General features: G+C 68.2%; 56 protein-coding genes, 1 tRNA gene and 2 pseudogenes (1 of these 59 cut by a window edge). 26 read left to right on the forward strand and 33 right to left on the reverse strand.

Annotated features, from left to right (window positions below):
• Window positions 1-193 carry the 5' portion of an ATP-binding protein gene (locus ACP99_RS02640; protein WP_049985102.1) on the reverse strand. The gene continues 947 nt to the left of window position 1, outside the view, so only the first 193 of its 1,140 coding nucleotides appear in the window; the start codon lies at window positions 191-193; the stop codon falls past the left edge of the window.
• Between the two features lie 75 nt (window positions 194-268).
• Between ACP99_RS02640 and ACP99_RS02645 the strand changes: the two genes are divergently transcribed.
• Window positions 269-721, forward strand: coding sequence for a DUF7382 domain-containing protein (locus ACP99_RS02645; RefSeq protein WP_049985103.1), 453 nt, complete (start codon window positions 269-271; stop codon window positions 719-721).
• 25 nt (window positions 722-746) lie between these two features.
• Here ACP99_RS02645 and ACP99_RS02650 read toward each other — a convergent pair whose 3' ends face one another.
• A complete protein-coding gene (locus tag ACP99_RS02650; RefSeq protein ID WP_049985104.1) occupies window positions 747-2,024 on the reverse strand; it encodes a tRNA(Ile)(2)-agmatinylcytidine synthase in 1,278 nt (425 codons plus the stop codon).
• A gap of 101 nt (window positions 2,025-2,125) precedes the next feature.
• Between ACP99_RS02650 and ACP99_RS02655 the strand changes: the two genes are divergently transcribed.
• Both ACP99_RS02655 and ACP99_RS02660 read left to right on the forward strand, forming a co-directional pair.
• Window positions 2,126-2,431, forward strand: a complete 306-nt coding sequence (locus tag ACP99_RS02655; RefSeq protein ID WP_049985105.1) for a putative quinol monooxygenase — start codon at window positions 2,126-2,128, stop codon at window positions 2,429-2,431.
• Window positions 2,432-2,504: 73 nt separating this feature from the next.
• Window positions 2,505-3,481 (forward strand): annotated as a pseudogene (locus tag ACP99_RS02660) (transcriptional regulator).
• A 102-nt stretch (window positions 3,482-3,583) separates the two neighbouring features.
• Here the strand turns inward: ACP99_RS02660 and ACP99_RS02665 are convergent.
• The 6 genes from ACP99_RS02665 to ACP99_RS02690 all read right to left on the reverse strand — a co-directional run bounded on the left by ACP99_RS02665 (window position 3,584) and on the right by ACP99_RS02690 (window position 9,101).
• Window positions 3,584-3,841, reverse strand: a complete 258-nt coding sequence (locus ACP99_RS02665) for a glutathione S-transferase N-terminal domain-containing protein (RefSeq protein WP_049985106.1) — start codon at window positions 3,839-3,841, stop codon at window positions 3,584-3,586.
• Between the two features lie 95 nt (window positions 3,842-3,936).
• Entirely contained in the window at window positions 3,937-5,331 is a 1,395-nt protein-coding gene (locus tag ACP99_RS02670) for an aryl-sulfate sulfotransferase (RefSeq protein WP_049985191.1), read from the reverse strand.
• A 103-nt stretch (window positions 5,332-5,434) separates the two neighbouring features.
• Window positions 5,435-6,823: an NCS2 family permease gene (locus ACP99_RS02675; protein ID WP_049985107.1), complete on the reverse strand. Its 1,389-nt coding sequence runs from the start codon at window positions 6,821-6,823 to the stop codon at window positions 5,435-5,437.
• Window positions 6,824-6,931: 108 nt separating this feature from the next.
• A complete protein-coding gene (locus ACP99_RS02680) occupies window positions 6,932-7,651 on the reverse strand; it encodes a phosphoribosyltransferase family protein (protein ID WP_049985108.1) in 720 nt (239 codons plus the stop codon).
• A 168-nt stretch (window positions 7,652-7,819) separates the two neighbouring features.
• Window positions 7,820-8,344, reverse strand: coding sequence for an orotate phosphoribosyltransferase (pyrE, locus tag ACP99_RS02685; RefSeq protein ID WP_049985109.1), 525 nt, complete (start codon window positions 8,342-8,344; stop codon window positions 7,820-7,822).
• Window positions 8,345-8,558: 214 nt separating this feature from the next.
• Window positions 8,559-9,101: a CDP-2,3-bis-(O-geranylgeranyl)-sn-glycerol synthase gene (locus tag ACP99_RS02690; RefSeq protein WP_049985110.1), complete on the reverse strand. Its 543-nt coding sequence runs from the start codon at window positions 9,099-9,101 to the stop codon at window positions 8,559-8,561.
• A 120-nt stretch (window positions 9,102-9,221) separates the two neighbouring features.
• Here ACP99_RS02690 and ACP99_RS02695 point away from each other — a divergent pair, with 120 nt between their 5' ends.
• Window positions 9,222-9,809 carry a DUF502 domain-containing protein gene (locus tag ACP99_RS02695; protein WP_049985111.1) on the forward strand — a complete coding sequence of 196 codons (588 nt, stop codon included), beginning with the start codon at window positions 9,222-9,224 and terminating at the stop codon, window positions 9,807-9,809.
• Between the two features lies 1 nt (window position 9,810).
• A complete protein-coding gene (locus ACP99_RS02700; RefSeq protein ID WP_049985112.1) occupies window positions 9,811-10,032 on the forward strand; it encodes a hypothetical protein in 222 nt (73 codons plus the stop codon).
• A gap of 131 nt (window positions 10,033-10,163) precedes the next feature.
• Here the strand turns inward: ACP99_RS02700 and ACP99_RS02705 are convergent, their stop codons facing one another.
• The 3 genes from ACP99_RS02705 to ACP99_RS02715 form a co-directional block, all read right to left on the reverse strand.
• Window positions 10,164-11,093 (reverse strand): branched-chain amino acid transaminase, encoded by a 930-nt coding sequence (locus tag ACP99_RS02705; RefSeq protein WP_049985113.1) that lies wholly within the window; start codon window positions 11,091-11,093, stop codon window positions 10,164-10,166.
• Window positions 11,094-11,201: 108 nt separating this feature from the next.
• Window positions 11,202-11,978: a 3,4-dihydroxy-2-butanone-4-phosphate synthase gene (ribB, locus tag ACP99_RS02710; protein ID WP_049985114.1), complete on the reverse strand. Its 777-nt coding sequence runs from the start codon at window positions 11,976-11,978 to the stop codon at window positions 11,202-11,204.
• Window positions 11,975-12,685 carry a DUF120 domain-containing protein gene (locus ACP99_RS02715; protein ID WP_049985115.1) on the reverse strand — a complete coding sequence of 237 codons (711 nt, stop codon included), beginning with the start codon at window positions 12,683-12,685 and terminating at the stop codon, window positions 11,975-11,977. Before ACP99_RS02715 ends, ribB begins: the two co-directional genes overlap by 4 nt.
• 268 nt (window positions 12,686-12,953) lie before the next feature.
• Between ACP99_RS02715 and argS the strand changes: the two genes are divergently transcribed.
• Entirely contained in the window at window positions 12,954-14,708 is a 1,755-nt protein-coding gene (gene argS / locus ACP99_RS02720) for an arginine--tRNA ligase (protein ID WP_049985116.1), read from the forward strand.
• A 36-nt stretch (window positions 14,709-14,744) separates the two neighbouring features.
• Here the strand turns inward: argS and ACP99_RS20350 are convergent, their stop codons facing one another.
• Both ACP99_RS20350 and minD read right to left on the reverse strand, forming a co-directional pair.
• Window positions 14,745-14,885, reverse strand: coding sequence for a hypothetical protein (locus ACP99_RS20350; protein WP_197052336.1), 141 nt, complete (start codon window positions 14,883-14,885; stop codon window positions 14,745-14,747).
• Window positions 14,886-14,939: 54 nt separating this feature from the next.
• Window positions 14,940-16,412 (reverse strand): cell division ATPase MinD, encoded by a 1,473-nt coding sequence (gene minD / locus ACP99_RS02725; protein WP_049985117.1) that lies wholly within the window; start codon window positions 16,410-16,412, stop codon window positions 14,940-14,942.
• A gap of 162 nt (window positions 16,413-16,574) precedes the next feature.
• Between minD and prf1 the strand changes: the two genes are divergently transcribed.
• Entirely contained in the window at window positions 16,575-17,825 is a 1,251-nt protein-coding gene (gene prf1, locus ACP99_RS02730) for a peptide chain release factor aRF-1 (RefSeq protein WP_049985118.1), read from the forward strand.
• Window positions 17,826-18,333: 508 nt separating this feature from the next.
• Here the strand turns inward: prf1 and ACP99_RS02735 are convergent.
• The gene (locus ACP99_RS02735) at window positions 18,334-18,738 is read right to left on the reverse strand and encodes a DUF6276 family protein (RefSeq protein WP_049985119.1); all 405 of its coding nucleotides are present in this window, start codon (window positions 18,736-18,738) and stop codon (window positions 18,334-18,336) included.
• Between the two features lie 106 nt (window positions 18,739-18,844).
• On the opposite strand from ACP99_RS02735, the gene ACP99_RS02740 reads away from it, so the two are divergent.
• Window positions 18,845-19,591, forward strand: a complete 747-nt coding sequence (locus tag ACP99_RS02740; protein WP_049985120.1) for a CPBP family intramembrane glutamic endopeptidase — start codon at window positions 18,845-18,847, stop codon at window positions 19,589-19,591.
• Window positions 19,592-19,705: 114 nt separating this feature from the next.
• Here ACP99_RS02740 and ACP99_RS02745 read toward each other — a convergent pair whose 3' ends face one another.
• The gene (locus ACP99_RS02745; protein WP_049985121.1) at window positions 19,706-20,164 is read right to left on the reverse strand and encodes an NOB1 family endonuclease; all 459 of its coding nucleotides are present in this window, start codon (window positions 20,162-20,164) and stop codon (window positions 19,706-19,708) included.
• 15 nt (window positions 20,165-20,179) lie between these two features.
• Window positions 20,180-20,434: a PRC-barrel domain-containing protein gene (locus tag ACP99_RS02750; protein ID WP_049985122.1), complete on the reverse strand. Its 255-nt coding sequence runs from the start codon at window positions 20,432-20,434 to the stop codon at window positions 20,180-20,182.
• A gap of 249 nt (window positions 20,435-20,683) precedes the next feature.
• On the opposite strand from ACP99_RS02750, the gene infB reads away from it, so the two are divergent.
• Both infB and ACP99_RS19795 read left to right on the forward strand, forming a co-directional pair.
• Entirely contained in the window at window positions 20,684-22,498 is a 1,815-nt protein-coding gene (gene infB / locus ACP99_RS02755; protein WP_049985123.1) for a translation initiation factor IF-2, read from the forward strand.
• Between the two features lie 176 nt (window positions 22,499-22,674).
• Window positions 22,675-22,914, forward strand: coding sequence for a hypothetical protein (locus tag ACP99_RS19795; protein ID WP_156105576.1), 240 nt, complete (start codon window positions 22,675-22,677; stop codon window positions 22,912-22,914).
• Window positions 22,915-22,956: 42 nt separating this feature from the next.
• On the opposite strand, the gene ACP99_RS02760 is transcribed toward ACP99_RS19795, so the two are convergent.
• From ACP99_RS02760 to ACP99_RS02775, 4 genes are all read right to left on the reverse strand, one after another.
• Window positions 22,957-23,337 (reverse strand): DUF5811 family protein, encoded by a 381-nt coding sequence (locus ACP99_RS02760; RefSeq protein WP_049985124.1) that lies wholly within the window; start codon window positions 23,335-23,337, stop codon window positions 22,957-22,959.
• A gap of 106 nt (window positions 23,338-23,443) precedes the next feature.
• A complete protein-coding gene (locus ACP99_RS02765; protein WP_049985125.1) occupies window positions 23,444-23,914 on the reverse strand; it encodes a pyruvoyl-dependent arginine decarboxylase in 471 nt (156 codons plus the stop codon).
• Between the two features lie 62 nt (window positions 23,915-23,976).
• On the reverse strand, window positions 23,977-25,206 hold the full coding sequence (gene pan2 / locus ACP99_RS02770; protein WP_049985126.1) for a proteasome-activating nucleotidase Pan2: 1,230 nt from the start codon (window positions 25,204-25,206) through the stop codon (window positions 23,977-23,979).
• 73 nt (window positions 25,207-25,279) lie between these two features.
• Window positions 25,280-25,756, reverse strand: a complete 477-nt coding sequence (locus tag ACP99_RS02775) for a deoxyuridine 5'-triphosphate nucleotidohydrolase (RefSeq protein WP_049985127.1) — start codon at window positions 25,754-25,756, stop codon at window positions 25,280-25,282.
• A gap of 202 nt (window positions 25,757-25,958) precedes the next feature.
• Between ACP99_RS02775 and ACP99_RS02780 the strand changes: the two genes are divergently transcribed.
• The 6 genes from ACP99_RS02780 to engB all read left to right on the forward strand — a co-directional run bounded on the left by ACP99_RS02780 (window position 25,959) and on the right by engB (window position 31,177).
• Window positions 25,959-27,935 (forward strand): aconitate hydratase, encoded by a 1,977-nt coding sequence (locus ACP99_RS02780; RefSeq protein ID WP_049985128.1) that lies wholly within the window; start codon window positions 25,959-25,961, stop codon window positions 27,933-27,935.
• A gap of 154 nt (window positions 27,936-28,089) precedes the next feature.
• Window positions 28,090-28,668, forward strand: a complete 579-nt coding sequence (locus ACP99_RS02785) for a GNAT family N-acetyltransferase (RefSeq protein ID WP_049985192.1) — start codon at window positions 28,090-28,092, stop codon at window positions 28,666-28,668.
• A gap of 69 nt (window positions 28,669-28,737) precedes the next feature.
• Complete coding sequence (locus ACP99_RS02790) at window positions 28,738-29,220, forward strand: DUF5810 domain-containing protein (protein ID WP_049985129.1); 483 nt, start codon at window positions 28,738-28,740, stop codon at window positions 29,218-29,220.
• Window positions 29,221-29,445: 225 nt separating this feature from the next.
• On the forward strand, window positions 29,446-29,940 hold the full coding sequence (locus ACP99_RS02795) for a DUF5809 family protein (protein ID WP_049985130.1): 495 nt from the start codon (window positions 29,446-29,448) through the stop codon (window positions 29,938-29,940).
• Complete coding sequence (locus tag ACP99_RS02800; protein WP_049985131.1) at window positions 29,937-30,500, forward strand: NUDIX hydrolase; 564 nt, start codon at window positions 29,937-29,939, stop codon at window positions 30,498-30,500. Before ACP99_RS02795 ends, ACP99_RS02800 begins: the two co-directional genes overlap by 4 nt.
• A gap of 56 nt (window positions 30,501-30,556) precedes the next feature.
• On the forward strand, window positions 30,557-31,177 hold the full coding sequence (gene engB, locus ACP99_RS02805) for a GTP-binding protein EngB (RefSeq protein ID WP_049985132.1): 621 nt from the start codon (window positions 30,557-30,559) through the stop codon (window positions 31,175-31,177).
• A gap of 222 nt (window positions 31,178-31,399) precedes the next feature.
• Here engB and ACP99_RS02810 read toward each other — a convergent pair whose 3' ends face one another.
• Window positions 31,400-32,725, reverse strand: coding sequence for an NUDIX domain-containing protein (locus ACP99_RS02810; protein ID WP_049985133.1), 1,326 nt, complete (start codon window positions 32,723-32,725; stop codon window positions 31,400-31,402).
• Window positions 32,726-32,854: 129 nt separating this feature from the next.
• On the opposite strand from ACP99_RS02810, the gene ACP99_RS02815 reads away from it, so the two are divergent.
• On the forward strand, window positions 32,855-33,610 hold the full coding sequence (locus ACP99_RS02815) for a coenzyme F420-0:L-glutamate ligase (protein WP_049985134.1): 756 nt from the start codon (window positions 32,855-32,857) through the stop codon (window positions 33,608-33,610).
• A 22-nt stretch (window positions 33,611-33,632) separates the two neighbouring features.
• Here ACP99_RS02815 and ACP99_RS02820 read toward each other — a convergent pair whose 3' ends face one another.
• Window positions 33,633-33,851 carry a hypothetical protein gene (locus ACP99_RS02820; protein ID WP_049985135.1) on the reverse strand — a complete coding sequence of 73 codons (219 nt, stop codon included), beginning with the start codon at window positions 33,849-33,851 and terminating at the stop codon, window positions 33,633-33,635.
• Between the two features lie 124 nt (window positions 33,852-33,975).
• Between ACP99_RS02820 and ACP99_RS02825 the strand changes: the two genes are divergently transcribed.
• On the forward strand, window positions 33,976-34,290 hold the full coding sequence (locus ACP99_RS02825; protein ID WP_049985136.1) for a DUF7573 domain-containing protein: 315 nt from the start codon (window positions 33,976-33,978) through the stop codon (window positions 34,288-34,290).
• 16 nt (window positions 34,291-34,306) lie between these two features.
• Here the strand turns inward: ACP99_RS02825 and mutL are convergent.
• The 4 genes and pseudogenes from mutL to ACP99_RS02845 form a co-directional block, all read right to left on the reverse strand.
• Window positions 34,307-36,012: pseudogene (mutL, locus tag ACP99_RS02830) on the reverse strand (DNA mismatch repair endonuclease MutL).
• Window positions 36,005-38,836, reverse strand: a complete 2,832-nt coding sequence (gene mutS, locus ACP99_RS02835; RefSeq protein ID WP_049985137.1) for a DNA mismatch repair protein MutS — start codon at window positions 38,834-38,836, stop codon at window positions 36,005-36,007. Before mutS ends, mutL begins: the two are co-directional and overlap by 8 nt.
• A gap of 52 nt (window positions 38,837-38,888) precedes the next feature.
• Window positions 38,889-39,617 carry a TVP38/TMEM64 family protein gene (locus ACP99_RS02840; RefSeq protein WP_049985138.1) on the reverse strand — a complete coding sequence of 243 codons (729 nt, stop codon included), beginning with the start codon at window positions 39,615-39,617 and terminating at the stop codon, window positions 38,889-38,891.
• 6 nt (window positions 39,618-39,623) lie between these two features.
• Window positions 39,624-40,964, reverse strand: coding sequence for a cyclic 2,3-diphosphoglycerate synthase (locus ACP99_RS02845; protein WP_049985139.1), 1,341 nt, complete (start codon window positions 40,962-40,964; stop codon window positions 39,624-39,626).
• Window positions 40,965-41,066: 102 nt separating this feature from the next.
• Between ACP99_RS02845 and ACP99_RS02850 the strand changes: the two genes are divergently transcribed.
• From ACP99_RS02850 to ACP99_RS02880, 7 genes are all read left to right on the forward strand, one after another.
• The gene (locus tag ACP99_RS02850) at window positions 41,067-42,089 is read left to right on the forward strand and encodes a carbamate kinase (RefSeq protein ID WP_049985140.1); all 1,023 of its coding nucleotides are present in this window, start codon (window positions 41,067-41,069) and stop codon (window positions 42,087-42,089) included.
• A gap of 165 nt (window positions 42,090-42,254) precedes the next feature.
• Complete coding sequence (locus ACP99_RS02855) at window positions 42,255-43,229, forward strand: AAA family ATPase (protein WP_049985141.1); 975 nt, start codon at window positions 42,255-42,257, stop codon at window positions 43,227-43,229.
• Window positions 43,230-43,251: 22 nt separating this feature from the next.
• On the forward strand, window positions 43,252-44,139 hold the full coding sequence (locus ACP99_RS21595; protein ID WP_049985142.1) for a hypothetical protein: 888 nt from the start codon (window positions 43,252-43,254) through the stop codon (window positions 44,137-44,139).
• Window positions 44,082-44,414, forward strand: a complete 333-nt coding sequence (locus tag ACP99_RS20765; protein ID WP_049985143.1) for a hypothetical protein — start codon at window positions 44,082-44,084, stop codon at window positions 44,412-44,414. Before ACP99_RS21595 ends, ACP99_RS20765 begins: the two co-directional genes overlap by 58 nt.
• Window positions 44,411-46,630: a transglutaminase TgpA family protein gene (locus tag ACP99_RS02870; RefSeq protein ID WP_081927071.1), complete on the forward strand. Its 2,220-nt coding sequence runs from the start codon at window positions 44,411-44,413 to the stop codon at window positions 46,628-46,630. Before ACP99_RS20765 ends, ACP99_RS02870 begins: the two co-directional genes overlap by 4 nt.
• A 95-nt stretch (window positions 46,631-46,725) precedes the next feature.
• Window positions 46,726-47,019 (forward strand): stress response translation initiation inhibitor YciH, encoded by a 294-nt coding sequence (yciH, locus tag ACP99_RS02875; RefSeq protein ID WP_049985144.1) that lies wholly within the window; start codon window positions 46,726-46,728, stop codon window positions 47,017-47,019.
• Between the two features lie 134 nt (window positions 47,020-47,153).
• Complete coding sequence (locus ACP99_RS02880; RefSeq protein WP_049985145.1) at window positions 47,154-48,050, forward strand: hypothetical protein; 897 nt, start codon at window positions 47,154-47,156, stop codon at window positions 48,048-48,050.
• Between the two features lie 66 nt (window positions 48,051-48,116).
• Here ACP99_RS02880 and ACP99_RS02885 read toward each other — a convergent pair whose 3' ends face one another.
• Window positions 48,117-48,947, reverse strand: a complete 831-nt coding sequence (locus ACP99_RS02885; RefSeq protein WP_049985146.1) for a hypothetical protein — start codon at window positions 48,945-48,947, stop codon at window positions 48,117-48,119.
• 184 nt (window positions 48,948-49,131) lie between these two features.
• Here ACP99_RS02885 and ACP99_RS02890 point away from each other — a divergent pair, with 184 nt between their 5' ends.
• Window positions 49,132-49,506: a hypothetical protein gene (locus ACP99_RS02890; RefSeq protein WP_049985147.1), complete on the forward strand. Its 375-nt coding sequence runs from the start codon at window positions 49,132-49,134 to the stop codon at window positions 49,504-49,506.
• Window positions 49,507-49,799: 293 nt separating this feature from the next.
• On the opposite strand, the gene ACP99_RS02895 is transcribed toward ACP99_RS02890, so the two are convergent.
• The 6 genes from ACP99_RS02895 to ACP99_RS02920 all read right to left on the reverse strand — a co-directional run bounded on the left by ACP99_RS02895 (window position 49,800) and on the right by ACP99_RS02920 (window position 54,733).
• Window positions 49,800-49,871, reverse strand: a tRNA-Ala gene (locus tag ACP99_RS02895).
• Between the two features lie 181 nt (window positions 49,872-50,052).
• The gene (gene rpsJ / locus ACP99_RS02900; protein ID WP_049985148.1) at window positions 50,053-50,361 is read right to left on the reverse strand and encodes a 30S ribosomal protein S10; all 309 of its coding nucleotides are present in this window, start codon (window positions 50,359-50,361) and stop codon (window positions 50,053-50,055) included.
• Window positions 50,362-51,627: a translation elongation factor EF-1 subunit alpha gene (tuf, locus tag ACP99_RS02905; protein ID WP_049985149.1), complete on the reverse strand. Its 1,266-nt coding sequence runs from the start codon at window positions 51,625-51,627 to the stop codon at window positions 50,362-50,364.
• Between the two features lie 188 nt (window positions 51,628-51,815).
• Complete coding sequence (locus ACP99_RS02910) at window positions 51,816-52,775, reverse strand: homoserine dehydrogenase (protein WP_049985150.1); 960 nt, start codon at window positions 52,773-52,775, stop codon at window positions 51,816-51,818.
• Window positions 52,772-53,302 (reverse strand): amino acid-binding protein, encoded by a 531-nt coding sequence (locus ACP99_RS02915; RefSeq protein WP_049985194.1) that lies wholly within the window; start codon window positions 53,300-53,302, stop codon window positions 52,772-52,774. Before ACP99_RS02915 ends, ACP99_RS02910 begins: the two co-directional genes overlap by 4 nt.
• Before the next feature lie 306 nt (window positions 53,303-53,608).
• On the reverse strand, window positions 53,609-54,733 hold the full coding sequence (locus tag ACP99_RS02920) for a sensor histidine kinase (RefSeq protein ID WP_049985151.1): 1,125 nt from the start codon (window positions 54,731-54,733) through the stop codon (window positions 53,609-53,611).
• Window positions 54,734-54,871 lie beyond the last annotated feature (138 nt).

A 54,871-nucleotide genomic window follows, 5' to 3' on the forward strand; every position in this document is an offset into this window, starting at 1 on the left:
CCAGCGTGTAGGATTTGCCGTAGCCGCGCTTGCCGACCACGAGCGCGGCGTGCGGGCGGTCGAAGTCGACTGCGACGGGCGCGCCGCGGCTCCCATCGCGGGCGCGGTGGTGGCCGAACCGCCCGGCGAACGTCGGCGTGGAGTCGGCGGCGGCGTCGGTACCGTCGCCACGACCGAGAACCTCGGTGTGCATCGGCGAGAGTGGCCGCGCGATCCGACTTGAACCCCCGGACGAGCGTTTATATACGGAGACGGGACCACGGGCGGTATGTTCGACGACCTCGGACGGTTTGTCAGAGACGACCGCGCGATCGAAGGACTGCCGATCAGACTCGTCATCGCCCTCGTGGTGGGCGTCGCCACGATGAGCGTGATGTTGAATATGCTCTCCGGGGTGCAGGGGCTCGCCGTCTCCGAACTCGACGTGCGGCCCACGCCGGACGTCGTCGAGCCCGGCGAACAGGAACTCGAACTCGTCGTCGTCGACGACGACGGCGACGGCGTGGAGGGCGCGACGGTGATCGTGAAGGACGGCAGCGCCGAGACGGAGGGCGTGGTGACCGCGAAGTCGGACGCGAACGGAGTCGCGAGCGTGACCGTCGACGTCGACACGCGGGCGAACCAAGAGACCGGGACGCTCGTCGTCGACGTCAAGCCGCCGTCGGGAAGTCAGTACGTCGACCGCCGCGAGAACACCGAGATCCTCGTCGTCGAGGAGTGAGAGATTCGGGAAATCCCCGGTCCGCTCACCGTTCGGGGTGAACTGGCGCGTCGAAGCCGCCGCGGACCAGCGGTTTCGCGATGTGCCGACGGGCGCAGGGCGGCACCTCGTACCAGCCGCGTTCGAGGTCGCGGTCGAGCGGGACGGTCGCGGGTTCCGCCGCCGACGTCCCGCAGTCGCGACAGCGATAGCCCTGATCGCGCCCGGCGCTGGCCATCGAACGGCCGCACGAGGGGCACGTCGGGTTCGTCTCCGCGGTGCGCCGAAGCGCGCGGACGGCGAACTTCTCCAGTTTGAGCGTCCCGTCGGTCACCTCTCCGCAGACGGTGAGGTCGTCGCCGACGCGGAGCGCGCGGACGCGGTCGCGGAACCGCTTCGTCGGCTCGAAGGCGACGCAGTCGACGCGGGCGTCGGATCCGGCCGGACCCTCGAACTCGAAGAAGACGTGGCCGCCGCGCCGCGTTTCGGGGTCGGAGGCGACGGTGCCGTCGACCCGGTAGGCGCGACCGTCGCGCAGGTCGCCGATCCGGCCGTCGGCGAGGTGCGCGTCGGTCCCCTGGTTCGTCAGGAACGTCGCAGAGCGCTCGGTCGGCTCGCTCTCGATCCGGTCCGCGAGATCGGATACGGCGTCGGCCTCGTCGCCGCGGATCCCATAGAGGATCGGCCCGGGGGCGTTGGGGACGCAGACCGCCTGCCGCTCGACGCGGTCGACGGTGTCCCACGCGTCGGGGTAGAACCGCTCTGCCTCCTCGAAGACAGACGCCTCGTCGACGTCACGGGGCGTCCCACAGCGCTCGAACGCCCGATAGGAGATGCGTTCGTACGTCCACTCCTCGAGGGCGGCCCACGCGCCGACGGCGGCGAGCGCGCCGATCCGCCCTCGACCGCCCTCCCAGCCGCGGTGACGGTACCCGGCGGCGTCGAGGACGGCGAGCGCCTCGGCGGGGTCGAGCAGTTCGCGGATCGCGCGGCGCGTGAAGTCCGCGACGGCGTCCGGCACCGCCTCCGGCGCGTCGCCGGCGACGACGACACCGGGGCTCGTCCGGGGATCGTCGGTCTCGGCGAGCGGTTCCAACTCCGCGGCGGCGAGCTCCAGCGCCCGGTCGGGATCGAGGTCGGTGTGCAGCGCGAGGGCGGCGTTGCCGCGGGTCTTGTACTCGACAGCCGGGTTGAGCCGGACGAGGAGGCGTCGATCGATCGTCCCGCCTTCGGCGACGACACGCTCGGCGAGCCGCGCCGCGAGGTACGTCGTGCACATCCCGCGCTCGCGGGAGTCGGTGTCGTCGAGGCCGATGACGGTCATCGCCCGCGAGTTGGCGACGCGTCGGCTAACGGCTTTCGGGACGCGGCGACGACCCGGAGCTTGCACAGAGTATTTGTCGGTACAGAGACACCAACCGGTCGATGATCGTACTCCACGCGAGTTTTCCGATCGATCCGGAGCACCGAGACGAAGCGCTCGACCTCGCGTCGACGCTCGTCGAGGAGTCCAACGAGGAGGCGGGAACGATCGAGTACCGGGCGGCGATAGACGTCGAAGACGACACCGTGCTCCGCTTCTTCGAGCAGTACGAGGACGAAGCGGCCTTCGAGGCACACGCGGCCTCGGCGCACTTTCAGGCGTTCGAGGACCGCCTGCCTGAACTCCTGGCGGGCGAACCCACAGTGACGCAGTTCGAGGTCGAGTCTGCGACCGAACTCGACCTGTAACCGGCAAAATCACCGGACGCGGGCGGTTCTCGCGGCACAACGCATATATGGCCTGAATCCCCTATGTCCGCCTATGTCTCGGTCGGCGTTAGTCGGAAACATCACGGCGATGCTGGAGGACGCCGGGTTCCTCGTCAGCGAGCGCTGTGCGATCCGACCGAAGAGTTTCGACGTCGCCGCGCGGCGGGGCGAGGACCTCGTGCTGCTGAAGGTCTTGGGTAACATCGACGCGTTCGACGGAACGACCGGCGAGGAGATGCGACGGTTGGGGACGTACCTCGACGCGACGCCGATGGTCGTCGGCCTACGGACCCGCGACGAGGACCTGAAACCGGGCGTCGTCTACTTCCGCCACGGCGTGCCGGTTCTCAACCCCGACACCGCGATGGACCTGTTCGTCGAGGGCGTGCCACCGCTGATCTACGCCGCGCCGGGCGGACTCTACGTCAACATCGACGGCGACCTCCTTCCGACGAACGCCGCGAACGCGGCTGGAGCCTCGGCCAACTGGCGACGGAGCTCGGCGTCTCCCGGCGCACCGTCTCGAAGTACGAGGACGGGATGAACGCGAGCATCGACGTCGCGATCCAACTCGAAGAGATGTTCGATCAGCCGTTCTCCAGCCCCGTCGAGGTGATGGAGGGGGCCGAGGAGGTCCGCGACGCGGAGCCGACGCCGGACGATCCGGATCCCGAATCCGGGGACGAACACGTCGTCCACGTGCTCACCCGAGCCGGCTTCACCGTCCACCCGACCGCCCGCGCGCCGTTCAAAGCGGTCAGCGAGGACGACGAACGCCGTCGCGACTTCATGCCGATGCTCACCGGCCACTCGCAGTTCACCCGCAGCGCCGAAAAGCGCGCGCGGATCATGTCCTCGCTCGGCGAAGTCACGCAGACCCGATCGGTGTACTTCACCGAGGGACAGTCGAAGCGCGAGGCCGTCGAGGGGACCGCGCTCGTGAGCTGTGAGGAGCTCGCCGGCATCGACGACCCCGACGAGATCCGCGATCTCATCCGCGACCGCTCGCAGGAGCCGACGGAAGCGTAGCTCAGCGGTCCTTAATTTAGCCTAGCTCGAATCGCCGTTAGAGTGAATACGCGACTGGACGGCGGCTTCCTCGCGTCGAAAAAAGCGTCCGCCGTCGCCCGTTCAGTTCGCCGCGTTGCCGTACGTCTCTTCGAGGTACGCGACGATGTCGTCGCTCTCGGACATCCCCTCGACTCCGTTGTCCTCGTCGACGAGGACCGGAACGCCGGTCTGTCCGCTGACCTCCTCGACTTCCGTCCGCTCGCTGTGTGCGGAGGGGACCTTCACCGACTCGTACTCCAGGCCGAGTTCCTCCAGTTTGCTCGTGACTTTCGCACAGTACGGACAGCCGTCGAGTTCGTAAAGCACCAGATTAGACATCACGTCCGGATAGGAACGCCGACGTAAAGAGACACGTGGTCGAGTGCGCGCAGAACGCACAGAGGTGATCCAGAGGCCGCTCAGCGCGACGGCCGTCACCGATCGGCGAGACGGCGAACTCCGGCGGCGATCTTACGGCGGCCGGCGACCAGTTCGCCGATCGCCCAGCCGAATCCGACGAGGACGGCACCGATCGCCCAGACGAAGTCCCACCCCGACATCCAGACGGGTCGGAGCCACGGCGTCACGTGCGCCCAGCGCGTCGCGAACTCGTTCATCGGGCCCTCGAGGGGCGTGTCGGCGAACGTCGCGCGGATCCGGCCGTCGAAGCCGACGCCGCCTTCGCCACCGGCGGTGAGGTTCGCGCTGCCGGTGATCGCGTAACTCCCGCTGGCGTTCATATCTCGGATCGTCGGTCCCGACGACTCCGGCCCGGTTCCCATCCGCTCTGCGTCGTAGGGCCCCCACGTCGCGTAGTACTCCCAGACGACTTCGCCGGTCGGCGTGATCTCCATCACGCGGTGGTTCAGCGTGTCGGTGACGAGGGTGTTGCCGTTGGGGAGGCGGTCGGCGTCCCGCGGCCAGTTGAGCGACTCCGAGCCGACCTCCCACGTGCGGACCCACTCGCCGTCCTCCTTGGCGTACTCGACGACCCGGTTGTTCTCGCTGTCGGCGACGAGGATCGTCGGCGTGCCGTTCTCGCTGCGCAACCAGTCGGGGTTGTGCTGCTCGCGCATCACCGAGTAGTCGTCGTCGCTGCCGAGACGCTCGACGATCTCCTTCGTCTCCATATCGACGACGATCGCCTGATCGAAGTTCCGCGGCGACAGCAGCAGTCGGTCCTCGCCGATGTGGTCGACGTCGTTGACGTGGGTCCAGTCCTCGCTGTAGCCGCCGTCGGTGCTCGGTGGGTAGTGGTTCCGGAAGTACCACTCCCAGGTGAACTCCTCGGTCGAGCGGTTGTAGACGACGACACGGTCGTCGCTTCTGTCGGCCGATTCGTTCCACTGTCGCATGTTCGCGATCGCGATGCGGTCGTCGCCCAGATACGCGACGTCGTGGGTGTCGGTCATATCGAATCGCTGCTCCCAGACGCGCTCCTGGGTGTCCGGGTCGAGCTCGAAGACGAGCGTGTCACCCGCCCGCGGCGAGGAGACGAGCAGGTTCCCGTTCGGCATCGGGTCGACGTCGAAGAACCACGCGTCGCCGCCGACTCTGTCGTCGTGCGTCCACTCGAGGTTACCGCGCTCGTCGACCGAGACCAAGCGCGCGGGCTTTTTCGGGTTCGTGTTCCCCTGGAAGGTGTACCCCTGCGCGCTGATGACGGTCGAGTTGTTCGCGGGGCTCGTGATGGTTCCGCGTTCGAGGTCCGTCTGCTCGGCGGGGTCGTAGGTCAGCGCCGAGACCGCAGCGGGCGCGAGCAGCGAGACGATCACCAAGAAGACGAGGAGCCGAACGGCGGAGGTCCGCGAGAGCGAGGGGACGTTCACGTACTGCACTCGCGGGGTAGTCGGTGAATCTCTTTCGGTCTCTCGAATAAACCGAACCGAGTGGGACGCTCGGAAGCCGAATCGAATGGGACGCCGGGCGGCGCTACACCTGCGCGGCGAGCACGCCGCCGGTCCGGACGACGAAGTAGACGACGAACGCCCCGGCGAGCATCCAGTGGCCGATGCGGACGTCCTCGCGCTCGCCCGCGGCGAGTTTGATGACGGGGTAGGAGACGATGCCCGCGGCGATGCCGTACGCGATCGAGTACGTGAAGGGCATCACGAGGATCGTCAATCCGGCGGGGATCACGTTCGTCAGGTCGCTCCAGTCGATGTCGACGACGTTCTGAATCATCACGACGCCGATGACGACGAGCGCGATGTGGGAGGCGTACTGCGGAATCGCCGTCGCGAGCGGGACGATCGCGAGCGACGCGACGAACAGCGCGGCGACGGTGAGCGCGGTCAGACCGGTCCGACCGCCCTCCTCGACGCCCGTCGCGGACTCGATGTAGGTCGTCACCGTCGAGGTCCCGAGCATCCCGCCGACGGTCGTGCCGACGGCGTCGGCCATCAGCGGCTTGTCGATGTCGGGGAGGTCGCCGTTCTCGTCGAGGAAGTTGCCCGCCTGTCCGACGCCGACGAGCGTCCCCGCCGTGTCGAAGAAGTCCACGAAGAAGAACGTGAAGACGATGAGCGCGAAGGAGAACGCCTCGACGTTGCCGAAGCCCGAGAGGAACGCCCCGGCTAACGGCGTGATGTCGTAGGTGGCCGACATTCCGCCGGCGACGAGACCGGCGTCGGCCGCGACCGGACCGAAGGCCGTCGCGAGCCACCCGATCACCGTCGTCGCGACGATCCCGATGATGATCGAACCGGGGACGCCGCGGGCGTAGAGCGCGAGCGTCAGGAAGAGTCCGAATACGGAGACGATCGCGACCGGATCGGCGGCGACTGCACCGAGACCGACGAGCGTCGCGGGGTCGTCGACGACGATCCCCATCGCTTGCAGCCCGATGATCGCGAGAAACAGTCCGATACCCGTCCCGACCGCGAACTTCACGGGTTCGGGGAAGAGGTTGATCACGTACTCGCGCGCGCCGATCGCCGTGAGCAGGATGAACACGATCCCCTCGACGACGACGGCAGCGAGTGCGGTCTGCCACGGTACGCCGAGGACGCCGACGACCGTGATCGCGAAGAACGCGTTGAGCCCGAGTCCCGGAGCCTGCGCGAACGGTCTGTTCGCGTAGACGGCCATGATGAACGTCGCCACGGCCGCGGCGATGATCGTAACGATGGCGAGCATCGACATGATCTGCCCCTCCGAGTAGCCCTCGATGGATATCGCGCCCATCAGGATGGCCGGATTGACGACGACGATGTAGGACATCGTCAGGAAGGTTGTCAGTCCGGCGAGGAGTTCGGTCCGGACTGATGATCCGTGTTCTTGCACATCGAAGTAGTCTGAGACGGATTCACTGATCCCCATAATGCACGTCTGAGCATAGCACGGATTCACCGGATAAGTATTTCTATCGTCAGTTGAAACGAGGTCGGCCACCGAGGCGTCGCCGAGGGCGTCAGCCGCGTGAGAATTTCAGTCGTCGTCGAAGGTCGTGAGCGCACCGACCGGCGCGTCCGTGAGTTCGCGGGCCCGATCGATCCCCTCGTCGCCGACCGCGATCAGCGCGAAGACGCCCGACACGTTCGCCTCCGCCTGCATCGCGATGTCGAGGAGCAGCTCTTGGGTCTCGCCCGAGCGGATGAGGTCGTCGACGATGAGGACGTTCTCGCCGCCGGAGAGCGCCCGCCGCGGGAGGTAGTAGGTCAGTTCGATGCCGGAGGCGAGGCGCTGGCGCGATTCGATGAACTCCTCGACGGCCGTCTCCTTCGACTTCTTCGCGTACGCGACGCGGGCGTCGAAGTAGCTCGCCATCGCCGCGCCGAGGGTGATGCCGTCGGTCGCCGCCGTCAGCACGACGTCCGGGCGCTCGAAGCCGAGCGCGTTGGCGGCGGCGGGCGCGACGAGGTCCAAGAAGGACTGATCGAAGACGATCGCAGAGTTGTCGACGTAGCCCTCGTCGTCGAACTCGACGCGGGCGCGGAGTTCCGCGGCCAGCGCCTCGCGGCCGACGCCCTCTACGACCTCGCGGGCGCGCTCGGTGCCGGGGAGGACGTGACCGTTGACGTACCGGTTGAGGTCGCCCGCCGGGAGCCCGGTGAGCTCCGCGAGTTCGTCGTACGTCCGCGTCTCTTTGAGCATCCGCAGAACCGCGACAGACTGTAGCTGGAGGGCAGCTTTCTCCGCTCTGTTCATATGAGGGTATGCGAGGTTGCGTAAGTATGAATATATCGATCTGCATTCACGAGAGAACCACCACGAACGTGGATTGTCGCCCCGAGCGACGGCGACAGAACGAGATGTGAGGAGACGTCGATCGCGCGTGCCAGATCCGAACGGGCCCGGCCGTCCTGTAGACTGTCGCTAGGCGTCGTCTTCGAGGAGGTCCTCCGCCGTGACGAGCGCGTCGAGTTCGACGTCCGCCTCGGCGAGTCGCTCTCGTGCGCCCTCCTGCCTGTCGACGACGACGAGCACGCGGTCGACGACCGCACCGGCCTCGCGCAGCGCCTCGACGGCGTCGAGCGCGCTTTTCCCGGTGGTGGCGATGTCTTCGAGGACGACGACTTCCTCGCCCTCCGAGAGTCGGCCTTCGATCCGGTTGCCCGTGCCGTACTCCTTCGCCTGCTTTCGCGCGATGACGTAGGGCGTGTCGGTCTCGACGCTCGTGACGGCGACCAGCGGCACCGCACCGAGGGCGACTCCCGCGAGCTTTTCGCCGTCCAAGCGACCGGCGAACGCCTCCGCGATCAGCCGGAGGCAGTGCGGATCGGTCTCGAAGAGGTACTTGTCGACGTAGTACTCGGAGGTCCCGCCGTGGGAGAGCTCGAACTCGCCGAAGCGGACGGCGTCGGCGGCGCGCAGCGCCGCGATCAGTTCGTCGTTGGCCATTGGGTGTGAACGCGCGGGCGGGGCGCTTAAACGGGACGATTCGGGGCGAGAGTAGAGGCGGAGGCGCGAGCGGAGGCAGGGGCGAGGCGGAAGCGGGAGCGGTCCACCAGCAGTTCTACCGCGAGGCTCGCGTTCGCGAGCCGAGCGGCATTTTTGGTCCAGATTTTTGCGCCGAGCGGTTCGCGTAGCGAACCCGAGGCGGAAAAAGGTGGGTCTAATACGGCTCGTCTTTCAGCCCGAGCAGGTACGCGACGGCGTTGGTGAGGACGTGCAGCACCGGCGTGAGCACGACGACGACCGCAATCACCGGGAGCGTGAACGTCTCCGCGAACCACCCGTAATCGAGGATCGCGGTACAGACGAGCGCGCCCGCGACGAAGTCCAGTTGATCGACGACCGGGAAGGCCGCGCCGCGCTCGCGACCCGTCCGGCGCTTGAGGAACGACGCCGCAACGTCGCCGAGCATCGCGCCGAATGCCAAGCCGAACGCCGCGGCCAGCGGGAACGTCGGCAGATCGACGCCTGCGGCGCTGCCGACCTCTGCAGCGACGGCGTTGAGCGCGAGCGCGAGGACGACGCCGACGGCTGTTCCAACGGCGGTTCCGCGCCAGGTCTTGCCGTCGCCGAGGAGCCGCCGACCGCCCATCGTTCGGCCGCCGTCGATCGGCGCGCCGCCGCCGGCGAGGACGGCGGCGTTGTTCGGAACGTACGCGGGCAGCATCGTCCAGAACGCGACGGCGACGAGGTCAACGAGCATCGGTGTCGGCTGCGGTGGCGAGTGCAAAAGGTCCCCCGGTTCTGACGTGCAGCGTGGGCGCGTGATGGGCACACTCGACACCAGTCACTTTAACCCCCCAGTGAGACGTATCTACTGAGAATGTCCTCCTGGAGGCGCGATTTCGCGAGCGGATTGGTCGTCCTGACGCCGATTCTCGTCATTCTGTTGGTCCTCAACTACCTGTACTCACGGATCGTCGACCTGCCGGTGATCCGACGGCTGGACGAGCCGCTGGGGTTCGTCGTCGCGGTCGTCGTCTTCATCATGCTCGTGCTCTCGATCGGCTATCTGATGCGGACGACCGTCGGACGGCTGTTCGAGACGTACCTCGACGCGGCGATGAACCGGGTTCCGCTGATCCGCGTGCTCTACAACGCCTCGAAACTCGCCGTCGAGACGGCGGTGTCCGGCACCGACGACCTCCAGAAGCCGGTGAAGATCGAACCGTGGAACGGGATGCGGATGACGGCGTTCAAGACCGGCAAGACGACCGACGACGGCCGCGTGGTCCTGTTTATGCCCACCGCGCCGAACATCACCACGGGGTTCGTGATGGAAGTCGATCCCGAGGACATCACCGAGACGGACGAGAGCGTCGAAGAGGCGCTCACCCGGGTTTTGTCGGCCGGATTCGGCGAGAACGAACAGACGGCCCCCATCGACATCGACGCCCGCGCAGACGAGTGAGATGCGCTACGTCTACCACGCATCGAAAGTCGCGTTCGGCCTCGCAGTCGCCCTCCTCGGATACGGACAGGCGGTAGAGGTGTTCGTCGTCGGCCTGCAACTCGCGTACAGCGCGCTCTTTCTCGCCGGAGCGTTCCTCGCGGCCCACGGGCTGTTCACCGGCGTCGAAGCCGCGGTAGTGGCCGGAAACGGTGGGAGCGAACCCGTCTCAGAATCAGAATAGCCAGCGGTGCCGTGCAGGTTTCCGAAGGTTGTACCGCGAGGCTCGCGTTCGCGAGCCGAGCGGCATTTTTGGTCCAGATTTTTGCGCCGAGCGGTTCGCGTAGCGAACCCGAGGCGGAAAAAGGTGGGTTCCTAGAGATACGTGAACCACTCGTCGTGGTCGTCGGTCCGCCGCTCGACGAGGTCGAAGAACGCCTGCTGGAGTTCCTCCGTCACGGGGCCGCGGGAGCCGTCGCCGATGACGACGTTGTCGACCTTCCGGATCGGCGTGACCTCCGCGGCCGTCCCGGAGAAGAACAGTTCGTCGGCGGTGTTGAGTTCGCCGCGGGAGATGCTGGCCTGATCGTGGACGGTGTAGCCGCGCTCGCGGGCGAGTTCGATCACGGTGTTGCGCGTGATGCCGTCGAGGATGCTCTCGGAGAGACCGGGCGTGTAGATCTCGCCGTCGCGGACGAGGAAGATGTTCTCGCCGGGCCCCTCGGCGACGTTGCCCTCCTTGTTCAGGACGATCGCCTCGGTGTAGCCGTTGCGGCGGGCCTCCTCGCCGGCGAGCAGCGAGTTGACGTACAGGCCGGTCGTCTTCGCGTTCGTCGGAATCTGACTGGAGGCGTGCTTGCGCCACGAGGAGATCATCACCTCGACGCCGCGTTCGAGCGCCTCCTCGCCGAGGTACGCGCCCCACGGCCACGCCGCGATCGCGACGTTGACCGGGTTGTCCTTCGGGCTGACGCCGAGGGAGCCGTAACCGTAGAACGCGACCGGGCGGATGTAACAGGACTCCAGTTCCTCGCGTCGGAGCAGTTCGAGCGTCGCCTCGGTGAGTTCCTCGCGGGAGTACGGAATCTCCATATCATAGGGGTCGCCCGACTGGTAGAACCGTTCGAGGTGCTCCTCCCAGCGGAAGATCGCCGGGCCGTTCTCGGTGTCGTAACAGCGAACGCCCTCGAAGATGCCCGAGCCGTAGTGAAGACCGTGCGTGAGAACGTGAACCGTCGCGTCGTCCCAGTCGACGAACGAACCGTCCTGCCAGATCGTGTCGACGTCCATCTCGTCGAATCCCATATCCCGTGGTTTACTCCCCGGGATATAAAACCATACAGGACCGCCGAGGCGGGATAGAGGGCGAGTACCGTAGACGAGTGCTGTCTCAGTGGTCGATCGGCTCAGTCGTTACCCGAGTCGGTCGATGAGGTCCGCACCCTCGACGTAGACGAGATCGTGCTCGCGGGCGTACGCCGCCGCGTCGGTCGGCGTCCGAGCGCCGCCGGTGTCGGCGTCGAGCATCTCGCAGACGACGACCGCGGGCGGGAGGTCGGCGGCGTCCGCGAGCGCCAGCCCCAGTTCGGTGTGACCGCGGCGGTCGTCCAACAGGTCGGGTGCGCCGCGGAGCACGTGGACGTGTCCGGGCGTCCGGAACTCGTCGGCGAACGTCTCGGCGTCGTAGCTCTCGTGGGAAGTCGCAGCGCGGGAAGCGGCCTCGCCGAGTCGGCGGATCGTCAGCGCGCGGTCGTCGTCGGTGATGCCCGTGAACGTCTCGCGGTGGTTCACCGGCAGCGAGAACGACGAGCGGTCGTCGTAGGCGAGGTCGTGATCGGCCGCCGCGGGGTGATCGAGTTCGTCTTCGAGGAACGGGAGTCCGACGGCGTCGGCGACGGCGTCGGAGACCGCCGTACAGACGAGTCCGCCGGCGTCGCGGCGCAGTCGCGCGACGGCTGCAGCGTCGACCGCGTTCGCGGGGTAGACGATGTCCGTCTCGCCCTCGCGGTCGGCGGCGTCGTGGATCAGGACCGGTTCGCCGCGTCGGAACGCAGCGAGCGCGCGGTCGACGGCCCGGTCGGCGGCTCGCCCGCCAGCGTCCCCGGCATCGCGGTGTTCGGCGGTCCGGTCCCCCTCCTGCTCCGTCTCGCGAGCGCTCTCGGGCGCGACGTCGGTGGTCGTTCGCGTCATCGCGTCGCCTCCACCTCGACGGTCACCGTGTCGCCGTCTTCGAGACCCAAGGCGTCCCGGAGCTTGACCGGGGCGATGATCTCCAACTGCGTCTCGTCGTGGTGCGTGCGCTCGGGGACGATGATGTGGGCGGTCTCGGCGGTCTCGCCGTCGTATTCGACCGTCGCGGCGTAGCACGTCGCTGGACCGAACGTCCGCTCGTCGTCCTCCCAGCCGTCGATCGGCACGCCCGAGAGCGACGAGACGGCGGATCGGGACCGGACGCTCTCCTCGTCGAGGTCGACGTTGAGCGTGCCGGGGAAGGGCTCGTAGCCGAGTCGTTCGGCGAACTGTTCCATATATCCCGACAGCGAGATGTAGTGTCGGCCCTCGCCCATCCCGCTCGTGACGGTGCCGTCGAGTTCGACCGTCGATGGATCGCTGCCGTCGAAGATGCGTCGGTAGTGCGCGTACTCGCGGTGCAGCGCGGCCTCGCCCGACTCGGTCAGCGAGACCCACTGTCCGTCCGCGACGACGTCGCGCTCGACGTGGCCGGCCTCTTCGAGCCGCTGGAGCCGACGCGAGGCCGTCTGGTTCGACGCGTCGAGGCGGTCGGCGAGCGCCGAACAGGAGATCTTGACGGGAGCCGAGATCGCGCCCTCGAGCGCGACGAACTTCAGCGCCGCCAACTCGTCGTGGCCGACGGCGGAGACTGCCGATTCTGACATTGTCCGACGTTTGGTTCCGTGCGTGTTAAGTATAACGGCTTTGGAATGTATTCCAGAAATGAGATAGTGGAGTGGGAAAAAGAAGCGCCGTTCATTTCCGCTCGTCGGTTCCCGGACCGACTTCTCGATTTTGGGTCGTGTCACGATGTTGTGCTCGATCGCTCCTAAAGGCGTCGATACCGGCGGCGGGGCATCCCGAGAACGGTCCCCGACAGAGCGGCCAACGCCGTTCGGAAAGGCCTTTAGCCGCGGTGGCTGAACGGCGAGTATGTTCAGATCCTTCCGATCGGAGGTCGAGGACGCGGTCGAAGCGGCGCTCGACGCCCTCGACCTGCCGACCGACGACCTCGGAGTCGAGGAACCGCCGGAGGACGTTCCGGCGACGCTGGCGTCGAGCGTCGCGTTCCGCCTCGCCGGGGAGGTCGGTGCCGCGCCCCCGGCGGTCGCACAGGACGTCGCCGACGCGATCGAGATCGACGGTTGCGAGTACGTCGGCCGCGTCGACACGCAGGGGCCGTACGTGAACTTCTACGTCTCCGAGGCCTACTACGCCGACACGCTCGATGCGGGGCAGCGAGCGGACTACGGCACGCTCCCGCCGACGGGGAAGTCCGTCGTCGTCGAGCACACGAGCGCGAACCCGACCGGGCCGGTCCACGTCGGCCGCGCGCGCAACCCGATCTTCGGCGACGCGGTCGCCCGAGTGCTCGATTACGCCGGCAACGACGTCGAAAGACACTACTACGTCAACGACGCCGGGCGGCAGGTGGCCGTCTTCACGTGGGCCTACGAGACGTTCGACGAGTCGGACCTGCCGGAGCCGGAGCGCGACCGCGCGGACTACGACCTCGTGCGGTACTACCGGAAGGGCAACGACTTCTTGGAGAACGCCGAGGGCGACGCCGTCGAGGCGGCGGAAGCGGAGATCGCCGAAATTATGCAGGGCCTCGAAGCCGGAAACGAGGAGACGTTCGAGCGCGTCGCCGTCGTCGTCGATCAGGTCCTCGGCGGGATGAGAGCCTCGCTGGAACGGCTGCCGGCGGAGTTCGACCGCTTCGTGAAGGAGACGCAGTTCATCCGCGACGGCTCCGCCGACGACGTCGTCGAGCGGCTGAAGGAGTCCGACCACGCCGTCTACGAGGAGGACGCCTGGCAGCTCGATCTCTCCGAATTCGGATTGGAGAAGAACCTCGTGTTCCTCCGCTCTGACGACACCACGCTGTACACGACGCGCGACCTCGCCCACCACGAGTGGAAGTTCGAGAACTACGACGAGGCGGTGACCGTCCTCGGAGAGGACCACAAACTGCAGGCCGAACAGCTCGAAGCCGCGCTGGAAGTCCTCGGCAACGACACCGAAAAACTCCGGCAGACGTTCTACTCGTGGGTCAACCTCCCCGAGGGCGGGATGTCGACCCGGGAGGGCACCGGCGTCGACCTCGACGACCTGCTCGACGAGTCGATCCGCCGCGCCCGCGAGGAGGTCGAAGACCGACTCGACTCGCGCATCAGAAACGACGAACTGAGCGACGAGGACATCGAGCGGATCGCCCACCAGGTCGGCATCGGCGCGGTCCGCTACGACATCGTCTCGAAACAGCCCACGAAGGGGATCACCTTCGAGTGGGAGCGCGCGCTCGACTTCGAGGCGCAGTCCGCGCCCTACGTCCAGTACGTCCACGCGCGCTGTTGCGGCATCGAGGGCGAGGCCGCCGCCGCGGGCATCGAACCCCAGATGGACGTCTCGCTTCTGGACACCGACGCCGAGCGCGAACTGCTCGCCGACGTCGCGCGGTTCCCCGCGGTGATCGAGGAGGCCGCCGAGGACCTCGAACCCCACGTCGTCGCGACGTTCGCCCGCGAGTTCGCCGAGACGTTCAACACCTTCTACCGGGAGTGCTCGGTGCTCAACGCGGAGGACGACGAGGTCGCCGCGGCGCGCCTCGCACTGGTCGAGGCGTCGCGACACACCGTCGCGAACGCGCTGGACGCGGTCGGCATCGAGGCACCCGAATCGATGTGAGAGCCGGTCTCGACGGCGTCGAGCCCGTTGGGCCGATTACAGCGCGACGCTCAGCGGCGCGAGCATCCCCGTCAGATCCCCGCCGACCGCGAACACGGTTGCGACGCCGGCACCGAGCGCCAGCGCGAGGAACAGGACGAGCCACCAGAACGGAACGCGCGAATCAGTTTCTGCCATATCGACGACTCACCGCACCCGCATAAAAGAAGTTCCCGCTTCAGCGCGCCGAGGCTATCCGAAGAACCGACCGAAGAGACCCTTCTTCTTTCCGCCGTCGTCATCGTCGCCACCCTCGCTGTCGTCGTCAGCAGAACTGTTCGTCTCCTCGTCGTCGCCACCGCCAGACTCGCTGTCAGCGTCCTCGGCGTCTTCGATCGTCTCGTCGTCGGCAGTCCCGGACGCGTCGTCGACCACCGACTCCTCCGCTGAGCCGCCTTCGGCGTCCTCGACTCCATCGACGTCATCGGACAGCGACGTCGTGTAGACGCCGCTGTCGGGATCCGCATCCGAGCCGTCACTGCCGCCCGTGAGTTCCTCCGGACTCGCCGGTTCGATCAGCGGGTCCGACTCCTCCTCCGTGGGTTCGCCCTCGTCGGCCTCGCTCTCTGCGTCGAGGTCGTCCGGAGAACTGCCGTCGTCTGCCGCATCAGCGTCAGCCGTCTCGTCGGTGACGGGATCCGCTCCGACGTCGTATTCGGCCAGTGGATCGCTGCTGTCCTCCGAACCGTCCTCCTCGTGGGCACCGGCGACGAGGATCTCGTCATCGTTCGCCTCCGAGTCGCTCGCGGCGTCGTCATCGTCGTCTGCGCGGTCCTCGCCGTCGCTGTCTTCACTGTCTTCGTCGGCGACGTCGCGATCATCGTCGTCGCTGTCTTCCCCGCCCTCGTCGTCGGCGTCGCGGGAATCGGGTTCTTCGACGCTCTCGGCGTCGTCTCCATCAGACTCCGCCTCCTCGTCCGCTCCCTCGACGCTCCCGGTTTCGTCGCGTTCGTCGGCGAGCGCCTCGTCCCCGGTCAGCGCCGCCGCGAGCGATCGATACGCCGAGGCCGCGTCGCTACCGGGTGCGAAGGTCGTCAGCGGTTCACCGGCGTCACCGGCCTCCGAGATCGCGGTCGCCTCCGGGATGATCTGGAGGATCTCCGCGTCGAGGTGGTCGCTGACGACGTCGGGATCGAGCGTCTCGCGGTCGGCGCGGTTCAGCGCCACGCCCGCGACGCTGACGCCGAGGCGGCCGGCGACCTGCCGCGTCTTGTCGGTGTCGCCGAGGGAGTCGCGCGTCGGCGTCGAGACGAGCAGCACCTCGTCGACGAAGGTCATCGGGACCACGGTGTCGTTGCTGAGCCCCGCGCCGGTGTCGAGGACGACGTACTCGTACTCCTCGCCGAGGGAGTCGAGCACCGACTCCAGTTCGTCCGGCTCGGCCCGCGAGAACGCGTCGAGGTCGGGCGATCCGGGGACGACGGCCATCGCGTGCGGCCCCTCGTGAATCGATTCCTCGACGTCGGCCTCGCCGGCGAGGACGTCGTGGAGCGTGGCGTCCCCCAGCGAGACGCCGAGGGCGCTCGCGAGGTTCGCCATCCCCAGATCGCCGTCGACGACGGCGACGCTCGATCCCCCGGCGGCCAACGCGGCGGCGAGGTTCGCCGCCGTCGTCGTCTTGCCGACACCCCCCTTCGCACTGACGACTGCGTAGACACGACCCATAGGTTCATTCCGTGACTCCCGCGTTGAGCTTATAAATCTGTCCGGCGAATCGCCCGTTTTGATAACTGGCGCGTGCGGCGACGACCGCTCGGAGTGGCCGCCAGCGAAGCGTGCCGCCCGTAGTCGCAGGTTACTTACCGGCTGGAGCGGCTAGTACGGGTAATGAGTACCGACGCCGACGAGGTGAACGAGGACCGTCGGAAGTACGAGTTCCGGAAGGTCATCGAGGAGCTCAAGGAGTACGAGGGTTCCGGCACGCAGCTCGTCACGATCTACATCCCCCCGGACAAGCAGATCTCCGACGTCGTGGCCCACGTCACCCAGGAGCACTCGGAGGCGTCCAACATCAAGTCCAAGCAGACCCGGACGAACGTGCAGGACGCGCTGACGTCGATCAAGGACCGGCTCCGCTACTACGACACGTTCCCGCCGGACAACGGCATCGTGCTCTTCTCGGGCGCGGTCAACTCCGGCGGCGGCCAGACCGAGATGGTCACGCGCGCACTGGAGAGCCCGCCGGAGCCGATCCAGTCGTTCCGCTACCACTGCGACTCGGACTTCCTCACCGAGCCCTTGGAGGACATGCTGACGGACAAGGGGCTGTTCGGCCTCATCGTCCTCGACCGCCGCGAGGCGAACGTCGGCTGGCTGAAGGGCAAGCGCGTCGAGCCCGTCAAGTCCGCCTCGTCGCTGGTCCCCGGCAAGCAGCGGAAGGGTGGCCAGTCCGCCCAGCGGTTCGCCCGCCTCCGACTCGAAGCGATCGACAACTTCTATCAGGAGGTCGCCGGGATGGCCGACGACCTGTTCGTCCCGAAGCGCCACGAGATGGACGGCATCCTCGTGGGCGGCCCCTCGCCGACGAAAGACGAGTTCCTCGACGGCGACTACCTCCACCACGAGCTTCAGGACCTCGTCGTCGGGAAGTTCGACGTCTCCTACACCGACGAGTCCGGCTTGCACGACCTCGTCGACGCCGCGCAGGAGGTCCTCGCCGACCAGGAGGTGATGAAGGACAAATCCGAGATGGAGGAGTTCTTCAAGAAACTGCACACCGGCGAGGAGGCGACCTACGGGTTCGGCCCGACGCGGCAGAACCTGATGATGGGGTCGGTCGACCGACTGCTGCTCTCGGAGGACCTCCGCTCGGACGTCGTGATCTACGAGTGTCCGAACGGCCACGAGGAGTACGAGGTCGTCGACCGCCGGCACGGCGATCCCGGACACACCTGCACCGAGTGCGGCGAGGAGGCCGAGAAGGTCGACCGCGAGGACGTGATCGAGTACCTGATGGGAATCGCCGAACAGCGCGGCACGGAGACGAAGTTCATCTCGACGGACTTCGAGAAGGGCGAACAGCTCTACGACGCCTTCGGCGGGATCGCCGGGATCCTGCGGTACTCGACGGGCGTCTAGAACGCACCGTTTACTGCGCTCGCCTTCGGCTCGCTGGTAAAATCTGCACCAAAAGCCTGCGAGCCCCCCCTTCGGTCGGCTCTGGGCCTCGCCTTCGGCGAGTGAACCGGCGTCTTTGCGAGCGGTAGCGAGCAAAGGCTCGGGGGACGACTGAGGGGAGTCACCCGGCGACCTTCCGGGCTCTTCGAGCCACTCGGTCGCCGGAGAACAGCTCCGACGATTGCCCGATAGCTCTCGCCGTCCTGAGTGGTTCCTCAAACGTAATTCCAAGGTCATTCGGGACGGAATAGCTGCATAACTGGGCGTGCGGATTGAGCATCCGCGAGCGGAGCGAGCGGTTCACCGACGGAGCCGCCGGAGGCGGCGGAGTCGGACGCTTTTTGGTCCAGCTTTTTGCAACGAGCGGTGCGCCGGAAGCGCACCCGAGTCAGCAAAAAGGTGGCTGTCTTGATCGATTCGGGTTAACTATCACTAAAACACACTGTTCGCTTTACACACTTCCAGCTGATCAGTAGTCGAGCAGCGATTCGAGCTGTCGCTTTCGACGCGCGAGGTCGACGTGGGCGTCGACCGCGTCGTCGGCCGCGAGCCGATCGATCGCGAGGAAGACGTCCGTCCCGGCCGACTCCGCGGATTCGAGCAGCGACTGGATCGCCGCGCGGTTCAGCGCGAGCGAATCGAGCTTTCCGAGCAGCAGGAGGAGCGCGACGCCGCCATCGCCGTCGGGAACCGCCGGCGGGAGCGACGCCGTCGACGGTTCCGCCGGAGCGGCAGCCGAATCGAGCGCGAGGACCCGCAGACAGCGCGGGCAACTCCCGACGGCGGCAGCGTTCTCGGGGGCGTGCGCTCGGAGTTTCTCGGGGACGGAGACGGCGACCAGCGGCACTTCGCAGTGCGGGCAGTGCGTCTGCATACGCGGCGATACGCCGACGGCCCCCAAAGGCGTCCCGGGACGGGAGATCCCCTCGCTGCTCGTATCGGTACCCCTATTCGCGCCGAAACCGTAGCGCCGCCCAGCAATGGCATCCGACGCCCGTTCCTCGTCGATCGCCGACCCGCGGACGCACCTCCGCGCGCTCGGCGGCACGTTCGTCGTCGTCGCGCTCGTCGTCCTCCTCGCGTCGATCGCCGTCTCGCTCGGCTACCCGCTGTTGGACGCCGCGGGGATCGCCCGCGAGAGCGCGCTCGGCCTCGCGCTCCGGAGCGCCTTCCAGTTCGTCGGCTTCGGTGTCGCCGGCGTCGGTTACCTCGCCGTCACCGACCAGTTGGACCTCGTCCCGGTTCGCCGCCCGACCCGCGGCGATCTGAAGTGGCTGGCGATCGGATTCGCTGCACTGCTCGCGCTGTACGTCGGTTCGTCGGCGATCCTCAGCGCGCTGGGTCGGGAAGGAGCGGACAGCGTGATCGCCCAGCAGGGCAGCGGCCAGCCGGTCTACTTCCTGTATCTGATCCCGGTGACGATCCTCCTCGTCGGGCCGGCAGAAGAGCTGATCTTCCGCGGGATCGTCCAAGGGCTGTTCCGCCGCGCCTACGGCACCCGGATCGCCGTCGTCGCCGCGAGCGCGATATTCGCGGCCGTACACCTCTCCTCGTACAGCGGCGACGGTCTGTTCGTCACGCTCGGGATGATCCTCGTCCTCGGGGGGACGCTCGGCGTCGTCTACGAGAAGAGCGAGAACATCGTCGTCCCGGCGGTCGTCCACGGCCTGTTCAACACCGCGCAGTTCGTCGTGCTCTACGCCACGACGACCGGGCTGGTCGGCTGAGTCGACGCGTCGTACGCCGGGTCGAACGGCTACCGCGCTGTAACAAAACGCTCGGCCGACCGCACGCCTCGTACGGTCGCTGTGTGTCTGTGTGAACTTCCGAACGGCGCGAATTCAGGCGGGGTTCTTCCGCGCCAGCTCCGTGCCGCAGATCGGGCAGCGATCGCGGTGGTCGTCGAACTCGCGACCGCAGCCCTGACACTGGAACGTCCACTCGCGCTTCTCGGAGATGCCCTCCCGGGCGATGATCTTCACGTCGATGTCGACGTGGTCGGCGACGTTCTGCATCGCGTAGTCGTCGGTGACGAGCACCGCGTCGAGTTCGAAGGCGGCGGCTAGCAGCCGCACGTCGGTCTCCGAGAGCGTCTCCGCGTCGCCGGTCTCGCGTGCGGCGCGCTGGATCTTCTCGACGGTGCCCGCCGCCGGGATGTGAATGTGCATCCCGGAGCCCTCGTCGGCGTCGTAGCGGTACGACGCCTCGCCCTCCAGTTCCTCGCGGACCATCGGGATCGACGCGATGTCGTCTGTAGTGTGGTACTCGTGGATGAACGCCGAAGAATCGAGAATCTGCATCGGACAGTGCTTAGGTTACGGTTGGACGACGATGTAGTCTCTGACGTCTTGTACGTGCGAGACGGGGATGCGGATGATCTGCTCGTGCTCGTCGGTGTCCGTCTCGAAGCCGTGTTGGTTCGGGTTGGTGTCCTCGTAGGGAGAGACCAGCAGGTCGCTTATCGCCCCCGTTTTGAGGTTCATTTCGACGTTGTACAGTTCCCCGAGTTGGGCGCCGTTCGATCCCATCACGCCCTTCCCGGAGAGGTCCTCCGCGAGTTCGTCCGGCATACCCCACGCTACTGCGTCTTGTTACATAAACGCCACGGGCCGACGCATCGAACGTTCGGTTCGGACGAGCGGCCGGCGACGGCGCGACCGACGCGCTGGAAGCGCTCCGCCCCGGACAGCACTCCCCGAATGGGGTCCGTTCGCGGGGCGACAGCGACCCACGTGATCGGCGTCGTCCGTGGATGACGATGGACTTAACTACAGTCCAGCAGTGGGTTACGGTAAGGAATTTCTCCGGGGTGATTCTCTATGTCTGACACCGACGCCGACGCCGCCTCGACAGCCGAACCGGACGCACTGCGGACGCCGATCGTCGCCGTCCTCGGCCACGTCGACCACGGCAAGACGACGCTGCTCGACACGATCCGCGGCTCCGCCGTCAGCGAGGGCGAGGCGGGGGCGATCACCCAGCACATCGGCGCGACCGCGGTGCCGCTAGAAACGGTCTCGGAGATGGCCGGCGACCTCGTCGACCCGACGGACTTCGACCTGCCCGGCCTGCTGTTCATCGACACGCCCGGGCACCACTCCTTCACCACGCTTCGGTCCAGGGGCGGCGCGCTCGCCGACATCGCGGTCGTCGTCGTCGACGTCAACGACGGCTTCCAGCCGCAGACGATCGAGGCGCTCGAAATCCTCCAGCGGACGGGGACCCCGTTCGTCGTCGCCGCCAACAAGATCGACACGACGCCGGGGTGGAACCCCAACGAGGGGATGCCCATCCAGGCGACCTACGAGGAGCAATCGCAGAGCGCCCGTAACCGGCTGGACGAGAACCTCTATCGGATCATCGGCGACCTCTCCGACGAGGGCTTTTCCGCCGATCTGTACTGGCGCGTCCAGAACTTCACGAAGAACGTCGGCGTCGTCCCGCTGTCTGCGATCACGAGCGAGGGCGTTCCCGACCTGCTGGCCGTGCTGATGGGCCTCTCCCAGCGGTACATGAAAGAGCAGATGGCCGTCAACGTCACCGGCCCCGGCGCGGGAACGGTGCTGGAGGTCAAAGACGAGCGCGGCTTCGGCGCGACCGTCGACGTCGTCCTCTACGACGGCAGCGTCCGCGCGGACGACAAAATCGTCGTCGGCGGGATCGACGGCCCCATCGTGACGGAGGTGCGGGCGCTCTTGCAACCGCGCCCGAACGCCGAAATCAGGGTCGAGAAACGCTTCGACAAGGTCGAGGAGGTCCGCGCCGCGGCGGGGATCAAGATCGCCGCCCCCGAACTCGACGACGCGATGGCGGGCGCGCCGATCCGCGTCGTCCGCGACCGCGATCTGGAAGACGTGATCGAGGAGGTCGAGTCCGAACTCGCCGAGATCCAGGTCACCACCGAGGAGGAGGGCGTCGTCGTCAAGGCCGACACGCTCGGGAGCCTCGAAGCGATGGCGAACGCGCTGCGGGAGGCCGAGGTCCCGATCCTCCGCGCGGAGGTCGGCGACGTCGCCCCGCGGGACGTCGCCGTCGCCTCGACCGCCAACGAGGACAAACACCGCGTGATCTTGGGCTTCAACGTCGACGTGCTGCCGAACGCCGAGCGCGAACTCGACGAGAGCGACGTGAAACTGTTCGACGACGACGTCATCTACCAACTGATCGAGGAGTACGAGGGCCACGTCGAGGCGATCGAGCGCGCCCAGCAGGAGACCGTCCTCGACAAGATCGTCCGGCCGTGTCGCTTCCGCATTCTGGAGGATCACGTCTTCCGGCAGTCGGACCCGGCGGTCGTCGGCGTCGAGGTGCTCTCTGGGACTCTCAAGAACAACCAGAACGTCGTGAAGTGGGAGGGCAACGAGACGACGCGCGTGGGACAGCTCTCGGGCATCCAAGAGCAGGGCGAGGACGTCTCGGAGGCCCGCGCCGGAACGCGCGTCTCCGTCGCCATCGACGGCCCGACCGTGGGTCGCCAGATCGACGAGGGCGACGAACTGTGGATCGATCTGCCCGAGAAACACGCGAAGATCCTCGAACAGGAGCTGTCGGACGACATCCCCGCCGACGAACTGGAGGCGCTGACGAGCTATCTCGACAAGCACCGCAAGCGCGATCCCTTCTGGGGCAAGTAGCTGGCGCGTTCTCACGGCCCACCGTTTCGCTAACTGGCCACCAGCGTATGTCGTATTCCGATATTATTTGCGTATTTTCTTCGCATATTCTCCCGCGCTTCGAGCGAACGCGTACTGGTGTCCGGAGTAAGTTTTACAATCGAAGATAGAGTAGATTACAACGGGGATGAGGACCTATGAGTCGCATAGAACCGATAACTACGGTTGGATCACAGAGCGTATCGCGCTACGATCTCCTCTTGGCGGCGTTGCCGATCCCGCTGCTTTTGGGAATCGGTAGCGGCGTCCTCACCGACCTACCGCTCGCGGCGGCCGCGGGTCTCGGCAGCGTCCCGTCCGCGCTGCTGCTCGCATACGGGTTGTTCGTCCACGCGCCGCGTCCCGAACGGATGCGGGAACGCGGGCGGTCGACCTGATCGGACTTCGAGAACCGGAGACCGAAACTGCTCCTGCAGCGACTATCTCGCAGTCGGCGTGAGTCCGTCGCCGACGGTGTTCATCACCTGGAGCGCCGCGCTCGCGGCGAGACCGCGGGCGACTTCGTCGCGGTCCTCGTCCGAGAGCCCGGATTCGAGGTCCTCCTCGTCCGGGGTGAAGCCCGCGCTGACCGGATGTCCGGCTGGGGGACGGACCGCGACGGTGGCCTGCGGACCGTTCGCGCCGAAGGAGAGTTCCGAGCCGACGGCGTACCCCTCGGGCAGGTACGTCTCCGTGCGAGAGACGATTCCCGCGACGGCAGTACGGAGTCTACGTACCTGTGCGTCCGAGAGTTCTGCGTCCTCGGGACGGCCCGCGTCTACGACGCCTGGAGCGCCCGCGTACGGGTTGTTTCCATTCATTTCGTGATGTCCCCGAACGTAGGGGGAGACGGCGTATAAAACCGTCGGCGGCAACGGAAGCGTCACTGAACCACGAGATCGGCTCGAACGGGCGATTTCGCGACGCTCAGAGTATCGGTTCGCTGTCGCCGTAGACGGCCAGCGTCACCGCCGTCGTGTACCCCTCGCCGTCGGCCTCGGCGGTGGTGACGGTGACCTCCTGCTCGTCGAACGTCCACTCGCGGAGGTCGCGCCCGGCGGCGAGGCCGACTTCGACGCTCCGGCGGACGGCCGCGGGGTCTTCACCGGCCGCCTCGTAGAACAGTCCCGGTCCCGGGCCGGTGGTCCACCCGAGGCCCGCGGAGACGGTCCCGACGCCGCCGGTCGTCGCCCGCGCCTCGACGACCGTCAGGCGGTTGCCGGCCGGGCCGAGGTCGGGCGCGGCGTCGACGGCCTCGACGGTCGCGTCGGCCGGGATCACCGAGGAGACGGGGACGAGGTTGTAGTTGTGCACGTTCGCGTCCGCGAGGGCGGCGTCGTAGGAGGCCATCTTGGTCGGCGCGTCGCCCACGCCGCGAACGACTCGAATCGTGTTCATACCGGAGAACGACCGCCCGGAGAATAAGCGGTTACGGATCGGAGTCGCGGCTCCCGCGAAGTTCAGTACTGGTAGGTCGTCGGCCCGGGGATCGTCGGCTGCTCGTCCGCGTCTTCGATCTTGTCGTAGGCGTCGTCGAAGTCGCGCCGGTGAATCTCCGTGCGGCCGTCGCGGATGGCGAACATCCCCGCCTCGGTCGCCAGCGCGGCGATCTCGGCCCCCGAGTAGTCTTCGAGCGCCGCCGCCAACTCCGCGAAGTCGACGTCGTCGTCGACGTTCATCTCGCGCGTGTGGATCCGGAGGATCTGCTCGCGGCCCTCGCGGCCGGGTTTCGGCACCTCGATGAGGCGGTCGAAGCGGCCGGGGCGGAGGATCGCCTCGTCGAGCATGTCGAAGCGGTTGGTGGCGGCGATGATGCGGACGTCGCCGCGGTCGTCGAAGCCGTCCATTTCGGACAGCAGCTGCATCATCGTCCGCTGGACCTCCGCGTCGCCGGAGGTCTTCGAGTCCGTCCGCTTGGAGGCGACAGCGTCGATTTCGTCGATGAAGATGACCGCTGGCTCGCGCTCGGCGGCCAGATCGAAGAGGTCGCGGACGAGTCGGGAGCCCTCGCCGATGAACTTCCGGACGAGTTCGGAGCCGGCCATCTTGATGAACGTCGCGTCGGTCTCGTTGGCGACGGCCTTCGCGAGCATCGTCTTCCCCGTGCCGGGCGGGCCGTACAGCAGCACGCCCGAGGGCGGCTGGATCCCCACCTTCTCGAACATCTCGGGGCTGGTGAGCGGGTCTTCGACGGCCTCGCGAACCTCCCGGACCTGCTCGTCGATGCCGCCGATGTCGTCGTAGGTGATCGACGGCGAGGCGTCGATCTCCATCGCCTGCGCGCGCGAGTCGGTCTCGTCGTCGAGCAGTTGCTGGATGGCGAAGGAGTCGTTGATCGCGACGCGGTCGCCGGCCTGCAGTTCGCTGTCGAGGTGCGGGGAGGCCTCGGTGAGCACCTCCTGGTTGTTGCCGTGCTGCTTGATGACGACGCCGTCGTCAGTCAACTCCTCGACAGTCGCGAGGTACAGCGAGGACGTCTTCAGCGTCTCGTTGCGACGCTTGAGCTGCTCGACTTCCTCGCGCAGTTCCTCCTGGCGGTCGGTCGCGGCGTCGAGTCGCTCGTCGAGTTCGTCATTGACGTTCACGAGGCGCTCGTAGTGCTGGCGGATCGCCGATAACCGCTCGGCGTCCGACATCTCTGGATCCAAGTCCAGACGCGGACGATCTGGGAGAGAGGGGCTCCGGGACATCAGATATCCGGCTTTGGAGTCGGGCGTAAATGTGCCTTTGGGTAGCCCCGTTCGATTGTGGGTGTCGCTGCCGCTACTCTTCGGCCCGTTCGACCCGTTCGCCCTGATAGGAACCGTCGTAGACGTCGTTGTGCTCGGCTTCAGCGAGGACGAGCTGTGCGACGCGGGCGCCGCGTTCGAGGTGAATCGGGTGGTGCACCTGCAGCAGCCCCTCGCCTTTCCCCTCGTAGCCGGCGTCCCAGACCGCGGTGTTGAGCATACAGGAGTTTCGCATCAGCGTCGAGCGGGGGTAGAGGAAGCCGACGTGGCCCTCGGGGATCGCGATCGTCTCGGCGTACTGGAGGACGTATCCCCCGGGAGAGAGCCGATAGTCGTCGTCCTCGGCCGCGAGGGAGTCGCGTTCGCCGACGGACTTGTCGTCGACGCCGACGTGGCCCGCCTCGACCTGTTCGAGCACGTCCCCGAGCGTGAGATCCACGCCGTTCGGTTGGACCTGTTCGTCGTCGATCGCATCGACGTGCCGCGCCACGAATGAACCGGGTCGGTACATACCGTGATGGCTCGCGTGCGTGCGCAAAGGGGTGTCGCTCTCGGCGGAAATCAGCAGCCCTCTCAGGGTGAGAATCCCACAAACCGGTCGACTGCGGCGTGGTTGTTCGTATCGAATTAGGACAAAGTATGTGTATAATGAACATATCTTTGACCTCAAACACGCGGGATTTATAATCGTAGACGGCCGATCCTCGGACGTTATGGGACAGACGCTCACAGAAAAGATTCTCGACGATCACCTCGTCGAGGGTGACCTCGAACCCGGAGAGGAGATCGGGATCGAGATCGACCAGGTACTCGCACAGGACACGACCGGAACGATGGTCTGGCTCCAGTTCGAGGCGCTGGAGCTCGACGAAGTCCAGACTGAGCTGGCGGCGCAGTACTGCGACCACCAGACGTACCAGTTCGACTTCAAGAACACCGACGACCACCGCTTCCTGCGCTCCGCTGCAGGAACGTACGGCGCGTACTTCTCCCGCCCGGGCAACGGCATCTGCCACAACGTCCACAAGGAGAACTTCGCCGCGCCCGGCAAGACGCTGCTCGGCTCGGACTCCCACACGCCGACGCCCGGCGGGCTCGGACAGCTCGCGATCGGTGCCGGTGGGCTGGACATCTCCGTCGCGATGGGCGGCGGCGCGTACTACGTCGAGATGCCGGAAGTCGTCAACGTCCGGCTCGAAGGCGAACTCCCCGAGTGGTCCAGCGCGAAGGACGTCATCCTCGAGATGCTGCGACGCCTCTCCGTGAAGGGCGGCGTCGGCAAGGTCTTCGAGTACACCGGCCCCGGCGTCGAGACGCTCTCGGTGCCCGAGCGGACGACGATCACCAACATGGGCACGGAGCTCGGCGCGACCTCCTCGATCTTCCCGACCGACGAGAAGACGGAAGACTACCTCGCCCGTCAGGGCCGCGAGGACGAGTACGTCGAACTCTCGCCCGACGAGGACGCCGAGTACGCCGACGAGATCGTCATCGACCTCTCGGAGATCGAGCCGCTCGTGGCGATGCCGTCGATGCCCGACAAGGTTGTCCCCGTCCGCGAGGTCGCGGGCGAGTCCGTCGAGCAGGTCATCGTCGGTTCCTGTACGAACGGCGGCTACGAGGACATCCTCCCGGCCGCGAAGATGCTCGAAGGCCGCGAGGTCGACATGAAGACCGAGATGATCGTCGCGCCCGGTTCCAAGCAGGCGTCGGAGATTCTCGCCCGCGAAGGCTGGACCGCCGAGATGATGGCGGCCGGCGTCAACTTCTCGGAGGCGACGTGTGGTGCCTGTATCGGCATCGGCCACGTCCCCGCCTCGGACTCCGTCTCCGTGCGGACGTTCAACCGCAACTTCGAGGGTCGCTCGGGCATCGAGGACGACTCCGTGTTCCTCTCGTCGCCCGAGGTCGCCGCCGCCGCGGCGATCAAGGGCGAACTCGTCGACCCGCGGGACCTCGCCGAGGAGCTCGGCGACCTCGAAGCCCCCGGCGTCGAACTCCCCGAGAAGTACGACGGCTCGAAGACCGACATCATCGAGCCCGAGGAGGCCGTCGACGACGAACTCGTCAAGGGCCCGAACATCGGCTCCGCGCCGATCGGCGAGCCGCTCGAATCCGACATCGAGGGCGAAGTGCTCCTGAAGATGGAAGACAACATCACGACGGACCACATCATCCCCGCGACGTCGGACATCCTCAAGTACCGCTCGAACATCGAGAAGCTCTCGGAGTTCACGCTCTCGCGCGTCGACGACACGTTCGCACAGCGCGCGCTCGACTCTCCCGGCGGCGTCCTCGTCGCCGGCGAGAACTACGGTCAGGGCTCCTCCCGAGAGCACGCAGCGATGTGCCCGCAGTTCCTCGGCATCGAGGCCGTCCTCGCGGAGTCCTTCGCCCGCATCCACAAGGCGAACCTGTTCAACTTCGGGATCGTCCCGCTGGCGATCGACGAGGACACCTACGCGAAGATCGATCAGGGTGACAACGTCGAGATCGTCACCGACGTCGCCGAGGCCGTCGCCTCCGGCGAGACCGAGTTCGTCATCCGCGTGAACGACGACTGGGAGGCCACCGCGGAGCTCGACGCCTCCGAGCGCGAGCGAGGCATCCTCGAGGCCGGCGGCAAGCTCCGCCTCACGAAGGAGCAGTACGAGAGCGACGCCGGCGGCGCGGCCCCCGCCGACGACTGAGCGGACCGCGCGACGCGGACGCACCGACTTCCTTTTTTCGTGCCACCGTAGAGCGGCAGCGCTCGACGGGACTCCGCTCCGGCGCGGAGCCAGCGGACTTTTGCCGCGACGGATCGTAACCCACATCGTGAGCGACACGTCCGCCGACGAGGAGATACGGGGTTCGCAGGACGGCCCCGGCAGCGCGGAGGAACCGTCGGTCACCGTCCGGCCCGCTGACCGCGCGGACTTACTCGACGTGCTTCGGATCGAACGAGACGCCTTCTCGGAGCCGTGGCCCTACGCGGCGTTCGAGTCGGTGCTCGACGCGCCGGCGTTCCTCGTCGCCGTCGGCGAGGTCGAACAGCGTTCGGCCTCGGAGGAAGCGAGCGGGGAGAAACGAGCCGCGAGCCGCGAGGGCGTCGACGGCCCGCAGGCGCTCCTCGGGTACGTCGTCGGCGACGTGATGCCGAACCACGGTCGCGACATCGGCCACATCAAGGACCTCGCCGTTCGGTCGGACGCTCGGGGACGGGGGATCGGTCGACGGCTCCTCCGCGAGGCGCTCTTCGGCCTCGCGCTCGCCGGCGCGGCGGTCGCGAAGCTCGAAGTCCGCGAGGGCAACGAGGCCGCTCGCTCGCTGTACCGCGAGGAGGGCTTCGAGCCGACGCGACGCGTGCCGCGGTACTACGGCGACGGCGAGGACGCGCTGATCCTCGTCGTCGACGTCGACTCGTGGTACTCGACGGCGTAGTGACTCGGGTGGGCGCGGGGTTCGGATCGGAACCACACGCACTTGTACGCCCGCGGCGTACCCGCAGCTATGGGATTCGCCTGTCCCGTCTGTGAGACCCCTCAGCAGGACGCGGCGCACCTCGCGAACCACCTCGCGTTCACGGCGATGGTCAACGGCGACGAGCACGAGACGTGGCTGGACGAGCACGTTCCCGACTGGGAGACGCACGGCGAGTCGGAGCTCGCGCCGAAAGTCGCAGCACTCGCCGAGGAGACCGACTACGAGCAGGTGTTCGAGGACACCGCGCGGGCTCACGGCCACGGCGGAGACGGCCACCAGCACGGATCCGACGACCACAGCCGCGGCTCCGCACGCGGCGATCGCGGAGGCCCTGCCGGTTTCGACCCCGAACTCGCCGCGGCCGCCGGGAGCGGTACGCTCGACGAGGAGACGAGGGCGATCCTCGAAGAGGCGCGAGAGCTGACCGCCGAGATGCTCGGGCAGGGGGACGAGGCCGGTCGGGACGACGAATCGAGCGCTGGCGAGGACGACACCGAACGTCGAGACTAGACGCGGCAGCGATGGCGAACAGTCGGCACGCGCATTCGGTCCGCCGGATAGTGGGGACCGTCTCCCCGCGCCGCTGTGCCGAGCAACCGCGGCACGACGCGGGGCACGTTCTACGTCACGGGGCGTCTGGTCCCGGCATCGCATAAAAAGGCTCGTGCGCCGAATCTCCGCTATCGACGAACGGGAGACCGAAAGCGTTTGTGCGCGAGCGGCCGTCCCTCGCGTATGGAGACCGAAGGCACGCTGTCGCCGGAGACGTTCGCGGCGGCGAAGGCGGCGTTCGACGCCGCCGGGCCGACCGCCCAGGAGGTCGTCCGCGAGACGGCGAAGGCGATGGAGTTCGACCGCGAGGAGTACCGCGAGCGAGTGACGGGCGAGGTCGTCGAGCGGGCTCGGAACGTCATTTTCGCCGATCGGCTCGCCGTTTCTATCGGAACTGTCGAGGAGTTCGAGGCGTGGGTGGCGGACCACCCCGGGTACGACGTCGAACGTAACGGGAGCGACGAGGTCGACCGGGTCGTCTGGCACGCCGCGCCGTTCGCCGAGACGGTCGTGGCCGCGACCTTCCAGAACGAGCGCGACGCCGCGGTCGGGACGCTTCGGCGACAGGCGTTCGGGCGGATCTACCGCCCGCGCTTCGAGTCCGAAAGCGAGGCAGTGGCCGAACCGGACGACGGAGACGACAGCGCGGGCGACCCCGACGGAGCGATCGACAGATGAGCGACGACGGACGCAGGCACGAGCCGTTGCCCGATCCCGAGTGGTCCGTCGACGAGTCGGCGACGGAGTACGAGACGGGCTGGTACACCGGCGGCTACGACCTCGTCGAGCAGCCGAACGGAACCACGAAGCGGTACTACTGGGCCGAACTCGCCACCGCGGTCGTCGTCGTCGCCGTCGAGGACGGCTCGATGCTCTTCGTCGAGCAGTACCGCCCGACGATCCGGGAGACGCAACTGGAACTGCCCGCGGGCATCGTCGAGCGCGGGGAGTCCTTCACCGGAGCCGCGACCCGGGAACTGCGCGAGGAAACGGGCTTCGCGGCCGACACGACGGCGCTCTTGGAGGACTTTTGGTGCTCTACCGGCGTGCTCCGTCACCGCCGCGGGATCGTGTTCGCCACCGACCTCACCCCCGTCGAACGCGACCTCGACGACAACGAGTTCCTCTCTGTCCGGTCGGTCCCGGTCGAGGAGGCAGTCGAGGTCGCCAGAACACAGCCCACGAACGACGCGACGATCGAGGGCGTGCTGCTGGCGCGCGAGGAAGGGCTCCTGTGAGCGCTCTCGGACCGCTTGAACGTCAGCGTTAACCGACGCGGGAGCGTTTCGCAGCTATGTTCGAAGATCGCCCGGACCGCGAGGAGGTCGTCCTCGTCGGCCGGTCGAACGTCGGAAAGTCCACGCTGATGCGCGAGTTGACCGGCCACTCGAAGTTCACGACCGGCGGGAAGCCCGGCGTGACGCGCTCGCCGAACCACTTCGACTGGGTCTCGGAGAAGTTTATGTTCACCGACCTCCCCGGGTTCGGCTTCATGTCCGGCGTCGACGAGGAGCGCCGCGAGCAGATCAAAACCGACATCGTGCGCTACATCGAGTCGAACGCCGACGACATCCTCGCGGCCGTCCTCGTCGTCGACGGCAAGAGCGTGATCGACATCATCGACCGGCACTCCGGCCCCGACGAGATCCCCCACGATGTCGAGCTGTTCCACTTCCTGTGGGAACTGGACGTGCCGACGATCGTCGCCGTCAACAAGATGGACAAAGTCGACGACCGCGACGAGCGGCTCGACGACCTCTGCGACCGCCTCGGGCTCCACCCACCCTGGAAACAGTGGCGAGAGACCATCGCGCCGATCAGCGCCAAGCGCGGCGACGTCGGCGCACTGAACGAAGCGCTCAGGACGCGGTTTCACGAGCAGAAGCGCGACGACCTGCTGAAGTTCGTCTCCTGAATCGACGGACGCGACGCGTCAGCGAATCGTAACGGTGGCTCGGTGAAATGCTGTCATCACAAGGGGCTGAGTGGGGGTAACCCTCGTCATCGCCACCGAGTGTGAGTGAGCGCGCGGGCGTGAAATATTCCTCGCTTCGGTCGGTCTCCGGACGGCGGCCGTCGATATCTCCCGACGGTCGGGCCTCGATACGTCCTCGGGCGTCGGCGTGCGCTCGGAGAACTATTCGTCCCACGCCGCGTTCCGCGCGTGTTCGTCGGCGACCGCGCCGATTTCGTCGACAGTGAGTAGCCCGTCTTCGGTGGCGACGCCGTCGACGAGGGCCGCAGCGGTCGTCTCGAACGTCGGCGCGTGCACGCCCACGTCGGCGTCGCCGTCGTAGACGGCGTCCGCTGGCGACTCGACGTCGGCGCGGGCCGCAACGCTCGTCTCGATCACCGCCTCCGACGACGCCAGCACCTTGTCCGTCGCGGCGACCGCGTAGAGAGGGACGTCGGCCTCCCGTGCGGCGAGCGCGAGCACCCGCGTCCCGGTCTTGTTGACCACGTCGCCCGACGGGAGGATCGCGTCCGCGCCGACGAGGACGGCGTCGGTGTCGCGTTCTTCGAGCGCCGTGGGGAGCGCCGCCTCCGTCGTCAGCGTGACGTCGGCGTCGGTCTCCCCGGCGGCCCGTTCGGCGACCGCGACGCCCTCGCGCTCGGGGCGGGATTCGGCGACGACGATCTCGGACAGCCCCGGACCGTCGCGTTCCAGATCCGAGAGCGCCTCTCGGACGGTTCCGGATCGCGAGAGCGTCGCGATCGACGTCGACCCGTCGCGCCGCAGTCGCGCCGCGGCCGCCGCGGCCGCCGCGGCGTCGGCGTCGAACGCGTCCCCAAGCGCCGAGACGGCGGCGTCGACGACGTCGTTCGGGTCGAAGTCGACGCCGGACGGGTCGGCGGCGCGGGTCGCCGTCGCGAGCACGCGGTTCACCCGGTTCGCGACGACGGCCATCTCGGGGCGCGCGTCGCGGAGGCGGCGCGCGACGGCGGCGACGTCGCGCCGGCTTCCGTCGGCGTCGACGGTTTCGGCGGCCGCGTCGCGGAGGACTTCCAGCGCGCGGGCGGAGATCCACGCCGACCCGTGCGTTTGGTCCGCTGCGACGGTCTCGACGGTCGGCGCGACGCGACGCCACGTCTCCCAGAGCCGCGGGACCGTCGCTCGCCCGCGGATATCGGTCGGGTCCACCCAGTCGACGGCGGCGATCTCCTCGTTGGTCGTCAGGTCGCGCGCGTCGCACTCGAAGAGAAACGGGTGGACCGTGAACGAGCCCTCGTCGTCGTCGACCGACAGGGGCGCTCCGGCGCGAACGAGTTCGAGGTCCGCGTCCGCGAGACCGACCTCCTCGCGGAGTTCGCGGCGGGCGTCGCGCTCGGCGTCCGCGGGATCGCCTTCCACGTAGCCCGAAACGCCGCCCCAGCGACCCGAGTACGTCCCGACGGCGTCGCTCCGGCGGACGAGGAGGACCGCCCCGCGCGAGCGGACGAAACACGTCACCACGTGCGACATCGAGCGTACGTTCGCACGCCGGGTGAAACGGTGTTTCGGTCGGGCCGAGGCGGACGCGTCGGGTCTCGGTCGCCGGGCGGCGACGTCCGGCACCAGACCGCTTTTGCCCGCGCGCGCAGTGCCCCCGCTATGGAACTGTTCGCCGCCCCCGACCTCCCGGAGATCCGCCCGGGCCACGACATCGCGGCGTTGATCCGCGAGCGCGTCGACCTCCGCCCCGACGACGTCGTCTGCGTCGCCTCCACCGTCGTCTCGAAGGCCGAGGGGCGAAGCGCCGACCGCACGGACTTCCCCGCTGGACCGCGGGCCCGCGAGATCGCCTCGAACATCGCGGCGACGACCGGCGAGGAACTCCCACCGTGGTTCGCACAGGCGGTCCTCGAGGAGAGCGTCGAGGTGCTCTTGGAGACGCCGTTTCTCCTCACCGAGACCCGGTTCGGCCACATCGGCGTCAACGCGGGCATCGACCGCTCGAACGTCCCCGAGGCGGATCTGCTGTTGCTTCCGAAGCAGCCATCGGAGAGCGCCGCGCGGATCCGCGACGGGCTGCCCGCGGACCGGGTGATCGTCACCGACACGTGCGGGCGGCCGTTCCGCCACGGTCAGCGCGGCGTCGCGATCGGCTGGGCCGGGCTCTCACCCGGTCGGGACTGGCGCGGTGAAACAGATAGAGACGGACGAGAACTCGACATCACCGTCGAGAACGTCGCCGACGAACTCGCCGCGGCCGCGAATCTCCTCGCCGGCGAGGGCGACGGCGGCACGCCCGTCGTCGTCGTCCGCGACTTCGAGTGGGGCGATCACGCCGAGAGCGACGCGCACTTCCGGGAGGTCGAGACCGACGTCGTCCGGCGGGCGATCCGCGCGTGGACGAACCGCGAGTGACCGTTAGTCCTCTGCGTCGACGCTAGCGCGCGCTCGATCCGAGGCCGGTGAGCTGGTTCACCAGCGCGCCCAGAACGAGGTAGCCGAAGAAGACCACGGCGAAGGTCGTCAGCCCGGCACCGACGAGGAAGGATATCGCGGTGATCGGGTCGACGCCGAGGAGGACGTCGGTGAGGAAGATCTGAACGAGGCTGACGATGCTCGTGAGCAACTGCACGACGAAGTCGATGACCGTGACCATACGAGGCGTTGGGCGTCATCGTATATGTGTGTGCGGGAACGGCGTCGGGAGCGTCGCCCTCGTAGCCCGATCCGTCGCTCGGAGAGTCGCCACGGCTAAGCCGCTGCCGGCGCTTGCTCGACGTATGACCCGGGACCGCTCGCTGGACGAGTTCGCCGGCAGCACCACCGAGGAGCCCGCAGACGTCGGCGAAGGCGACGACCGCGACGGTCGAGGCGACAGCGATGGAGCCGACAGCGACGACGTCAACGACAGCGACGTCGACGGCGGGAGCGGCGACGACAGCATCGAAGCAGACACCGTCGACGACGTCGAACCGGCGTCGGCGACGTACCAGTGGGATCCCGAGGGCGTCGAGTGCGCGGCCTGCGGGCGGGTCGTCGATCGACTCTGGACCGACGGCGACGCGCGCGTCTGTGCCGACTGCAAGGAGTGGTGAACCGCCGCGCGGCCAGTCAGGAGCCCGAGTCCATCCGCGTGCCGCGCCGGCCGAACCCTCGAACGAGCGTCGCCTCGTCGACCGAGAGCACCGTCGGGCGACCGTGCGGGCACGCGTAGGGGTTCTCACACTGCCCCAGGCGGTCGAGGAGCGCCGCGGCCTCGTCGTCGTCGAGCGCGTCGCCCGCCTTCAGGGAGGGGTGACACGCGAGGTCCTTCAGGAGGTCGTCGCGGCCGTCCGTCGGCGACTCGCCGCGAGCGAGCGCGTCGGCGGCGTCGCGAACGCTCTCGGGTGCCGCGGCGCGGCCCAGCGGCGCGGGGACGCTCCGGACGCGGACCGTGGTCTCGCCGAACGGTTCGACGTCGTAGCCGAGCGCGGCGAGAGCTTCCATAGACGACTCTACGGTCGCGTACTGCGCCGGCGTCAGCGCGACGCTCTCCGGCGGGTCGATCTGCGCGCTCGGGACGTCGCCGTCGCTCGCTTCCCGGAGGCGCTCGTAGTTCACCCGCTCGTGCGCCGCGTGTTGATCGACGATCAGGAGGTCGTCCTCGCGCTCACAGAGCAGGTACAGGTCCCGGTACTGGCCGATGACCGCGACCCCCTCGAACGCCGAGTCGGCCCCCGAGAGCGGTTCCAGCGAGTCGCCGAGATCCATCGAGAGCTCCTCGACTCGCCGACGGTCGGCGGTCGAGAGGGCGTCGCGGACGGCTTCTTCGACCGCGGCCGCGACGTCGTCGGCCGATCGGAGCCGGACCTCGCGCTTTCTGGGGTGGACGTTGTGGTCCGCCCACGACTCGGGCAGCGAGAGCGACGTCACCGCGATCGGTGCCCGCCCGTCCGGGAGGAGGCCGCCGTAGCCGTCGACGACCGCGCGCGCCAGTCGATCGTTGCGGACGGGGCGGCCGTCGACGGCGATGTAGACGTGCTCGCGACGAGCGCGGGTGACCGAGGGCTGGACCAGTGTTCCCTCGATCCGGATGTCCCCTACTGCGTCGGGACCGACCTCCAGCGACCGCGTCGACTCGAAGTCGAGGGTGCGCGCGGCGACCTCCCGGTCGTAGACGCCCAGCAGCGCGTCGTCGAACGCGCCCGTCCCGGGCGTCGAGAACACCTCGCTGCCGTTATGTGCGAGCGTGAACGCGACGTCCGGACGCACGAGCGCGTGCCGCGAGACGGCGTCGCTCACGCGGGCGAACTCGGTCTTCGGGGTTCCGAGCGACTCCCGGCGCGCGGGCGCGTCGGCGAACAGGTCGCGGACGGTGACCGTCGTCCCGCGAGCGCGGCCCGCGGGTTCGATTAGCGCCGCGCGCGGTCCGTCCGTGACGATGCGGGTCCCCGCCGGCCCGCCGTCGTTCGTCACCAGTTCGAGGTGGCGGCCGTCGCGACGCTCCCGAGGGCCTCGCCCCGGAATCCGAGGGTGTCGACCGCCGCGAGCGACTCGTCGCCGGCGAGTTTGCTCGTCGTGTGCCGCTCGACGGCGATTTCGGCGTCCACGCGGCTCATCCCCCGGCCGTCGTCGCTGACGCGGACGCGCTCGGTGCCGTCGCCGACGATGTCGACGTCGACCCGCGCCGCCCCCGCGTCGAGCGCGTTCTCCACCAGTTCGACGACGACGTCCGCCGGTCGGGTGACGACCTCGCCGGCGGCGACGCTCGCGACCGTCGCGTCGTCGAGGCGTCGCACGCGGGCGGCGTCGGCCCCCGGGCCCGGAGTCTCACTCATCCAGTTCGCGCTGTAGGGCCTCCAGGGTGTTGAGCGCTTCGAGCGGCGTGGTCCGCGCCACGTCGACCTCCCGAAGCTCTTCGAGGGCGGCCCGTTCGGCGTCCGAGAGTGATTCGGCGTCGTCGTCGGGATTCCCCGCCCCGTTCTCTCGCCTTTCCTCGGCCGACTCGTCGAGTCCCTCGACGTAGGCGGCGAGAGTGTCACCGCGGTCTTCGGCCGCGGGCTGGTCCTCCGAGCGGGCCGCCGTCGTCGACGGCCGGTCGCCGGGGGTCGGAGACGCCGTCGACGGCTCGTTCTCGGACGACGCCCGAAGGTACTCGTGGGCCCGTTCGACGACGCGGTCGGGGACGCCCGCCAGCGTCGCGACCTCGATCCCGTACGACGAGGAGGAGGGTCCCTCCGCGACGCGGTGGAGGAAGGTCACGTCCGACCCGCGTGCCGGTTTCGTCGCCGACGAGTCGTCGTCGGGATGGTCCGAATCGTCGCCCGCTTTGCGCACCGTGAAGTGCAGGTTGAACGCGTTCGGCAGCGACTCGGCGAGGTCGGTCAGGTCGTGGTAGTGTGTCGCAAAGAGCGTCGCCGCGCCCACCTCGTCGTGGAGGAACTCGGTGGTCGCGCGGGCGATTGCGAGGCCGTCGGCCGTCGAGGTGCCGCGGCCGACCTCGTCGAGGAGCACGAGCGAGTCCTCGGTCGCGTCGTGGAGGATCTCCGTCAACTCCGCCATCTCGCGCATAAACGTCGACTGCCCGCCGGCGATGTCGTCAGACGCGCCGACGCGCGTGAAGACGCTGTCGAGGACGGGCAATTCCGCCGCGCTCGCCGGGACGAAACTCCCGGCCTGCGCGAGCAGACAGACGAGCGCGACCTGCCGCATATACGTCGACTTGCCGCTCATGTTCGGTCCGGTGACGACCGCGACGGAGCCGTCGGCGAAGTCGATCCCGTTGGGAACGAACTCCTCTTGGGTCCGTTCGACGACCGGGTGTCGCCCCTCCTCGATCCGGAGCGTGTCCGCGCCCATCTCGGGACGGACGTAGCGGTTGCCCGCCGCGACCGCCGCGAACGACGTCAACACGTCGAGCCGAGCGAGGGCGTCCGCGAGCGACTGGATCCGGTCGGTCTCCTCGGCGACGCTCGCGCGCACGTCGCAGAATAGCTCGTACTCCAGCGAGTCGGCGCGATCCGACGCGGAGAGGATCTCGTCCTCGCGGCGCTTCAGTTCCGGGGTGTAGAACCGCTCGGCGTTCTTCAGCGTCTGCCGCCGCGTGTAGTCCTCCGGGACGCGGTCGAGGTTCGGGTTCGTCACCTCGATGTAGTAGCCGTGCACCTGGTTGTAGCCGACTTCGAGGGAGTCGATGCCGGTGCGCTCGCGCTCTTTTTTCTCCAGCGACGAGACCCACTCGCGGCCCTCCCGCTCGGTCTCGCGGACCGCGTCGAGTTCGTCGTCGAAGCCGTCGCGGACGACGCCGCCCTCCGTGATCTCCTGCGGCGGGTCGGTCACGATCGCCCGATCGATCAACTCGCGGACGTCGGCGAGTTCGTCCAGCGAGTCGCGGAGGTCCCGAAGCGCCGCCGAGTCGACGTCTCCGAGCGCCTCGACGACGTCCGGTACGACGGCCAGCGTCGCCCCCAGCGAGCGGAGGTCGCGGGCGTTCGCGCGCTCCCTGGCGACCCGCGCGGCCAGCCGTTCGAGGTCGTACACCTGCGCGAGGTGCTCAGAGAGCGTCTCGCGGACGAGCGGGCGATCGAGCAACTCGCCGACGGCGTCGTGGCGGCGCTCGATCCGCTCGCGGTCGACGAGCGGTCGCCGCAGCCACGCCTCCAGCTTCCGGCGGCCGGGCGCGCAGGCGGTGCGATCGACCGTGTCCAAGAGCGTCTCCCCCCGCCCGGGGTGCCGGGAGTCGAACAGTTCCAAGCTCCGCATCGCGGTCGCGTCGAGACGGAGCGACCGGCGGAGGTCGTACCGGCGGACGCGGGAGACGTACGAGAGCGCACCGTCGCCGCCCTGCGTGTACTCCGCGTACGAGAGCAGCGCGCCGACCGCGCGTCGTTCGGCGGACGAGTCGAGCACCGCCGTCGGCTCCGCGAGGTACCCCGCGAGCGTCTCCTCGGCGGCGACGAGATCGAACGTGGCCGACTCGTGGTCGGTCACCATCGTCTCGAAGCCGAGCGCCTCGGGAGCGACGTCGGCGTCGGGCGCGACGAGCAGCTCCGCGGGGGCGAGCCGTTCGAGTTCGTCACGAATCCGCGCGGCGGGCCCACTCGTCACCTGACACTCGCCGGTGGAGACGTCGAGCGTCGCGAGCGCCCGCGCGTCGTCGGCGTCGCGTCCGCTCTCGGCATCGACCACCGCCCCGAGATACGTCGCGCTCGCGCGGTCGAGCAGGTCGTCGTCGACGACGGTCCCTGGAGTGACGACGTTCGTGACCGCGCGGTCGACGAGGCCGGAGGCCTCCTCGGCGTCCTCGACCTGATCGGCGACGGCGACGCGGAAGTCCGCATCGAGCAGCGACTGGAGGTACGACGCCGCGTTGTCGATCGGGATGCCCGCCATCGGGTACGTCCCCGTCGAGTCCTCCCGCTGGGTGAGCGTGACCTCGCAGACGCGCGCGACCGTCTCTGCGGCCTCGCAGAAGGCCTCGTAGAAGTCGCCGACCTGAAAGAGGACGATCGCGTCGGGGTGGCGCTCGCAGAGGTCGAGATACTGCGAGAGCATCGGCGTGAGTTCCTCGCGCCGCGCCAGCATCTTCTCGGGGGGGCCTTCGGGCCGTCGCTCCGGCTCCTCCTCTGCGCCTCCCTCGTCGGGTTTCGCCCCCGGTTCCATACCTACCTAACGGGCGCCGAGGACCAAAAGCGGACGGGAACGGGCCCGAGTCTCATCCCTCGCTACGGATCGCGTCCAGAATGCGGTCGTGATACAGCACGCCGACCGCCGAGAGCGCGAGCAAGACGGCCGCGAGTACTCCCGCAGAGAGGAACCGCCCCGTTCCGAGGAGGTCGCCGAACGCGTTCGCGAGGAAGAACCCGGGCGTCCGGCCGACGACCGCGATCGCGACGAGTTGCCACAGCGGGACCCGCGTGAGCCCGCCGAGGAAGCAGATCGCGTCGTCGGGGAATCCCGGGAGGAAGAAGAGCACGAACAGCGTCGAGCGGGCGTACTCGTCGCCGACGGCGTCGAACCGTTCGAGCGCGTCCTCGTGGACGATCCGCTCGACGTACGCGCGGCCGAAGCGCCGCGCGAGCCCGAACGCGACCGTACTCCCGATCGTGACGCCGAGGACGTTGTAGAGCGTCCCCCACCACGGGCCGAAGAGGTACCCGCCGACGACCGCGAGTATCTGGGCCGGAATCGGTGCGACGACGACCTGCAGCGCCTGCAGGAGGACGAAGACGAGCGGTGCCAGCGGACCGTACTGTGCGACGAACGCGCGGAGTTCGTCGGCGTCCAAGAACAGCGACAGATGCGGGCGCAGGAGAAGCGAGAGGGCCGCGACCGCGAGCGTCACGAGCGCGAGGTGCACGAGGAACTGTCGCCGGTGCCGCGGCGAGGCGAACAGCGTGCCCGCGTCGATCCGCGCGCGGAGGCGGTCTATCGGCGAACGCATCGGGGCTCAGAGCCCGAGCGTCTCTGCGTGTCGGTCGAGGATCGTCGAAAGCGTCAGCCCAGTCTCCTCTAGTTCGTAGCGCACCCGAACGACGGGGACGTCGACGTCGATCAGCCGCGCGAGGTCGTGCGGCGTCCCCGAGACGACCACCTCCGGGTCCGCGTTGCGGATCGTCGCCTCGATGTCGTCGATCTGCGCCGCGCTGTAGCCCATCGCGGGGAGCACCGTGTCGAGGTGGTCGTACTGGTCGAAGACGCGTTCGAGCGAGCCGACGGCGGCCGGTTCGGGATCGACGATCTCGCTCGCGCCGTACCGGCGGGCGGCGATCAGCCCGGCACCGTGGGACGCGCCGCCGTGGGTGAGCGTCGGGCCGTCCTCGACGACGAGCGCGCGCTTGCCGGCGATGGCGTCGCCGTCGGCCGTGATCGTCGAGTTCGCGTGGACGATTTCGGCGTCGGGGTTCGCCGCCCGGACGTTCGCCTCGACCGTTCGGATCGAGGCGGGGTCGGCGCTGTTCTCCTTGTTGATCACGACGTAGTCGGCGAGGCGGAGGTTCGTCTCGCCGGGGTGATACCGCAGTTCGTCGCCCGCGCGGAGCGGGTCGGCGACGACGAAGTGCACGTCGGGCTCGAAGAACGGCAGTTCGTTGTTGCCGCCGTCCCAGACGACGACGTCGGCCTCCGCGGACGCGCGCTCCTCGATCGCCGCGTAGTCGACGCCCGCGTAGACGACGTGGCCGGATTCGAGGTGGCTCTCGTACTCCTCGCGTTCCTCGATGGTGACGTCGGCCGCGTCGAGGTCCGCGAGCGACTCGAAGCGCTGGACGCGCTGGGCGGTCAGATCGCCGTACGGCATCGGTTCCCTGACCACGACGACGTCAGCGCCGCGCGCGTCGAGGAGGTCCGCGAGTTTCCGCGCCGTCTGCGACTTGCCGCAGCCGGTCCGGACGGCGTCCACGGCGACGACCGGGGCGCTGGCGTCGAGCATCATTCGATCGGGCCCGACGAGTCGGAAGTCGGCGCCCGCGGCCAGCGCGCGCGAGGCCTGATGCATCACGTGCTCGTGAGAGACGTCCGAGTAGGAGAACACGACGGTGTCGACGCCTTCGGTCTCGACGAGCGTCTCCAACTCGGACTCCGGGCGGATCGGGATGCCGTCGGGGTACCGCTCGCCCGCGAGCGCCGCGGGGTACCGACGCTCCGGCGGGGCGTCGAGTTCGCCGAGGTTCTGGGTGTCGGTGCGCGTGAACGCGACCACCTCGGTCTCCGGATCGTCCCGGAAGACGGTGTTGAAGTCGTGGAAATCGCGACCGGCCGCACCCATAACGAGGACGCGCGTGGGGGCCATACGGGACGGTACTCGCGGAACCGTGATAGAAATTGGCTCCGTGTGACGCCTTCCCCCGTTCCCGGGTCAATACTTTCGGAGCCCGCGAGCGAAGCGTGAGGTATGGAACCGACCGAATCCTCGGGCGGACCTCCGGAACTGGACGGTCCCGTCGTCGTCGCGCTGGGCGGGAACGCGCTGCTCGACGCCGACGAGCCGTGGACAGCCGACGCGCAGTTGGCCGCCGTCGAGGAGACGGCGCGTCGGGTCGCGACCGTCGTCGAGGACGGCGTCGACTTGGTGGTCACCCACGGCAACGGCCCGCAGGTCGGAAATCTGCTCTTACAGCAGGAGGCCGAGTCCGACGCGCCCCAACTACCGCTGGACGTCGTCGTCGCGGAGACGCAGGGGCAGATCGGCTATCTGCTGCAACAGGCGCTCGACAACGCGCGGGCAGAGTCTCGCGACAGCGCGTCACCGCAGGGGAGCGACGGCGGGCGGTCGGACGAAGCCCGTTCGGTGACCGTCGTGACCCGCGTGGTCGTCGACGGCGACGACCCGTCGTTCTCGACGCCGACGAAGCCCGTCGGGCCCTTCTACAGCGCCGCGGAAGCCTCAGAGAAACCCTTCGAGACCCGCGAGGTGGACGAGGGCCCGAAGTCGCACCGACGAGTCGTGCCCTCGCCGGAACCCCTCGACGTGGTCGAGACCGACACGATCGAGGGACTGCTGGACCGCGGTCGCGCGGTCGTCTGCGGCGGGGGCGGGGGCGTGCCGGTGGTCCGCGGCGACGACGGACGATTCCGCGGCGTCGAGGCCGTCGTCGACAAGGACCACACCTCGCAGGTGCTCGCGAACGCGCTCGGCGCGGGCGTGCTGGTCGTGCTGACGAACGTCGAGTACGCCTACGAGCATTACAGGACCGACCAGCAACGGCCGATCCGCGAGGCCACGCCGGCCGACCTCGACGCGTATCTCGACGCCGGCGAGTTCGCGCCCGGGAGTATGCGACCGAAGATCGAGGCCTGCCGGCGCTTCGTCGAGCGGGGCGGGCGGCGAGCGGTCGTCACGACGCCCGAGAACTTCCACGAGGGGCTCGCCGGGCAGGCGGGCACGCAGATCCGACCGGCCGAGCGGGACGGGTGACGACGACTGTCGGCGACGGCGAGGACGTCGCCGAGGAGTCCGCGCCGGCTCCGCCCGCGACCCCCAGCAGAGTTACGTGGACGCGGCGGCTAGTGGCCGGTGAGAGCGCGAGCGGGGGCGCAGTGGCGGCGGTGAGATCCCGACTCGCGCGCGCTGGTCCCACCTATGACAGACGCAGACGCCATCCCGGAGCCGACGCCGGCCGACTCGTCGATCGATCCGCTCGACGTCGACGAGGCCGCAGCACTGACCGCACGGATCGTCGACAACGTCGAGCGCGTCATCGTCGGTCACCGCGACGCGATCGAACACATCCTCGTGACCGTCTTCGCCCGCGGCAACCTCCTCCTCGAAGACGTCCCGGGCGTCGGGAAGACGATGCTCGCGCGGGCGGTGGCGACATCGCTCGAGTGTTCGTTCAACCGCGTGCAGTTCACGCCCGACCTCCTCCCGTCGGACGTGACCGGCGTCAGCGTGTTCAACGAGAAGACCCGAGAGTTCGAGTTCCAGCCCGGTCCGGTGTTCGCGAACGTCGTCCTCGGCGACGAGATCAACCGCGCGCCGCCGAAGACGCAGGCGGCATTGCTGGAGGTGATGGCCGAACAGACGGTGACCGTCGACGGGTCGACTCACGCGGTCCCGGATCCGTTCACCGTGATCGCCACGCAGAACGACGTCGAGCCCGGGCGAACGTACGAACTCCCGGTCGCGGAGATCGACCGGTTCACGAAGAAGATCCGGCTCGGCTACCCCGACGAGGCCGAGGAAACGGAACTGCTCGGCCGCGTCGCGGGCGAACACCCGATCGAGTCGCTCGACTCCGTCGCCACCGTCGAGGACGTCCGGCGGGCGCGCGAGACCGTCTCCCAGGTCACGGTTCGAGAACCGGTCCGCGCGTACGTGTCGCGGCTGGCGGGCTACACGCGCGAACACGCCCGACTCGGCGTGAGCCCGCGCGGATCGATCGCGCTGCTGCGGGCGGCCCAGGCGCGGGCGGTCTTCGAGGGCCGCGGGTACGTCACCCCCGACGACGTCCAGACCGAGGCACCGACGGTGCTGAGCCACCGCGTGCGGACGGACACGGGGACTGACGGCTCGGCGGTCGTCGACCAGGCGCTGTCGGAGGTGCCCGTAGAGTGACGGGGCGCGTCGACTGGAAGCGATGAGGCCGAACGTCCGTCCGACGCGGCGGGGATACGCCGTTCTCGGCGTCGCAACCGCCGCGTTCGCGGCCGGGACGCTGTACGGTCCGCGAACGCTCGACGCCGTCGTCCTGCCGGCCGTCGTCGCCCTCGTCGCCGGGGTTCTGCAGGTCTGGCGGACCGAGCCGCCCGAGATCGAACGGCGAGTGCCCTCGCCGGACGAACCGGGAACGACGGGGCGGGTCGAAGTGTCCGTGTCGGCGTCGAGACCCTACCCGGTGACCCTGCGGGACCGACTGCCGCCGGGGATCGACACCGTGGAGGCGTCGGACGAGAAAGCGGATACCGAACTCACCGAGTCGGCTTCGCTGACCGAATCGGTGGCGACCGTCGACGCCACCGCCGGCGGCGCGTCGGTCGCCTACCGGATCGAGCGGCGGGGGCGGGGTCGCCACGAGATCGGTCCCGCGTCGGTCGACGTCACGGACGTCCTCGGGCTCGTTCGGCGGACTCACGAGATCGAGGCGAGAGACGCAGTCGTCGTCTACCCGCCCGTTCGCCCGCTGTCGGAGTCGATCCGCGGCGAGATGCAGGCGATAGCGCAGCGCCGGTTCGCCGGGAGTCGAGACGAGTTCGACACGCTGCGCGAGTACGTCAGCGGCGACGCCTCCGGGACGTCCACTGGAAGTCTTCGGCGAAGCGAAACGAACTCATCGTCCGCGAGTTCGCCAGCGAGGCCGCGGTCGAGACGGTCACCGTCGCCGCGGAGACGGCCGAAGATCCCGCGGCGGCTGGTGGATCCGCTGACGCCACAGCGACCGACGGCCCCACCGACGCCACGGTCGACGCGATGGCGGCGGCGGCCGCGACCGTGTGCCTGGGGCTCGTTCGCGACGGCGCGTCGGTGACGCTTTCGACGCCGTCCGGGCGCGTTGAGGCGGCCCCGGGTCGGACGCGGCCGCTGCTCGAACACCTCGCTGCCGTCGAGGGCGGTGCGGCATCCGCGGCGGCGACGGAGGAAGCGGACGTGCGGGTCGTCGCCGCCGACGAGTCGGTCGCGGTCCGGTTCGACGGCCGGGTTCGGGAGTTCGACGGCCTCGTGTCGGAACCGGCCGTGGCAGACAGCGGGAGCGACGCCGCCGACGGCGACGAGAAAACGAACCCGGAGGTGAGAGAAGTATGAGCGCCGAACGGCCGCGGTACGGGTTGCCCGAGCGGGCACGCCGACTCGACATCGACGGCGACCGCGCGCTCGCGATCGCCGGACTTCTGGCGCTGACGGGATCGTACGCCAGCGTGCTGTGGGAGGTGACCGACGTCGTCGGTCGCAGCGGCGAGTTCCTCGTCGTCGTCGCCGCCGCGCTCGCCTTGGCCCTCGTCGTCGGTCGGTTCGTCGGCGTTCGCGTGGCTCTGGGCGTCACCTCGGTCCTGCTCGCGCTGGGACTAGTCGGGTACCTCGGCGCGCTGCCGCAGAGTCAGGCCCAGTTGCTGACGCCCGAACGCGCCGTCTCCGACACGATCGCGCTGTTGACGGGGCTCTCGATCCTCCGGCTTGTCGGTGCCGGCGTCTGGGCGGTCGCGATCGTGCCCGGGCCGGTCTTCCTGTCGTGGTACTTCGCGGTCAGGCGGCGCTACGTCGCCGCCGCCGCAGCCGGCGGCGTCGCGCTCGGCCTCGTCGTACTGACCGGGGACGCGAGCGGGCTCAGAACCCTGCTCGGGGTCCTCGGAGCGATGGTGACTGTCGCGGCCGCGACGATCGAACGGCACGGCGGCGGACTCCGACAGGCCGACGTGCTGACGGCGCTGCTGGCCGCGATGATCGTCGCGTCGGCGACGGTGTCGGTCCTCCCGGGGGCGGCGGGGTCGCCGGTGTTGCCGGACCGCGGGTCGCCGACCGTCGAGGCGAGCCTCGTCGACGCGGAGGACGAAGTCGACGTCGTCGGCAGCATCCGGCTCTCGCCGGAGGTGCGGTTCACCGTCGACAGCCCGCGGTCGGCGTACTGGGGGACCGCCGCGTACGATCGCTACACGGGCGACGGCTGGGTCCGGACCGGGAACGTCCGCCCCTACGACGGGCGACTCCGCGAGCCACCCGGCCCGAGCGAGGAGCTCGAACAGACGGTGACCGCCGAGGGCGCGATCTCCGTTCTCCCGGCCGCGTGGAAACCCGTCGAAGTCGACGGCGACGTGGCGTCGCAAACGGCCGTGACGCCGCAGGGAACGCTCCAGCCGGACGGGACGCTCCTCGCGGGCGAATCGTACACCGTCACCAGTCAGGTCCCGAACGCGACCGACGACCAGCTCCGAGCGGCGGGCACCGACTATCCGGACGCCGTGAGCGACGCGTACCTCCAGTTGCCCGCGAGCACGACCGACAGGGTCCGCGAGCGCTCCGCGGAGGTCGCGGGCGACGAACCGACCGCCTACGACAAGGCCGTCGCGATCGAGGAGTACCTCGAATCGGACAAGGAGTACTCCCTCGACGTGCCCGCCCCCGGCGGCGACGTCGCCGACGAGTTCCTCTTCGAGATGGACGCGGGCTACTGCACCTACTACGCGACGACGATGGTCGTGATGCTCCGCTCGCAGGGCGTCCCCGCGCGGTTCGTGACGGGATACACGCCCGGGGAGCAGGTCGAAAACGACAGCTACGTCGTCCGCGGCCTCAACGCCCACGCGTGGGTCGAGGTGTACTTCCCCGACGTGGGGTGGGTCCGGTTCGATCCGACGCCCTCGGGGCCGCGAGAGAGCGTCGAAAGCGCTCGAATAGAGGAAGCGCAGGCGAACGGCGTCGGGGGGTTCGACCCCGCGGACTCGAACGCGACGCCGGGGACGCCGGGAGACGTCTCCGAGAGCCCCACGCCGACCGATACTGACCCCTCGGCGCCCGGCGGAATCACCACGACGGAGCCGACGAACGCGACCGACGCGCCGGCCGGTCCGAACGCCGGTGCGGCGACGCCGGGATCCTCCGACAGCGGGCCGCTCCCAGTTCCGGCGCTGCCGTCGCGGCGGACGCTCCTCGTCGCCCTCGTCGGCGTCGTCGGACTCGGGGCCGGCGCGCGCCACAGCCGGACCGCCAACCGGGTGGGGCAGTTGCTCTCGATTCAGGTTCAGCGACGGGGCGATCCCGACGCCGACGTGCGCCGCGCGAATCGCCGTCTGATGGCGCTGTTGGCACAGCAGTATCGACCGCGTCGGCCGGGCGAGACACGGCGGGCGTACGTCGAGTCGGTACCGACCCCGGAACCGACCGCGGCGAGCGTCCGTCGGGTGCTCGATCTGTACGAGCGGGCGCAGTACGGCGACGGCGTGACCGCAGCGGAGGCCGACGACGCGGTGGAGCGGGTGGACCGACTGGTCCGGGAGTCGACCCCGCTGCTTCGACGGTTCCGGTGAGACGGGAACGGAAGCGGTCCTCCCCCACGCCGCCGTGCGGTCGCGTTGAATTCCCGATACTGTTTAATATCCCCATCCTGTAGGTTCGGACTGTAATGTCGGAAGTCTGCTCGACGTGCGGACTCCCTGAGGAGCTTTGCGTCTGCGAGGACGTCGCAAAAGAGTCCCAGGAGATCACCATCCGCATCGACGAGCGCCGCTACGGAAAAGAGGTAACGGTCATCGAAGGGTTCGACCCCAAGGACGTAGATATGGACAGCCTGTCCTCGGACCTGAAGTCGAAGTTCGCCTGCGGTGGCACCGTCGAGGACGGCTCGATCGAACTCCAGGGGAACCACACCGGTCGCGTCGAGGACTTCCTCCGCGACAAGGGCTTCAACGTCGCGTGATCGTTACCTGAGTATCCCACGTCGAGCGGTTTTTTCTCGTCCCCAGTCGCGGAGCGACTGCTCCGTCTCCGCGTCGGTAGCCCGTCGCTTTGAACGACCGAAAGGATTCTACGGGTTGCGCGCGCCGAGAGCGTATGGTCGACTCAGACTGGTGGGTCGGCGTCGCCCTCCCCCCGCTGCTCGAAGTCGCCGGCTGGATCGGCATCGAGTTGGTGGACTGGGATTCGGGTGCGTCCCCGACCGCCCTCGACTTCGTCCCCGCGGTGTTCGTCGTGGTGAGTATGCTTCTGATCCCCGTGTTCGCGGTGTCGCTGTACTTCGACGCTCGGGCGGTCGCCCGCAGCGCGGAGTCGTGGTCGCCGAACTACCGGCTCTGGGGCGTCGTCGGCATCGCCGTGCCGGTCGTGGGGTTCGTTCTCGTCGACTCGCCACTGCTTCTCTTCGTCGGGTCGGCGTACCTGCTCCGGCGGTGGCGCTCCACCGACGCGTCGGTCGACGTCGCGAGCGACGTGTACGACGCAGACGGCTGGTACGACGACGACTCGACGGCGAACGGCGCAGGCGACGAGGGGAACGGCGCACTCGACGTGGAGGACGGCGGACCGTCGGAAGCAGAACCTCGTCCGCGCTCAGACCGCATCTCGCGGTGGTACTACGGCGTCGCGCTCACGATCGCGACCTACGTCGTCGTGCTCGTGTCGGCCCCGATCGTCCTCACGCTGATCGGCGTCCAAGAGAACGCGGCGTTCCTCTACGACACGGTCCCCGCGTTTGCCGCCCTGCTCCCGTTCGTCCTCGTGCTCGCGCTCGTCCTCGGCGTCCTGCTCATCCCGGTGTTCAGCGTCTCGCTGTACCTCGACGCCCGCGCCGTCGGCGAGAGCGACGTCGGGTGGGAGCCGAACCGCACGCTGTGGGCGGCGGTCGGCGTCGTCCACCTGCTCAACGTCTTGGTCCCGATGATCTGGCTACTCTCCGTCCCCGCCGGCGGGTACTACCTCTGGCAGCGACACGAGCGCGTCGGGCGGCCGTAGTCGACGGCCTCGGGGTTCCACGGTGGTTCGTCCTCGTCCGCGACGCCGCACCGGAACCGCGGGGCGCTACTGCCCGCCGAGATTCGCGCGCCCGTCCTCGACGAGATCGAACCCCGCCGCTTTCGCGGGCGGGAGTATCGGTCTGATCGTCGGATCCTGTGGATCTGCGGTCGTCGGTTCGCCTTCGTCGTTCAGGTTGGGATAGATGACGTACAGCGCCGAGAGCTCGAACGACGGCTTCCCGCCGCCTCGCGTGTAGAAGTCGACCCGCGTCAGCGACCAGGCGATGGTATCGCTCGTCTCCGGGTCGCCGACGAACTGCACGACGTCGCGCGCGACGGCCCGCCAGCGCCCGCCCGCGAGCGTCGCGAACGGTTCTGTGTCGCTCAGATCAGGATAGCCCGCCGCCGCGAACAGCGCCCGCAACTCCTCGGTCGACCGCGCCTCGAAGTTGAGCGACTGCCCCTTCGAGACGAAGCGTCCGTCGCCCTGATGCACCATCACGTAGGGCTTCCCGCGGTCCTTACGGATCAGCAGCCCCTGAAAGAACTGCAGCGAGTGGTGCAGCGTCTGCCCGTTCGGGGTCTTCTCGATGTCGCTCGCGTCGAAGAGCCCACCGTCGCCGACGTCTTCGCCCGCCAGTACCGGCCCGCCCGGATAGTCGAACGCCTCGGGCGTGTCGACCGGGTCGTCTCCATCGGCGGTCGCGACGTAGATTCGATACTCCGCGGCACCGTCGACGAGCGGGGTTTTGCCGCCGTTCGATCCGCGTCCGCGACCGTTCCGGTTGCCGCCGTTCGATCCGCGTCCTGCGACCGGTGTCACGACCGCGCCGAGACCGAGACCGACCGCTGCGCTTCGAACGAGAGCCCGCCGAGTCGTCTGTCTGTCACCCATTTGTATTATCTCGTTTGTGAGGTATTTTCTCGGATGATAAACATTCGGGCACGGCGATTCGCCGCCTACGCTACGGTCGTGACTTTCTTCTCCGCCCGAGTCACCGTGCAGTCGAAACGATACGACGGGGCTGATCGAAGTCTTTGGTAAGTAGCGATAATTCACCCGCGTCCGTACCCCGGGTATGGACGTTACCGAGTCCGTGCTCGAAGATCTCCGAGACCTGTGTACGGAGTATTACCGTGATGAGGCAGCAAACATTCGGGCAGTGGTTCTGTACGGCGGGGCGGCGAAGAACTTCGTTGGGCAGGATCACGCGCCGGGGGATTTCGATCTGAACATCTTCTTCTCAGACCGGTCGTCTGTCAGTTCTACCTACGGGATGCCGAAAATCATCGGCGAGTACGGCGGGTTGAAAGTCGAGGTGATGCGAAACAAGGTGCCCGAGGAGATGAGCATCGAACGGTACGTCGAAACGAGAGGTTCCAAACGGTGGAAGCGAATACGCGAAGAGCCGGCCGTACAGGTCTACCCCGAGATAACGCGACTGTCTTGGTAGACTGGTGAGGCCGCGTTTTCAAAAGAGAGCAACTCTATGGAGAGTTGCACCCGGAGAGCACTCAGCCTAACTGGGCTCGGAAAGAAGAAGAACGTCCGTCAGGAGAGGGACCGAAGACAGATTCGCGAGATATTGATCACCGGTGATACCGACAGAAGTTGATGGACTCGCGGGATCCCCGCGAGTCGGCGAGACCGAAGGTCCCGCTGGAAGCCGGCGCAACGCGCTGGCGACGAAGCGAGCGGGGGCAAGTGAGTCCATTGACTGGAGCGAGTGTAACGAGCGAAAGGAAATGGACTCGCGGGGATTTGAACCCCGGGCCTCTTCCTTGCGAAGGAAGCGATCTGCCACTGATCTACGAGCCCGCATTACGTTCGAAGGCGGCACGTCATTTGTACCTTCTGTTTCGTCCCTCGCGTGCGTGCGGATCACATCACTGCGAGGCGACGACAGGAGGTGACGTCGACGCCTTAGCGCCACACCCGATGGGTCGCGAGAACGCGACAACGGGGCGAAGGGGCGTCAGCCTTCGGAACCGATCGACGGTCAGTCTTCGAGGACGATCTCGATGCTGACGTCGTTCGGCACCTGAATCCGCATCAGCTGCCGGAGCGCGCGTTCGTCGGCGTCGATGTCGATGAGACGCTTGTGGACGCGCATCTCCCAGTGCTCCCAGGTGGCCGTCCCCTCTCCGTCGGGGGACTTCCGTGCGGGCACTTCGAGCGTCTTCGTCGGCAGCGGGATCGGCCCGCTGAGGTTGACCCCCGTCTTGTTCGCGATCTCGCGAACGTCGTCGCAGATGTCGTCGAGGTCGTCCGGGCTCGTGCCGGCGAGACGGACGCGTGCCTGCTGCATCTATCGCTCGTTGACCTCGAGGACCTTCCCGGCCGCGATGGTCTGACCCATGTCGCGGACTGCGAAGGACCCGAGTTCGGGAATGTCGCCCGACGGCTCGATGCTGAGCGGCTTCTGCGGGCGCACGGTGACGACCGCGGCGTCGCCGGACTGGATGAAGTCGGGGTTCTCCTCGGCGACCTCACCCGAGGCGGGGTCGAGCTTCTGATCGATCGACTCGATCGTACAGGCGACCTGCGCCGTGTGGGCGTGGAAGACCGGCGTGTAACCCGCGGTGATGACCGAGGGGTGCTGCATCACGACGATCTGCGCTTTGAACGTCTCGGCGACCGACGGCGGGTCGTCGGCGGGGCCACAGACGTCACCGCGGCGGATGTCGTCCTTGCCGATGCCGCGGACGTTGAACCCGACGTTGTCACCGGGGCCGGCCTGCGGCACTTCCTCGTGGTGCATCTCGACGGTCTTGACCTCGCCGCCGACGTCCGACGGCTGGAAGGAGACGTTGTCGCCGGGGCTGATCGTACCCGTCTCGACACGTCCGACCGGGACCGTCCCGATGCCGGAGATCGTGTAGACGTCCTGAATCGGCAGGCGCAGCGGCGCGTCCGTCGGCGGCTGCGGTTCCGGCAGGCCGTTGAGCGCTTCGAGCAGGGTCGGTCCGTCGTACCACGACGTGTTCTCGGACGCGTCGGCGACGTTGTCGCCCTCGAAGGCCGAGATCGGGATGTACAGCGCGTCGTCGGAGTTGAACTGAACCTGCTTGAGGAGCTGGTTGACCTCCTCTTTGACCTCGTTGTAGGAGTCCTCGCTGTAGTCGACGAGGTCCATCTTGTTCACGCCGATGATGAGCTCGTTGATGCCGAGCGTGCGGGCGAGGAAGACGTGCTCGCGGGTCTGCGGCGCGACACCGTCGTCGGCGGCGACGACGAGGACCGCGTTGTCAGCCTGCGAGGCACCCGTGATCATGTTCTTGACGAAGTCACGGTGGCCCGGACAGTCGACGATGGTGAAGTAGTACTCGTCGGTGTCGAACTCTTGGTGGGCGATGTCGATGGTGACGCCTCGCTCGCGCTCTTCGGCGAGGTTGTCCATGACGTAGGCGAACTCGAAGCCGCCCTTGCCCTTCTCTTCGGCTTCCTCTCGGTGCTGCTCGATTACGTGCTCGGGGACGGACCCTGTCTCGAACAGGAGTCGCCCGACCAGCGTACTTTTTCCGTGGTCGACGTGGCCGATAATGGCCAAGTTCTGGTGCGGTTTGTCACTCATAGTGTGGGTCACGCGCTAAGGCGCTCTGTACCGGCTTCTTTGGCCAGAAAGCCCTAAAACCATTTCGATACGTAGACGGCCGAAACGCCGTCGTATCGCGGTTTGTGGCACCATCTACCACAGTCAGAGCGGGAGTAGCGACATCGAAACAGCACGCAATCGACGGCAAAAACGACGTCCCACTCGCGCTAATCGAGGCGTCCCACGTCGCCGAGAACGGCCGAGGCCGTCTCAGGACCGCCCGCGCCGCGACCGCTCAGGTTCAACTGCCCCGCGTTCGTCGTCTCCAACTGCGCGATGTTGCGCGTGCCGGTCACCGCGAGCGCGGCGTTCTGCGGAACGAGTCGCGGCCCGACCCGAATCCCCTCGCGGGTCGCTTCGCCGACGAGTCTGATCGTCCGCCCGTCCTCCGCCGCGAGTTCGAGCGCGCTCCCGGGCACGTTCGTGATCCCCTCGACGTCCGCGTCCGAGAGCGTGAACTCCCGCTCGCCCTCCGAGAGCACGTTCGCGAGGATCACGCACTTCAGCGCGGCGTCGGTCCCCTCGACGTCGAACGTCGGGTCCGCCTCGGCGACGCCGAGGTCCTGCGCCTCCGCGAGCACGTGCTCGTAGTCGATCCCCTCCGCGGCCATCCGCGAGAGGATGAAGTTCGCCGTCCCGTTGAGCACGCCGCGGGCGGCGGTCACGTGCGAGGGCGAGAGGTCCTCGACCGTCGAGATGATCGGGATCGCGCCGCCGACGGTCGCCTCGAAGCGCACTTCGCCGGCGCTCTCGCGCTCCAGCGCGCGGACGTCGCCGTAGCGTTCCGCGACCGGTCCCTTGTTCGCGAGGACGACGTGTCGGTCGCGCTCCAGTGCCGCTTCGAGGTGCGAGAACCCCGGTTCGGCGTCGCCGAGCGTCGTCGGCGTCGCCTCGACGAGCACGTCGTAATCCGCTTCGAGCGCCGCGTCGGGGTCGTCGTCGCCGACGGTCCCCGCCGATTGCTTCCGTTCGAGCGTCGCCGCGGCGTCGATGCCGTCGGCGTCGACGACCGCCGAGGAGGAGTCCGCGAACGCGACGACCTCGTGGCCGTACTCGGCGGCGAGGTCGACGACGGAACTGCCGACTGCGCCCGCGCCGAGGACCGCGAGTCGCTTCCCGTCGCTCATAGCGCACCTCCCGCGAGCGGTTCCACGACGTGGAGTTCTTTCTCCGAAGCGATCTCGCGGACGAGTTCCAGCGCCGCGGCCGTCTCGCCCGAGCGGGTCGCGATCCGGAGGCGCGCGCTCGACGTGTCGTTTCGACCCTCGGGCGCGTTCAGCGAGAAGTCCGCGATCGACGTCGCGGGGTTCTCCTCGACGCGTCGGAGCGTATCCGAGAGGTCGGTGTCGACGAGGTGGCCGACCAGGAGCACGACGACCTCCTCGGCGTAGTGTTCCGCGCCCGCCTGCACGACGTTGACGCCGCCCTCACGGAGCGCGTCGACGATCGCCTCGAACCGGTCCGGCGTGGCCTCGACGTCGACCTCGACTGGGATCCGTCCCCGCGGGGTGACGTTCCCGCGCTCGTGGAAGATCGACAGGAGGTTCCCGCCGTTCTCCGAGATCGGTTCGAGCGCGGCGAGCAGCTGCCCCGGTTCGTCCGCGAGTTCGAGGCGGATTGTGTGCGGCTGGGGGTCGCGCTCGGCGTCGTCGATGTCGCCGCGGGAGCGCGAGGACTGGGCGGAGTCCGCTTCTCGCTCCGTCTCGGAGTCAGAGCCGAGTGCGGGCGTCACAGACAGGTCACTCCCGCGCAGTTCGGTACCTCACGACCCGATTCTGCCCTCGCGGCGGCGACCCGTGGGTCGGTTCCGCCCGACCGAGAGCGAGACCGCGAGATCGATTTCGTACACATACTCCAACGTCAACTCCCGGACCGATATAAGCCTTCGTCGATGGCACGCGTTGCCGAGGGCGAAAGACGCACGCGTCGTCAGCGGGAGAGACGGCAGAGAAATCTCGACTCAGGTCCGCGGAATCGACAGCGTGACCGTCGTCGACGACGCCCCCTCCGAGAACGACAGCGAGCCGCGGTGCGTGTCCGCGACGGTCTCCGCGACCCACAGCCCCAGCCCGCTCCCGTGAGTGAGCTGGGTGATGTCGGCGTCGCCGACGACGACGTCCCGCTCGTGGTCCGGAATCCCGCCGCCGTGGTCGGTGACGGAGAGTTCGACCGCCTCCGGGAGCACGCGAACGGACGCCTCTACTGGCGGTTCGCCGTGTTCGGCTGCGTTTTCGAGCAGTTCGTTCAGCGCCGTCCGGAGGCCCCCGCTGGCGCGAACGGTCGCGTCGATCCGGTCCGGCGCGTCGAAGTCGAACTCGACGTCGGGATACCGATCCCGGGCGTGCTCGATGGCCGCCCCGAACACGTCGACGGGGTCCGTCGGCTCGAACTCGTCGGGGGCGCGGTCGCGCTCGCGCGTGATCGTCTTCGCGCCCTCCGCGAGGCTGCCGACGGTGTCGGCGCTGCGTTTCAGCACGGCGGCCGAGCGTCGGATCTGCTCCGCGTCGGGGACGCCTGCGACGATGTCCGCGTGCCCCGCGAGCACCTGCGCCTCGTTGCGGAGGTTGTGTCGGAGCACGCGATTCAACACCGCCGTCCGTCGCCGCTCGCGTGCGAGCTGCTCCGCGCGGACCCGCCGAGCGTCGTAGACCCCGATGATGACGTGCGCGGCCGCGCCGATCGCCAGCAGGTTGCCGACCGTGAACATCGAGGGTGCGATCCCGCCGGAGAGGCGGTTCTGCGCGACGGCGTGCGCGAACATCACGCCCCCCAAGACGACGACGCCGAGGACGTTCCAGACCGCGATCCGGACGGTGTTCCTGTCGCTGAATCCGCTGGTGTACAGCAGGCCGCCGACGGCGACGAGTCCGACCGAGACGACCGCACCGAGGAGTCCGAGCACGACCGCGAACGTCCCGCCGCCGTCGAGCAGGGGAAAGAGGTTCGGCACCAACAGCACGAGGCCCGTCAGCGACACGACACCGCTGGCGAGGAGACGGGCGATCGATCCGCCGTGGGGGCGGACCGCCTCGGGCGGCGATCCGAAGCCGATCTGATCGAGAAGAGAGAGCAGTCGCGTTCGCATAGGTGTCTGACTGGGCCGACCGTCGCTTGAAACTACTGGCCCCAGTATCGGAGGCGAGAACGACGAGCGACGGTCGCGAAAAGAGCCGAACCGCGAACCGGCGGGCCGACGGAGTCTGTGATCGATTCGGGGGAGGCG

Origin of the sequence: Halobellus rufus, from assembly GCF_000739575.1 — an archaeon.
GTDB lineage: Archaea > Halobacteriota > Halobacteria > Halobacteriales > Haloferacaceae > Haloquadratum > Haloquadratum rufum.

Coding starts and splice junctions, on each gene's coding strand:
- ACP99_RS02645 (WP_049985103.1), top strand. CDS start 269: ATGTTCGACGACCTCGGACGGTTTGTCAGAGACGACCGCGCGATCGAA.
- ACP99_RS02650 (WP_049985104.1), bottom strand. CDS start 2,024: ATGACCGTCATCGGCCTCGACGACACCGACTCCCGCGAGCGCGGGATG.
- ACP99_RS02655 (WP_049985105.1), top strand. CDS start 2,126: ATGATCGTACTCCACGCGAGTTTTCCGATCGATCCGGAGCACCGAGAC.
- ACP99_RS02665 (WP_049985106.1), bottom strand. CDS start 3,841: ATGTCTAATCTGGTGCTTTACGAACTCGACGGCTGTCCGTACTGTGCG.
- ACP99_RS02675 (WP_049985107.1), bottom strand. CDS start 6,823: ATGGGGATCAGTGAATCCGTCTCAGACTACTTCGATGTGCAAGAACAC.
- ACP99_RS02680 (WP_049985108.1), bottom strand. CDS start 7,651: ATGAACAGAGCGGAGAAAGCTGCCCTCCAGCTACAGTCTGTCGCGGTT.
- pyrE (WP_049985109.1), bottom strand. CDS start 8,344: ATGGCCAACGACGAACTGATCGCGGCGCTGCGCGCCGCCGACGCCGTC.
- ACP99_RS02690 (WP_049985110.1), bottom strand. CDS start 9,101: ATGCTCGTTGACCTCGTCGCCGTCGCGTTCTGGACGATGCTGCCCGCG.
- ACP99_RS02695 (WP_049985111.1), top strand. CDS start 9,222: ATGTCCTCCTGGAGGCGCGATTTCGCGAGCGGATTGGTCGTCCTGACG.
- ACP99_RS02700 (WP_049985112.1), top strand. CDS start 9,811: ATGCGCTACGTCTACCACGCATCGAAAGTCGCGTTCGGCCTCGCAGTC.
- ACP99_RS02705 (WP_049985113.1), bottom strand. CDS start 11,093: ATGGGATTCGACGAGATGGACGTCGACACGATCTGGCAGGACGGTTCG.
- ribB (WP_049985114.1), bottom strand. CDS start 11,978: ATGACGCGAACGACCACCGACGTCGCGCCCGAGAGCGCTCGCGAGACG.
- ACP99_RS02715 (WP_049985115.1), bottom strand. CDS start 12,685: ATGTCAGAATCGGCAGTCTCCGCCGTCGGCCACGACGAGTTGGCGGCG.
- argS (WP_049985116.1), top strand. CDS start 12,954: ATGTTCAGATCCTTCCGATCGGAGGTCGAGGACGCGGTCGAAGCGGCG.
- ACP99_RS20350 (WP_197052336.1), bottom strand. CDS start 14,885: ATGGCAGAAACTGATTCGCGCGTTCCGTTCTGGTGGCTCGTCCTGTTC.
- minD (WP_049985117.1), bottom strand. CDS start 16,412: ATGGGTCGTGTCTACGCAGTCGTCAGTGCGAAGGGGGGTGTCGGCAAG.
- prf1 (WP_049985118.1), top strand. CDS start 16,575: ATGAGTACCGACGCCGACGAGGTGAACGAGGACCGTCGGAAGTACGAG.
- ACP99_RS02735 (WP_049985119.1), bottom strand. CDS start 18,738: ATGCAGACGCACTGCCCGCACTGCGAAGTGCCGCTGGTCGCCGTCTCC.
- ACP99_RS02740 (WP_049985120.1), top strand. CDS start 18,845: ATGGCATCCGACGCCCGTTCCTCGTCGATCGCCGACCCGCGGACGCAC.
- ACP99_RS02745 (WP_049985121.1), bottom strand. CDS start 20,164: ATGCAGATTCTCGATTCTTCGGCGTTCATCCACGAGTACCACACTACA.
- ACP99_RS02750 (WP_049985122.1), bottom strand. CDS start 20,434: ATGCCGGACGAACTCGCGGAGGACCTCTCCGGGAAGGGCGTGATGGGA.
- infB (WP_049985123.1), top strand. CDS start 20,684: ATGTCTGACACCGACGCCGACGCCGCCTCGACAGCCGAACCGGACGCA.
- ACP99_RS19795 (WP_156105576.1), top strand. CDS start 22,675: ATGAGTCGCATAGAACCGATAACTACGGTTGGATCACAGAGCGTATCG.
- ACP99_RS02760 (WP_049985124.1), bottom strand. CDS start 23,337: ATGAATGGAAACAACCCGTACGCGGGCGCTCCAGGCGTCGTAGACGCG.
- ACP99_RS02765 (WP_049985125.1), bottom strand. CDS start 23,914: ATGAACACGATTCGAGTCGTTCGCGGCGTGGGCGACGCGCCGACCAAG.
- pan2 (WP_049985126.1), bottom strand. CDS start 25,206: ATGTCCCGGAGCCCCTCTCTCCCAGATCGTCCGCGTCTGGACTTGGAT.
- ACP99_RS02775 (WP_049985127.1), bottom strand. CDS start 25,756: ATGTACCGACCCGGTTCATTCGTGGCGCGGCACGTCGATGCGATCGAC.
- ACP99_RS02780 (WP_049985128.1), top strand. CDS start 25,959: ATGGGACAGACGCTCACAGAAAAGATTCTCGACGATCACCTCGTCGAG.
- ACP99_RS02790 (WP_049985129.1), top strand. CDS start 28,738: ATGGGATTCGCCTGTCCCGTCTGTGAGACCCCTCAGCAGGACGCGGCG.
- ACP99_RS02795 (WP_049985130.1), top strand. CDS start 29,446: ATGGAGACCGAAGGCACGCTGTCGCCGGAGACGTTCGCGGCGGCGAAG.
- ACP99_RS02800 (WP_049985131.1), top strand. CDS start 29,937: ATGAGCGACGACGGACGCAGGCACGAGCCGTTGCCCGATCCCGAGTGG.
- engB (WP_049985132.1), top strand. CDS start 30,557: ATGTTCGAAGATCGCCCGGACCGCGAGGAGGTCGTCCTCGTCGGCCGG.
- ACP99_RS02810 (WP_049985133.1), bottom strand. CDS start 32,725: ATGTCGCACGTGGTGACGTGTTTCGTCCGCTCGCGCGGGGCGGTCCTC.
- ACP99_RS02815 (WP_049985134.1), top strand. CDS start 32,855: ATGGAACTGTTCGCCGCCCCCGACCTCCCGGAGATCCGCCCGGGCCAC.
- ACP99_RS02820 (WP_049985135.1), bottom strand. CDS start 33,851: ATGGTCACGGTCATCGACTTCGTCGTGCAGTTGCTCACGAGCATCGTC.
- ACP99_RS02825 (WP_049985136.1), top strand. CDS start 33,976: ATGACCCGGGACCGCTCGCTGGACGAGTTCGCCGGCAGCACCACCGAG.
- mutS (WP_049985137.1), bottom strand. CDS start 38,836: ATGGAACCGGGGGCGAAACCCGACGAGGGAGGCGCAGAGGAGGAGCCG.
- ACP99_RS02840 (WP_049985138.1), bottom strand. CDS start 39,617: ATGCGTTCGCCGATAGACCGCCTCCGCGCGCGGATCGACGCGGGCACG.
- ACP99_RS02845 (WP_049985139.1), bottom strand. CDS start 40,964: ATGGCCCCCACGCGCGTCCTCGTTATGGGTGCGGCCGGTCGCGATTTC.
- ACP99_RS02850 (WP_049985140.1), top strand. CDS start 41,067: ATGGAACCGACCGAATCCTCGGGCGGACCTCCGGAACTGGACGGTCCC.
- ACP99_RS02855 (WP_049985141.1), top strand. CDS start 42,255: ATGACAGACGCAGACGCCATCCCGGAGCCGACGCCGGCCGACTCGTCG.
- ACP99_RS21595 (WP_049985142.1), top strand. CDS start 43,252: ATGAGGCCGAACGTCCGTCCGACGCGGCGGGGATACGCCGTTCTCGGC.
- ACP99_RS20765 (WP_049985143.1), top strand. CDS start 44,082: ATGGCGGCGGCGGCCGCGACCGTGTGCCTGGGGCTCGTTCGCGACGGC.
- ACP99_RS02870 (WP_081927071.1), top strand. CDS start 44,411: ATGAGCGCCGAACGGCCGCGGTACGGGTTGCCCGAGCGGGCACGCCGA.
- yciH (WP_049985144.1), top strand. CDS start 46,726: ATGTCGGAAGTCTGCTCGACGTGCGGACTCCCTGAGGAGCTTTGCGTC.
- ACP99_RS02880 (WP_049985145.1), top strand. CDS start 47,154: ATGGTCGACTCAGACTGGTGGGTCGGCGTCGCCCTCCCCCCGCTGCTC.
- ACP99_RS02885 (WP_049985146.1), bottom strand. CDS start 48,947: ATGGGTGACAGACAGACGACTCGGCGGGCTCTCGTTCGAAGCGCAGCG.
- ACP99_RS02890 (WP_049985147.1), top strand. CDS start 49,132: ATGGACGTTACCGAGTCCGTGCTCGAAGATCTCCGAGACCTGTGTACG.
- rpsJ (WP_049985148.1), bottom strand. CDS start 50,361: ATGCAGCAGGCACGCGTCCGTCTCGCCGGCACGAGCCCGGACGACCTC.
- tuf (WP_049985149.1), bottom strand. CDS start 51,627: ATGAGTGACAAACCGCACCAGAACTTGGCCATTATCGGCCACGTCGAC.
- ACP99_RS02910 (WP_049985150.1), bottom strand. CDS start 52,775: ATGAGCGACGGGAAGCGACTCGCGGTCCTCGGCGCGGGCGCAGTCGGC.
- ACP99_RS02920 (WP_049985151.1), bottom strand. CDS start 54,733: ATGCGAACGCGACTGCTCTCTCTTCTCGATCAGATCGGCTTCGGATCG.